The sequence below is a fragment of the Limisphaerales bacterium genome (genome assembly GCA_014382585.1).
In the GTDB taxonomy this organism is placed as follows: Bacteria; Verrucomicrobiota; Verrucomicrobiia; order Limisphaerales; family UBA1100; genus JACNJL01.
Map to the genome: position 1 here is coordinate 115344 of JACNJL010000041.1, position 42183 is coordinate 157526.

The window sequence follows — 42183 nt, forward strand, 5'->3', positions numbered from 1 at the left end:
TTCGCACGCTACATCATCCACGGCGTGCTGCACCTCCAAGGTTTCGACGACCAAACACCCTCCGTCCGGCGTAAAATGAAGGGCGAAGAAAACCGCCTTCTTCAAAAACTTGCGCGACGTTTTCCGATCGATTCCCTTGCCCATGGATGAAAACGGGCACGGCATTATCCTGCGCGTCCGGCCCCTGACCGAGACAAGCCTCATTGTCCATTGGCTCACCCCCGAGCACGGTCGCCTTGGCACTGTAGCCAAGGGGGCGCGTCGCGCTAAAAGCACTTTCCGCGGAAAACTGGATTTACTATTTGAAGGCGGATTTGCATTTCGTCGGAGCCGAAAATCCGACCTCCACATTTTACGAGAAGTAAACATTCAAACCACCCATGCCGACCTGCGCAATGACATTCCGCGGCTTCAACTCCTTGCCTACGCCACTCGGTTCGTTGAAAGTGCCACCGAACCGGAAAACTCTTTGCCCGGAATCCACGCTATTTTCTCCACACTACTCAACCACCTTGACACCCATCCCACACGCCCCGCTCTCGTCTACGCATTGGAAATTAAACTGCTCAACGAACTGGGCCTTGCCCCTTCTCTTGATGAAGCCCGCCTTAATGACGGTACGCGCGACCTTCTTAACCACCTTGCAATTCTGAATTGGAAAGCCATCACCCAGTTGAAACCCACCCGACCGCAAGCCGAAGCCGCTCGCCAGTTTCTCGGCAACTTCATCCAACACAACCTCGGGAAAACACCAAAAGGCCGCGACACCGCCTTGGGAATTTAAGAAACTCAGCAGAACAGATTTAAATAGTCCGCGCTATACGATCGCTGCATCCACCCATTTATCGTGTTCACGAATAAGCTCCACTAAACTTTCCACGGCCTCGGCTTCGGGAATGTTGAAACGCACCGGATCGCGACCAACATATAAATTAATCTTCCCCGGCGCGCCGCCCACATAGCCAAAATCCGCATCCGCCATTTCGCCGGGGCCATTCACGATGCAACCCATGATTGCAATCTTTACCCCTTTGAGGTGCTCCGTTCGCGCTTTGATGCGCGCAGTCACTTCCTGTAAATCAAACAACGTCCGACCGCAACTCGGACACGCCACATAATCCGTCTTAAACGATCGGCAACCCGCCGCCTGTAAAATATTAAACGCCAATTGAAGCGCCCGCCCCGCACCACGTTCACCACGCACCAAGATTGCATCCCCAATGCCATCACACAATAACGACCCAATCACCACCGAAGCACGCAGCATCGCGATGTTTGATTCCAGCACAGTTTCTCCACAACCCAAGCAGTCCTTCAACAAAATTGGATTACGAATCCCCTTCAATTTCAACTGTCCCGCCAACAAACGAAACGCGGTGATGACCGGCAACCGAACACCATCAGCCACGGTGATCAACTGTGTATCGCAATTCACTGTGAATTCCCCACGCGGGTCCACTTCCATCACATTCAATTCTTCATAAACTGCCTCCGGCCGCACATCCGCGCCAGGCTTAATGCGCGGGGCAAGCTTCTCCCACGCGACTTCGGGAAGAACCACACGAACAGTTTGCCCGCCACCACATTTCACGCCCTCAGCCAATTCAATTTCCGGCGTTTCGCGCCGTTGATAATTAAACGGGTCAAAGGCCAATGGCACCTTGGGCACCTCCGTATCGACAGAACTCAGTTCAGGGATTTGTTCAATGAGATCCTTGCAGACTGCAATTTCATTCGGGGAATCTTCAGTCAGCGACACCCGAATCGTATCGCCCAATCCATCGCACAGCAGCGACCCAATTCCAATCGCGCTCTTGATCCGGCCATCTTCCCCCTCACCCGCTTCGGTGACGCCAAGGTGCAGCGGATAATTCCAATCAGGCCCTAATTCCGCCAAGCGTGCGGCCAGCAATCGATAACATTCGACCATCACCTTTGGGTTGCTTGATTTCATCGAGAATTTAAAATTATGAAAATCCCGCGAGCGGGCAATCCGGGCAAACTCCAGCGCGCTCTCCACCATCCCCAACGGCGTATCGCCGAACCGATTCATAATACGATCACTCAGCGAGCCGTGGTTCGTGCCAATCCTCAGGGCTCGTCCGCGAGTTTTGCATTCCTCCACAAGCGGTGCAAACTGCTCTTCAATGCGCGCCAATTCGGCAGCGTATTGTTCATCCGTGTATTCGCGAGCGGCAAATTTTTTGGAGTCCGCGTAATTTCCGGGATTCACCCGCACCATCTCACACCACTTCACCGCTTCCATTGCGGCGTCCGGTTTGAAATGGATATCGGCCACCACCGGCACATTTGATCCGCGCGCGCGAATGCCGGCGACGATGGGTTCCAAATTGGCCGCATACTTTTTGGTTTGCGCGGTGATGCGAACAATCTGGCAGCCCACTTTAACCAATGCCATCGACTGTTCCACGCACGCATCGGTGTCGAGCGTGCTGCAAGTGATCATCGATTGTTGAACGATGGGTTCATCGCCGCCCACCACAACCTCACCAATGTTCACTGGCCGCGTTTCCCGGCGCGCATGGCGGTAGGGTGAAGCGCAGTAGTCCATTTATTTACCGGGCGCGGTCTGCTTGATTTGTGTGTCGCGATTAAAAATGTCATGCAGCAAAGGCACCCGTTTTACATCGGCGAAAGTAACAAACAGAAAAAAGCCAAGCAACAAAACCGCAAACACCGTGGTGAAATATTCTTGCACCCGCACGCTCACTGGTTTTTTGCGCACCCATTCCACAAGTGACAATAGGATATGTCCGCCATCAAGCACCGGCACAGGCAGCAAATTCAAAATCGCAAGGTTGATATTCAGCAACACCAGAAAACTCAATGCAAGGCGAAGATCGGTGTTCACTTGAATGGATAGCATCCCAAAAATGCCAATCGGCCCGCTCAAGTCCTTGGCGCCCACGCCGGATTCTTGCCCGCGCCCGAGCGCCTTAAACGTGATCGCCACCTTGTTAAGCACATCAGAAATTTGAGCCATCGGTGTTGGGCCTGGGCGTTGTTCCACATATCGAATTGGTTCCGGTTTGAACACCAAACCAATGGGCTGAGCTAAACCGATGCCCAATCTGCCATCCCGTGGTGTGATTTTTACTGTCTGTTTTTCGTTGGCTGCAGAATCAGCAAACACATGCACCTCAGTGCCCGCAGTGGTGAACGTCACGGGATTGTTTCCCTCGTTGGCGTCGCTGGAAGTTTTGTGGAATTGAATTTCATCGCCATCAACACGCGCGAAATAGTCAACCCCAATCGCCAATCCTTCGGGAGCTTTGGTGGCGGTAATTCGCACTATTTCGCCGGTGATCAACCCGTGCTCTTCACCCAGCTCCACATAATTTCCCGAGGGCTCGACCCGCTTCAATACTTTTTGTGTGCGTTCGGTTTCGAGCGTGATTTCGTTGTCATCACTAGCGCGAATGATTCCGATAAACTGACTCACACTGCTCACCGACTCCCCATTGGCTCTGTGAATGATATCGCCCGGCCACATATCTGCATCCATTGCCGGCGTTGATTGCAGTGGCTCAAGATCCCAGCCGATTTTGCTCAACAACAAATCCCATGTGCCGTGTTCCAGCTCTGGGATCGCACCCACGGAAACGCGCGGGTGTTGCGGCGTTGCAAATGGCACGACCACTTCTTTTTTGTCACGCTCAACGGTGATGGTTTTTGGGCTGCCCGGATTCACCAATGCAAGATCGAGAAAATGATACTGACTATAAACCGGCTGATCGTCCACTTTGAGAATGCGGTCATCCGATTTGAGTCCGCTCCCGATAAAAAGACCGCCCTGATTGGCTTCGCCCAATTTGCCGACAACCATTTCGTCGTGATTATCTAACCGCAGCCGCCGGATGCCACCATCCCAAGTGCCGGCGGGCGCATCGAACGTGTGCGTTTTATCTCCCCGTACGATTTTTAATTTTACTGTGGAACCCTCGCTGTCGAGCACAGTGTAAACCACATCCTGCCACGCTTCGACCGGCTTGTCATTAATGGCAACAATTCGATCCCCCGGGCGCACGCCAATTTTATATTCCTCGGAATGCGAAGCGACATAGCCAATCACCGGCTCACTCACTTGTCGGGGCAACCCAATTTGCCAAAGCAACACCGCAATGACGATAGCGAACACCACATTCATCAATGGCCCGGCGAATGCCACAAGAATTTTTGATAATGGTGAAACCGGCGGCAACTCCTCCGGCGACCCTTCTTGATTCCTCTCTCCTTCGCCCTCCCCCCTGCCTTTTCCTTCATCTGAATCTGCCGTGCCCTCGATGGCTTCGCTTGTGAGCATTTGCGGCAACTTCACAAACCCGCCCGCGGGAATGGCACGAATGGAGTAAAGAATTCCTTCGTGTTCTTTGCTCCAAATGATGGGGCCAAAACCGATGGCGAATTCTTCCACCACCAAGCCGCGCTTGAGGGCGACCCAGAAATGGCCAAATTCGTGCACAAAAATTGCCGCTCCAAAGAGCAGGAAAACCACGCCAATGACGTACAGGATGTTTAAAATTTCAGCCATAGTTTGAGTTCAAAGTGAAATCAAGGGGCGGGAAGTTAGCAGCTTTACGGAGTTTACGCAATCCGCAATCACGCCGGTGCGAGGGCGGCCTCGCGGGCCCATTGGTCGGCGGCAAGAATTTCATTCAGCGTGGGTTTAGCCACCCAATCGTGTGCATCCATCGTGCGGGTAACGGTGCTGGTGATTTCGGGGAATGAAATTTCTCCGGCACAAAAAGCGTCCACGGCGATCTCGTTGGCGGCATTGAGTACGGCAGGCAAGGTGCCTCCCACTTCGCCGGCACGCCGAGCGAGGTTGAGGGATGGGAAACGGTCGGTGTCCGGCTCCTCAAAATCCAAACGGCCAATTTCTGCAAGACTCGTTTGCACACGATCACTGGCGGCGCGGGCCGGATGAGTGAGCGCATACTGAATGGGCAAACACATATCCGGCGTGGAAAGCTGCGCAAGCATTGAGCCATCGACAAATTCGACCATTGAATGAATCACGCTCTGCGGATGCACCACCACACGCACACGCGGCATTTCGATATCGAAGAGCCACCGCGCCTCAATCATTTCCAAACCTTTATTAAAAAGCGTGGCAGAATCGATGGTGATCTTGCGGCCCATTTCCCACGAGGGATGTTTGAGCGCTTGCTCCACGGTGATGCCGGCAAACTCGTCCGCGGGCTTTTCGCGAAATGGCCCCCCCGAAGCGGTAAGCCAAATTTGCCGCACACTTTCCGACGGCTTGCCTTCGAGGCATTGGAAAATTGCTGAGTGCTCGCTGTCCACCGCCAGCACGTTCACGCCGTGCTTGCGGGCTTCGGCCATTACGATTTCGCCGGCCATCACGAGAATTTCCTTGGACGCCACTGCGATGTCTTTCCCTGCACGAATGGCCGCCAACGCCGGTTGCAAACCCGCCGTGCCGACGATTGCGATGAGCACGATGTCCGCTTCCGGCAATGTCGCCAGTTTCAGTAAACCCTCGTCACCAAAATGCACTTCCGGTTTGCCGTTATATTCATTGGCCAATTCCTTGGCGGCGTCCGGACAATTGATGGAAATTGCGGCGGGTGAAAATTGTTTCGTCTGTTCGCGCAGCAACTTCGAATTGCGCCCGGCCGCAAGACCCACTAGGCGAATGTCATCCGGCAAATCCTCGGCCACTTTGCAGGTACTTGTACCAATGGAGCCGGTGCTGCCTAATAGAACGACGTTTTTCATTGGGCCAATCCGTACTTAAGAAACAAATACATCAAGGGGGCATTGAACAGCAGGCTATCGAGCAAGTCGAGCACTCCGCCCACACCTGGGAAAAACCCACCGGAATCCTTGAGGCCCGCTTCGCGTTTCATCAGCGATTCTACGAGATCGCCCGCCACCGATCCCACGCCAAGCAACGCCCCCAACGTCAGCGCTTGCGCCAGCGTGAAGTCACCAAAATGCCCGCCCGCGAAATGCAAAAACGCCCAGCTCGATGCGACTGAAAAAATAATTCCGCCCACAAAGCCCTCCCAAGTTTTGCCCGGACTTACGCGCGGAATCATTTTGTGTTTACCAATTAGCGACCCCGTGCAGTACGCGCCCGTGTCGCTCATTTTGCTGACGACGATGAAGTACAGCAACCACCACGCACCATCGAGGTCTGGAAAATAGCGAATTTTTTGCAACACATTCAGCAGGATGGCCACATAAAAAATACCGAAGAGCGTGGAAGCCACCGCCGCCATCCCGCGTTCATTCTCCGAAGCGCAAAGTTGGCAAATCCCCAACGCGGGAATCAAACAAATCAAAAACGCCAATTCCATTTCCCCCGCCAGCGCTGCATCCCCGCGAATCGCCAGCGCCCAAAACACCAATCCAATCAACCCCACTCCCGCTGCCGTGCCCAGTGTGACAAAGGGTGCCAATTCCCGCTTGCGGGCCATTTGGAAATACTCCAACAACGCAACCGCCCCGAGCAACGCCATGATTCCACCGAAGGCCGCCAACTTCACTTTTTCATTCAGCGCAAACAATCCTGCCATCAGTACGCCATAAAGAACCAAACTGCTGCACAAGCGGCGCACAAATGTTTGACCCTTTGAAAGTTTTACCTCCGCGTCATCAGCCATTTGCAGGAACGGTAGGGATTGAAGCTAAGTGATGTCGAGCGCGTTATTGCGACTACAGTTTTCCAAAACGCCGGTGGCGCTTGGCGTATTCTTCAAGAGCGGCGTGGAATTGGGGCTTTCGGAAATCAGGCCAGAGAGTGGGAGTGACAACCATCTCGGCGTAGGAAACCTGCCATAAAAGAAAATTGCTCAAACGCATTTCGCCACTGGTGCGAATGAGCAAATCGGGGTCGGGAATGTGATGGGTGTAGAGGTGTTTGGAAACAAGTTGTTCATCAATTTCCGCAGGATCTAATTTACCGGAAAGAGCTTTTCCTGCGATGGCGCGGGTGGCGTCGACGATTTCCGCGCGCGAGCCGTAACTGAGCGCCAACACCAACGTGAGGCCGGAATTTTTGGCAAGCGCCGCACGGGTTTTTTTTAACTGCAGCTGCACAGCCTCGGGCAGGCGATGAATTTGGCCGATGACCTCAAGCTGCACGTTGTTGCGATTTAACTCGCCCACTTCCTTTTTTAAATAATGCGCTAGGTAACGCATAATTGCATCGACCTCGGTCTTCGGACGATTCCAATTCTCCATCGAGAAAGTGTAGAGCGTGAGATAGCGCACGCCCGCTTCGGCGGCAGCTTTGATGATCGCCCGGGCAGATTCCGCGCCACGGCGATGGCCTTCCACGCGCGGCATCCCATGCTCGCGGGCCCAACGCCCGTTGCCGTCCATGATGACCGCCACGTGCAGGGGCAAAAGCTCCTGCGCCTCGGCGCTCAACTTGGACGTACGCGCGCTCACAAAAACATCGTTTGGCTCCGAGCCGGCCCCACGGACGCGATAATAATTTTTGCTCCGATGAGTTTTGAAAGCGCCTGCAAATATCGGCGTGCTTTTGGCGGCAGCCTTTTCCAGTCGGTCACCGCTGAGGTATCGCAGCACCAACCAGGGAATGTTTTATAAATGGGTTTCACGCGCTCGATGTCCTCAGCATCTGTTGGGACGTAGTCGAGCCTTTTGCTGTCAAGCCGGTAGCCGGTGCAGATTTTAATTTCCGCCAACTTATCGAGGCCGTCAATATTAGTCACTGCCAATTGATCAATGCCATTCACTTGCACCGCCTGTCGCGTGGCCACCGCATCAAACCATCCGCAACGGCGCGGACGACCGGTGGTCGCACCGAATTCGCGCCCCATGTTGTGCAGCATATCGCCAATGGAATCGTCCTCCGTCGGGAATGGCCCGCCGCCGACGCGCGTGGTGTACGCCTTGAGCACGCCGAGCACGTGATCGACGCGATTGGGCGGCATTCCGGAGCCCGTACAGGAACCACCGGACGTGGTGTTAGACGAAGTCACAAAAGGATACGTGCCCTGATCGATATCGAGGTAGGTGCCTTGTGCGCCTTCAAAGAGGATTTCCTGTTTGGCATCCAACGCATCGTGAACCATCCGCGTGGTATTCGCCACGAAGGGCGCCAGACGCCGCGCGGCTTTCCGGTAATCTTCGTGGATTTTTTTGAAGGACAACCCCTTACCACCCAGCGCACGGATGATGCGATTGGCATCGCGCAAGCGACTGCGCAGACGTGATTCAAACTTTTTGGCGTCCACCAAGTCCGCCAATCGAAGGCCGGTGCGGGCAATCTTGTCGCCATACGCCGGGCCGATGCCGCGCAGCGTGGTGCCGATTCTATTTTTGCCCTTGAGGTTTTCCGTGCACGCCTCGATGGCGCGGTGGTATGGCATCACGATGTGCGCTTTGTCGCTGATAAACAGGCGGTTCTTCACGTTCACCTTGTGCCGCTTCAACCCGTCCAACTCGCGCACGAGCGACACGGGATCAATCACCACGCCGTTACCGATGATACAGCGCTTGCGCGCACGCAGGATTCCCGAAGGGATCAAGTGCAGCACATATTGCTTTTTGCCCACGCGAACTGTGTGGCCGGCGTTCGCGCCGCCTTGGCTGCGCACCACCAAATCCGCGCGCTCGGTGAGCACGTCGATGATTTTGCCTTTGCCTTCATCGCCCCATTGGGCGCCGATCAGAATTGTGTTTGCCATAAGCCAAAAAACAAAAAGCCCCGTCGAGCGGGGCAAATACGATTGCTATTTGCCGGAGGAGAATGGTGGTCGTTTTGGGCGCTGTCAATCAAATCCCTTCCCTCACGAGCAAGGCACCGCTATCTTCCGCGCATGTCGTTGCCGGCTGATTATCATATGCACACACCCTTGTGCCGCCACGCGAAGGGGGAACCCATCGAGTACGCGGCGCGCGCGCTGGAATTGGGATTGCCGGAGATTGGCTTTAGCGATCACTCGCCAGTGGAGCACGATGATCAGGATAACTGGCGGATGCTCGCCGGTGAACTGGATGAATACGTCGCCAAAGTGGAACTCGCCCGCGAGACCTACCCTGCTCTGCCCATTCGGCTGGGGTTGGAAGTCGATTTCATCCCGGGCCACGAGGCGTGGATTGAGGAAATGGCGGGCCGCTACAATTGGGATTATTTTATTGGCTCCGTCCATTACGTCTCCGGCAAATGGGATTTTGATAATCCGAAGTACATCGCCGAGTGGGACAACCGCGGCGTCGACGATGTGTGGGCGGAATACTTCGAGCGCCTCACGGCGGCGGCTGCATCGGGGTTGTTCCAAATCATTGGCCATCCTGATTTGCCCAAAAAATTCGGCCACCGCCCCACACACGATTGCACGGATTTATTTCAGGAATTTCTCGACGCCTGCAAAAGCACCGACACGTGCATTGAGCTAAACACCGCCGGCCTTCGCAAAGATTGCGCTGAGATTTATCCGAGCTTGGATTTTCTGAAACTCGCGCGCGCGGCTGACATTCAAATCACCTTCGGCGCGGACGCCCACGCGCCGCACGAAGTGGGGATGAATTTGGAGGATGCGATGGAGTTGGCGAGGACGGCGGGGTTTGATGAATGTTGCCGTTTTGTCGGGCGTGAAAAAAGTGTGGTGGAGATTTGAATTGCCAAGCAGTTTAATAATTATCGGGCGATGCCGCGTTGGCTGGATTGGAGGAAGTTTAGTAGGTGCTCAACTTCGCGTGAGGTTTCAACTTCTTGAATGGCTTTGTCGATTGAGTTGGCGAGGGTGAGGTCGCCTCGGAAGATAATTCGGTGCGCTTGTTTCAGGGCGGCTTGGGATTCAGCGCTGACTTCGTTGCGCTTGAGGCCTTCTTTGTTTAGGGCGCGGGTGGTGGCGGGGTTGCCGTCGGCCATCATATATGGGGGGATGTCTTGGACGACTTTGCTGCAACCGCCGATGATGGACATGGTGCCGATGCGGCAGAATTGATGCACGGCGGCGAGGCCACCGATGATGGCGCGGTCTTCGACGGTGACGTGGCCAGCGAGGGTGGCGACGTTGGACATCACGATGTGATCGCCAAGCTGGCAATCGTGCGCGACGTGGGTGTAGGCGAGAAGATTGTTATGAGAACCGATGATGGTGGCGTCGCCATCGTCGGTGGCGCTGTGGATGGTGACGTATTCGCGGAGGGTGTTGTGCGAACCGATGCGGGTGTGGGTCGTGCCGCCGGAATGTTTGAGGTCCTGCGATTGGAGGCCGATGCTGGCGAAGGGGTAAAGGGTGTTGGTTTCGCCGAGCTCGGTGTGGCCATCGATAACGATGTGGGAATGGAGGATGCAGCCTTGGCCGAGCGTGACGTTCGCGCCGATGACGCAATAGGGGCCGATGTGGCAGCCTTCGGCAATGTGTGCGCCAGGCTCGATGACGGCGGTGGAGTGGATTTGGTTCATTGTGCTCAGGACTCGTCGTTGTCGATGAGCATAAAGGTGATGAGCGCGCCGCTGACTTGTTCGCCGTTGACGAGGCATTTGCCTTGGGCTTTGCCGATCTTGCCGCGGGATTTGGTGAGCTCGACGTCGATGGTGAGGGTGTCGCCGGGGAGAACGGGTTTGCGCCACTTGACATTTTCGGCGGCCATAAAGTAGGCGAGCTTGCCGAAGTTTTCGGCTTTCTTGAGCATCAGGATTCCCGCAACTTGCGCGATGGCTTCGAGCTGGAGCACGCCGGGCATGATGGGGTGGTTTGGGAAATGGCCCTGAAAATACGGCTCGTTGATGCTGACATTTTTCTGCGCGACGATGTGGTTGCCATTGATGCTGGTGACGCGGTCGACCATCAGGAACGGATACCGATGCGGCAGCACTTTCATGATTTGGTTTACGTCAAGCTGCGCGCCGTCTTGCACGATGGTTTCGGTAGCCTTTTCTTCCACGGCGACTTTTTGGGGGGGGGCGTTGGTGGCGGGGGGAGCAAAGGTTTGGGCGGCTTGGGTAGGCTTGCGAATTTGAGCGACGATGCGGCGGGCCATCTCGCAGTTGGCGGCGTGGCTGGGCAACACGGCAACGATGTGCGCCCCGATGGGGCGACCGATCAGTGAGAGGTCACCGATGATGTCGAGAATCTTGTGCCGCACAAATTCATCGGGATAGCGAAGTGGTTCGTTGGTGAGCACGGCGTCGTCGCGGATGACGACTGCGTTTTCTAAACTGCCGCCTTTGATCAAGCCATTATTGTATAAGTGCTCGATTTCTTCGTAATAGCAAAAGGTGCGGGCGCGGGATATTTCTGCGCGCCAACTGTCGGGATTGATTTCGATGCTGAAAAGCTGCGTGAACCGACCGTTATCGCCAGCACTGGTGCAGGTGATTTTTAAACGGTCGTGCGGGAAGGCGGTCATTTGCGAGCCGCCGCTTTGCAAATTGATGGGGGCTTCGAGGGAGTAACTTTCGCGCGGCGCATCCTGTGCGGCGATGCCGGTAGCCTCAATCATCTTACAGTACTCGAGCGAACTGCCGTCGGCGATGGGAGGTTCGTTGGCGTCAAGCTCAACGATGGCGTTGTCGATACCGGCACCGGCAAAGGCGGCAAGCACGTGCTCGACGGTGTGGAGTTTGACGTTGCCTTTGGAGAGTGTGGTGGAGCGGTTGGTGTCGGCGACATTCTCCACCACGGCTTCGATTTCCGGCTGACCGTCGAGATCGACGCGCCGGAATCGAATGCCGTGATTGGGCGGAGCAGGCAAAAAGGTCATATTGACCTTGTTGCCGCTGTGCAAACCAATGCCGCTGTAAACGGCTTGGCTTGCCAGTGTTTGTTGGTTGAGCACGCGGGGTTTTAACCCGAATGCCTACCATTTTTCAAGACTATTGCCGGAACTACGCTTCGACGGGATCGCCGGTCTCTTCGGCTTCGCGGTCAGCAATGGCCGCTTTGCGGGAGAGGCGCACCTTGCCGCGCTCATCCACGCCGAGACATTTCACCCAAATTTGGTCGCCCATTTGGACGATGTCTTCGACGTTTTTGACGCGGGACTGAGCGAGCTCGCTGACGTGCACGAGGCCGTCGCGTCCGGGCAGGAACTCCACGAAACAGCCGAAGTCTTTAATCGTGACCACGGTGCCCTGATAGAGCTTGCCTTCCTCGGGCTCTTCATCGCTGACCTCACGCTTCTCGCGTGCAGGACCGGATGATTCGCCGCCGGTCTCGTCGACTTCGCCATTCATTTCGGCCATCGCCGCTTTGCGAGAGAGCTTCACCTTGCCGCGCTCGTCTACGCCGAGGCATTTCACGTGAATCTTGTCGCCTTCTTTGACGACATCCTCGGTGCGATTGACGCGCTGGTTGGCCAGCTCACTAATGTGGCAGAGTCCGTCTTTGCCCGGCATGAATTCCACGAAGCAGCCGAAATCTTTGATCGTGACAACGGTGCCGTGATAGATTTTGCCAATCTCGGCTTCGGCAGTCATTCCTTCGATTTCCTCGATGGCAACTTTCATGCCTTCGGGATTGAGCGAGTAAACATTAACCGTACCGTCGTCCTCGATGTTGATTTCGCAACCGGACTCCTCGACGATGCGTTTGATATTCTTTCCGCCCGGGCCGATGATCATTCCAATCTTGTCGGGGTCCACCTTCAGCTGCGTGATGCGTGGAGCATAAGGGCTCATCTCGCCCGGCTCGCTGATGGTTTCGTTCATCGTGTCGATGATCGCATGACGCGCCACGCGCGCGGCCTCGATGGCCTCTTCCATGATATTCATCGGCAAGCCCTTGAGCTTGAGATCCAGCTGGAAGCCGGTGATGCCTTCCTTGGAGCCGGCGATTTTGCAATCCATATCGCAGAATGCATCTTCCCAACCCATGATGTCGGTAAGGATGCGGTACTCTTCGATCTTCTCGTTTTCGTCGAGCTTGGTGCAAATGCCAATGCTAATACCGGCGCACGCGCCCTTGAGTTCAACGCCCGCGTTCATCAACGCCAAGCTGCCGCCACAAACACTGGCCATTGAGCTGGAGCCGTTGGATTCGAGAATCTCAGCGATCAATCGCACGGCGTACGGATAGTTGTCATCCATCGGAAGCATCGGGAGCAGTGAACGCTCGGCGAGCGCGCCGTGGCCCACCTCGCGTCGGCCGGGGCCCATGATGCGGCCGGTTTCGCCAACTGAATAGTTGGGGAAGTTATAATGCAGAAGGAACTGCTTGCGATCCGGGCCGCCGGTGTAGCTGTCGAAACGCTGGGCGTCGTCAGTAGTGCCGAGGGTGGTGGTCACGAGTGCTTGTGTTTCGCCGCGTGTAAAGAGCGCCGAACCGTGAGTGCGGGGCAGCACGCCCACTTCGCACTGAACGTCGCGCAACGTGTCGAGCGAACGACCGTCGAGACGCTTGCCCTTCTCCAAAATCAGGCCGCGCAGTGCGGTCTTTTGGATGTGGTAAAACGCTTGTTCCACCACGGGGCCGGTGACTTCGTCTTCACCGAATTCCTCGCGGAGTTTGGCGGCCACTTCGTCTTTGATGGCGCTGACTTTGCGTTCGCGCTCGAGCTTGGCCACGGTGAGCAACGCTTCCACGATGCGATCGCCGCCGCCGAGTTCCTCGGCTTTTTCAAAGATAGCGGGCGGCACCACGAACAGTTGATCGCTGATGTCGCGCTTTTCTTTGCCACATTTTTTGACAAGCTCTTTCTGAGCTTCGATCTGCGGGATACAACATTCCTGGCCAAACTTAAGGGCCTTAATGAAGTCCGCTTCGGTGATTTGATCCGCCGAGCCTTCGTACATCACCACGTCGGTTTCATTACCCACGTAAAGCAAGTCGAGATCGCTCTCGGCCATTTCGTCGTTAGTCGGGTTAGCGACAAACTTGCCGTCAATACGCGCCACACGCACCGCGCCCAACGGGCCGGCCCACGGGATGTCGCTCACCATCAACGCGGCGGACGCGCCGAGGATGCTCATCACATCCGGCTCATTCTCGCCATCGGCGCTGAGCAACAAGCCGTACACTTGGCACTCGTTGAACCAACCCTTGCTGAAGAGCGGGCGGATGGGGCGATCGGTGAGGCGGCAAGTGAGAATCTCTTTATCACTTGGGCGACCTTCGCGGCGGAAATAGTTGCCGGGAATGACACCACACGCCGAGGCGCGTTCGCGGTAATCCACTTGTAGTGGGAACCAGTCCTGGCCGTCACGGCCTTTGGTGGCGGCGACGACAGCCGTCATGACAATCGTCTCGCCCATTTGCACGGTCACAGTGCCATCAGCCTGTTTGGTGATGTGGCCACTGCCGATCGTGATTTCTTTATCGCCAAATTTGGCGGTTACTTGATGTTCAGTCATTTTCTTTCTTTGCGTTTATGTTTGGCCGTTGGCCAAGAGAAACTTCAGTCAAAATCCCCGCGAGGACGCTGAATGAAATCACTCCGCCAATGGCACGTGTTTTTTGATGGATTTGAACTGGCGCGGCGGATGAATTCCCGCCGGCAAGAGAAGCCAACGAACTAACGAATGCTCAGCCGCTTTTTCAAGTCGACCACATGATTCGTGTCGTGTCTGTTTCCAAGATACCGCAACAACCGTTTGCGTCGGCTCACCATATTGAGCAGCCCGCGGCGGGAGTGGTGGTCTTTCTTGTTCTGGACGAGGTGTCGCTCCAGATGTTTGATGCGGCGACTAAGCACCGCCACTTGAACGTCCGCCGAGCCGGTGTCCGACTCGTTAATGCGAAATTCCTGAATTGCCTCTTGTTTGACTTTCGGGTCCATCTATTTAATATGCGGCGGGGAAAGTAGGTTGCCCGCCTGTACTTGTAAAGAGAGAAAGTGACATTTTTTTAGCCGAGTAACAAGGGGTTTCTAGTAGATTTACCTGTGAGATTGACAAAACTTCCACAAAATGTGCAGTCTCCGCCCGTCGGCAGAGTAGCTCAGTTGGTTAGAGCGGCGGTTTTCTATTCAGCCCAAGCACTTGTCCTTCAGGGAACCGTGCAACGGCGGTTGCGAAGTCAAGTTCTTGCTACTGCGATTTTCCGGAAGGGTTTGCCCCTTCTGATCCCTCGCCAAGTTGTCCGGATTGTTTGCCGTTGCTCAGCTTCCGGTTGATTCCAGCTGCCGTAACTCGGATGCTGTCCTGTATATCGACGGGTGCTCCACCATCAGCGGATTGCCCATTCGGTGCGACTGGGCCAGTTGCTCCGCCAGCTCCGGGCTGATCGGCTGGCAGTCCGGTTCCGGCTCCAGCTTCAGCCAGTATTCCGGATTGGTTAAGTCCTCTTTCATCAGTCGGTTCCCCGCGCCACAACGCATCGTAATGCGCCTTGCGTTTCTCAAAGAACTCCATTTGCCCCAGTTTGTCAAGCAGCTCTCCCTGGCTTTCAATCGGCCCGGCTTGTATCCGCTTGTCCATCTCCGCCTGCGCCTCCATACGCCGTCGCAGCGCCGCATCCTCACGCTGGGTTTGCTCCGCGTGGAACCCCATAAACTCCTGACCCAATTCCTTCTCCAACGCAACCCGCTCCGCTTCCTCCACCTGCGTCAACCGCCCCTCCGCAGCCTTCGCTTGCAAAGTCTTTACTCGCCGGACAGCTTCGGATTTAGAGCCATATTCAGGGCCATCTTCACGCAACGTTTCGCCTTGACGATCCACGCTTTCCTTGGTAGGCAAGCTAGCAGACTCCAGTTGGCTTCCAAACCGGGGGGCACGAGATCTCTCGGACGTTTTGAGCCAGCTGCGAGTCTTCTCTTTATTCCAATACCGAGTCTTCCCCTCATCGATCCAACGCAACAAATGATCCAAGTCCCGCCCGCGCACCGAGTCAAATACCATAACCGGATCACTCAAAAGACCCGGCAATTCTCCTAACATCTCTCGGGACAGTTGATGCTTTTCAACTTTATCATCCAGCACTGAACCATACTTAGCCGCCGGTTCGCGTAACGTTTCCTTGGGTGAAAAGAAATATTCTCCGTTCTCCCGCTTGACACCCCGAAGCAGGTCGATTACCTTGATCTTGCTCGGTTCGCTGGGCGCGCCCGTTAGAGGGGTGTTTTTCGGAATTCCGCGAGCACTAATTATACCAACGGGCGCTTCAATTACTTTAATCGCATCGTTACTTTCTGAGGAGGGTTCATCCGTCCTCGGACGAGCATTGGGAGTGCTGGCAGTTTCCGCTGGTGCCCCCAAATGCACTTCCCGCATCCCCCTCAATATTCCGAGGCAAAGTCCGCTGCTCAATATTCAGTAACACCTCACCCGCCGACCCATCCCCTTCAGAACCTTCGTTCTTGGGGTTGACATTTTTGGAATCAGAATCATTCTCTCCCTGAGCTTTCTGGGTGGGTAACGGACCCGGCTGATCCCAGTGAGCGAGCTTCCAGTTCCAGGAAAACTGGAGCTGCACCACTCTTATTTTGGATTAAATACATCCCCTTCCACTTGTTACTGGGGTTGACATTTTGAGAATCGGCGGTAGGTTTAGCAGTGCCATCTGGAGTATAAACCGGCGGTGGACTGGACTTGACGCCAGTCTTGGCAACAACCCAGGCTGATCTAGTTGTCAGTCTGGGTTCGTTTCTTTTAAAAGATTTCTCAATCACCCTCAGAATCTTCGTTCTTGGGGTTGACATCTTGGGAATCTGGAGTGCTTTGATTCGTCGCGGTGCGAGTTACAGGCTCGGATGATTCTCCACTACGGGTACCCAGTGCCGAGTACACTGGGGGCATGCCACTTTCCCCTCATAAATTATCCTTCAGGTTGACATCCTTAAAATCTTGAGTATCTTGTCTGTGGAGAGCGTCAGCATCAGGCCCGGACGGGCTGGCGGGCTCTGCCGCCAGTTCCGGGAACACTGGGGGTGCACTTTCTCGGAAGCTCCCGGGCTTTGAGAGATACCAGAACCAGAATCTGTGTAGGTGGTTGTGGGATTAACCCCTGCGCCACCATCTTCCACTTCCGGCTCCCTCGGTGCGCCGTAGAGTGATCAATCGCAACTGTACACTATGCCAAAAATAAAATTTACCGAAGTGATTGGATTTATGCTGATTAGCTTGCCCTTCATTTTAATTGGAGTATATGCCCTGATGCCACACCGCGTGTTGCTACAGTTTTTTCATGAGGACGTTCAAGCCGCACAGCAGGTTGTTGATCGTCAGCAAATCCTCAGCCAAATCGAATACGGATGGCCCCGGATTTTTCTCGATTACGCAGCATCTGCCTTCACAATCGTCGTTGGATTTTCTACAATTGCAATCGGATACATGTTTGCTAAATGGAAAATAATTGACGATCACACGAAAGAACTCAGAAAGGCAAAAAAAGCTCAAGAAGCCCTAAAAACAGAAACCCACTAAATTCATCCTAACCCCAATCCAGCAAGCCATTTCGAGATGATACACAGAAAGACGCACCTGTGAAACACGCCTCAAAGCCTAAACCATCCAAGATTGACAAAACTTCCACAAAATGTGCAGTCTCCGCCCGTCGGCAGAGTAGCTCAGTTGGTTAGAGCGGCGGAATCATAATCCGCATGTCGGGGGTTCGAGTCCCTCCTCTGCTACCATTTTCCCCGTTTTTTGGGTAAAACTTCAATAACCCGCTCTTGACCGCTTGCCGATCGCATCTCTATCGTCCCCCAACTGCAAGACGCACACTATGTTTGACGGTATCAAAAGCTTGTTTTCCAATGACATTGGCATCGATCTCGGAACCGCCAACTCTTTGGTTTTCTTGAAAGATAAAGGCATTGTGCTGCGCGAACCCTCCGTGGTGGCCATCCAAGCCGGTACCAAAAACGTGCTCGCCGTGGGCAACGAAGCCAAGGCAATGCTCGGGCGCACCCCTGGCAACATCGTTGCCATCCGCCCAATGAAAGACGGCGTGATCGCGGATTTCGATGTGACCGAAGCAATGCTGCGCGCTTTCATTTCCAAAGTCCACCATCGCAAGCTCGTCGAGCCGCGCGTCGTCGTAGCCGTGCCCTCGGGCATCACCGAAGTGGAACGCCGCGCGGTGGAAGACTCCGTGACGCGCGCCGGGGCCCGTGAATTTTATCCCATCAAGCAACCGCTCGCCGCCGCCATCGGCGCGGGGTTACCCGTGGCCGAGCCCGCCGGGAACATGGTGGTGGACATCGGCGGCGGCACGGCGGAGATTGCGGTAATCTCACTCGCCAACATCGTACAAGCCACCAGCCTGCGCGTGGGCGGCGATCAATTTGACAATGCAATTATCGGGCACCTGAAAAATGCCCACAACCTGAAAATCGGCGAACGCACTGCCGAGGAAATCAAACTAAAAATCGGGTCCGCCTTCCCCTTGGAAGAGGAAATGACGATGGAGGTCAAAGGCCTCGCCATCAGCTCCGGGTTACCCCGCACGGTAACCATCCGTTCAGAGGAAATCCGTGATGCTCTCAAGGATCCGCTCTCGAGCATCTTGGAATCCATCCGCCAAATCCTTGAGCAATGCCCGCCCGAACTGGCAGGCGACCTCGTGGATCGCGGCATTGTGGTGGCCGGCGGCGGTGCGCTCCTGCGCGGCATCGACCGGCTCATTGCCAAGGAAACCCAACTGCCCGTCTCCATTGCAGACGAGCCGCTCATTTCCGTGGCCAATGGCACCGGAATGGTTCTGAGAAATATCGATTTTTGGAGGCGCGCCGCCGCCTGATTCCCCGTTGCGTTCGCCCGGGCAACATGCCCCCGGGCAAATGAATTTAAGGCCATACGTTTATGCCACTGGCTTTGTGCTGGGGCTCGCGGCAGTGCTCTTCGCACTGTCACCGCAAGCGGCAAGGCAGGTGAAACTTGCCTCCGGCAGCTTTTTCGTCCCTCTGTTTTCTGCAGAAACCGGCCTCCAACGCGCCCGCAATTTCGCCGCCAACAAAACCGCCACGCGCGAGGATTTGCTCGACCAAAATCGGCGGCTCGCCCTCACCAACGAAGTCCTTCGCATTCAAATCCAACAACTCCGCGCCACCGCCGAAGAAAACAAAGCCCTGCGCGTTCAAGTTGCCTTTGCCGCCACCAACCAATGGAAGCTCCGCCTTGCCCAAGTCATCGGGCGCGACCCCGCCAATTGGTGGCGCACGTTGCAAATCAACATTGGTTCCCGCCACGGTGTGCGCGAAGGCTTGCCCATCCTCACGCCTGAAGGCCTCGTGGGGCGCGTCCACGAAGTACATCCCAACCGCTCGCGCGTCGCACTCATTGGCGACCCTGCCTGTCGACTGTCCATCAACGTCCAACCCTCGCGCGAGAACGGCATCCTCACCGCCGACGGCGCCACGGTCTTTGATCACACCATCGTAAACCTCCAATTCCTGCCCGCCCACACCGCCGCGCGTGCGGGCGACCCGGTGGTCACCAGTGGCCTCGGCCGGCTTTTCCCGCGCGGTATTCCGGTCGGCAAACTCCTTAGCGTCGCGCCTGCTCCCGGCGCGCTCAACTCCAACGCGCGCGTAAAACTTGCCGTGGACTCCTCACGCCTCAACGAAGTCTGGGTCATCCTGCCATGAAAACGTTTTACGCACTCGGCCTGTTGGTGATCGCGCTCCTTGCGCTTTATCTCGCAAACACCCTCGAATGGCCTCAACGCATCACCGGAACCCGCATCGATCCCTTGCCCGCGTTGATGGTCTGCGCCGCCCTTCGCGCTCCCGTGCTGGCTATCACTCTGCTGGCGGCCCTCGGTTCACTTTGGCAAACTTCACTGTCCGCCGATCCCCCCGGTATCAGCATGATTCCGCTCTTCGCCGTAGGAGTCGCCGTATCGCTCAACCGCCGGGCCATCCACACCCGCCTTTGGGGCGCGCGCTTCGCCGTCGCCGCCGCGGCCGGTGCGCTTGTGCCGCTTGTGAGCGTGGGATTTCTAATGATACTTGGGCGCGACCCCTTGCTCGGCTGGTTTTCGCTTTGGCAATTAGCCGTGATGAGTCTCGCCAGTGGACTGCTCGCCCTGATCTTTTTTCCGCTACTCCAATGGCTCGATAAAACGGTCGAAGATCAACCCCTCGCCGCGCCTTACGACACCACCACCCAAATCAACCGCAGCCCACACTAATGCCCCGCCCTGCCACGGTAAATGACGACCATCGCCTGCACCTCGCCGGTGCGGCTTTGTTATTAGGGTTGGCCGTGCTGCTCGGCGGCCTCGCTTACGTGCAGGTAATCACCGCGTTGGAGCACGAAGCAGAACAGAAAAATCAATCCCGCCGCACCGTACGACTACCCGCCGTACGCGGCTCCATCCTCGATGCGCAGGGCCGCCCGCTGGCGCATGACCGGCCTTCCTATGTCATCCACGCCTACTTGGATGAACTTCGCCAACACTTTCGTAAAGCCTGGCGCGAAGCCCCGCACGATACCCGCACCGAGGCCGGCGTACGCCATCAAGTGGTGGGCGATTTCATTGCCGCACTCCAGCTCGACCAGCCGTTCACACTCACAAAGGCACAATTACAAAAGCACTTTATCGAGCAACTCGCCCTACCCATTCCCGTGATGCGTGATTTATCGCAAACCAACGTGGCGTGGTTTATGGAAAACGCATGGCGCGTTCCCGGCATGGATGTGGAGGCGCAACCGCACCGGCATTACCCTTCCCAATCCGTGGCGCATCTCGTGGGCCGATTGCGACGCCCACAATCCATTCCCGATGAAGATCACCCCTACAACTATCGGCTGCCCGATTTCACCGGCGCGATGGGATTAGAACAAACCTTTAACAACACGCTGCGCGGCAGCGCGGGCACCAAAAGTTTACTTGTCAACAATCTCGGCTACCGCCAGCGCGAAGAAATCGTAGTCGCCCCGGAGCCCGGCAACAATGTGGTGCTCACCTTGGATCTCGCAATTCAGGATGCCGCTTACCAAGCTCTCACGGAAACCGGCCGCAAAGGCGCGGCGGCCGTGGTGATGAACGTGCAAACTGGCGACCTCATCGCACTGGTGTCGCTGCCGGTGTTTGATCCCAACGCATTTATCCCCGGCATACGCAGTGAACTTTGGAGCGAATACCGCGAGGCACGCCCAAGCCCGTTGCTCTTTCGCGCCACCCAGGAGCGCTATCCGCCGGGATCTATTTTCAAAATTGTTTCCGGCCTCGCCGCGTTAGAAGCCGGCGCCAATCCCACCAACTTTGTTTACAACCCCGGTTACGCAAAAGTGGGACGACGGCGGATTGACGACACCGCTCCGCCGGGGCATTACGATTTTCGCGAAGGCTTCAAGCACTCAAGCAATACTTACTTTATCACTCGCGCCATCGAAACCGGCGCGGACAAAATTATCTCGATGGGCGAGCAATTTTTCCTGCGCGAAAAAACCGACCTCCTCACGCGGCAGGAAGCCAATCCGCAATTCCCAACTTTGGCCGATGTCCAAAACCGCAGTCATTGGCAGGATGGCGACACCGCAAACCTGTCGATTGGCCAGGGCCCCGTGGCGGTGACGCCGCTACAAATGACGGTGATGACCGCTGCGGTAGCAAATGGCGGTAAAGTTTTTTCACCGCGCGTGGTCGACCGCATCACATCGGTGGATCCCACCCGCGCCAATGAAGCCAAACAATTTCCACCTGCCAAAGTACGCGGTACTTTAAACGTAAAACAAGAAAGCCTTGCGCACGTGCAACGCGCGATGCTTGCTGATGTCGCGGATGATGACGGCACCGGCAAACGCGCCCGCATCGAAGGCTTTGCCGTGTGCGGCAAAACCGGCACGGCCGAAGTCCGCAACCGCGAAGGCCGCCACAAGATCACATGGTTCGCTTCGTACGGCCCTTTTGAAAAACCAAAGTACGCGGTGGTGGTGATGGTTGAGCGCGGTGCGTCCGGCGGCCTTACCTGCGCGCCGGCAGCCAAGAAAATTTATGAAGCGCTCATCGCGCGCGACAACCCCAACCACATCGCCGGCAACTGATGAAGTTTATCGAACAACTCATCCCATGGCATCGGCTCGACCGATTGTTGCTACTGTGCCTTGCGGGTTTGATGGCGTTCGGGGTGCTCTTCGTTTACAGTGCCACGTACAACAACGACACATACACCGGCGCGCATTGGCTCCGAATGCCACATTATAAACAAATCATTTTTTACGGCATCGGCATCGGCGCGGCCTTCGTGTTGTGCCTGCGCGACTATCAACAAACGGCGCGTTGGGCCAATGTGTTTTACTGGCTCAGTCTCATTATGCTCGTCGCGGTGCTGATCCCCGGCATCGGCTCGGTGCGGTTTGGCGCGCGGCGGTGGTTTGATTTGGGGGTCACTCAATTTCAGCCATCGGAGCTGGCGAAGGTGGCTGTGGTGCTGGCGTTGGCGCAATTCCTCAGTCGCCCCCCCAAGGAATTAAAGGAGCCCAAAGTGCTTCTCAAAGCCCTCGCACTGGCGGGCGTGCCCTTCGCGCTAATCTTTTTGGAGCCGGATTTGGGCTCGGCACTGACGCTGTTGCCACCGGCTTTGGTGATGCTTTACGTGGCGGGTGTGCCGGGCGGTTTCCTGCGAAAATTAGTGGGCGGAGTCGTGATTTTCGTGTCATTGGTGCTGGCCTACGTATTTTTTATGCCAAAAGACTGGAAACCGATACAGTTTCCGGACTATCAAAAGCGACGGCTGATGGTGTACTTCAATGTGGACTACGCCAGCCAGTACGCCGGAGCAGGTGCTTCGCAAGCGGAAATCCGCCAGGCGCGTGCGCTGCAACGGCAGGATTCGTACAACGTCGTACAGGCGATGATCTCGGTGGGTTCAGGTGGGCTCACGGGCAAAGGCTGGAAACAGGGCATCCAAAATGCCCACGGCTACCTGCCACGGGGCGTGGCGCACAACGACTTTATTTTTTCGGTGATCGCCGAGGAGAGCGGGTTTGCGGGCAGCACGTTGGTGATTCTGCTGTACGGCGGCATCATCGTGGCGGGCATCCGCACGGCCAGCCAGTGCCGCGACCGGCTCGGAAGACTCATCGCCATCGGAGTGGTCACGCTGTTGTTCAGCCACGTGTTTGTAAACATCGGGATGAACATCCGGATGGTGCCGGTGACGGGGCTGCCATTACCGCTGCTCAGTTCGGGCGGCTCATCGGTGGTGTGTTCGTTACTGGCACTTGGGCTATTGCAAAATGTGCGGCTCTATCAACGAACAATTTAATTAACAGTTTAAACAGAAAGAAACTTTACAAATGAGTAACAAACAATTTAGTCGCCGAAAAAAAAATCAACGATTCCGTCCCAGTGGCGGAATGAAAAATAAACCCCCGCGGGAAGAACCCGTTGAAAAAGGCCGGGCCAATATCGAGGACGGCCGCGTGCTCGATGAACCGGTTTATGAAAAACACCACGAACCGGAAATTCTTGCCGCTGAAAATGAAGCCGCCGGCATCAAGCCTGAGCCGGAAGAAGTGGCGGAACAAACCACTGAGCCTAACCCCAAGGAGCCCGCCGAAGAAAAAGGCGTGGTGGCCTCCGTGAAACGTGCCGCCCGTAAAATCATCCGTAAACTTCTGCCCAAACAGGAATCCGATAAGGAAATCATCATCAGCGCTGAATCACTCGAAACCCGCGTGGCGCTGATGGAAAAAGGTGTGTTGGAAGATTTCACCATCGAACGTAACAACGACGAACGCATTGTTGCCAGCATTTATAAAGGCAAAGTACGTAACCTCGAGGACCGTCTTGAAGCCGCCTTTGTAGACATTGGCATCGAAAAAAATGCCTTTCTGCACTATTGGGACATCACCCCCACCAACCTCGACAACCGATACGAAATGGTGGAACGCAAAAACAAACCGCGCAACACCCCCCGCCTCACGCGCAAGGATATCCCCAAAAAATACCCGGTTGGAAGCGACATCGTCATCCAGGTCACCAAAGGCCCCATCGGCACCAAAGGCCCGCGCGTCACCACGCACCTCGCCATCCCCGGCCGATTCATTGTGCTGCTGCCTGCGTCCGATCAACTCGGCATTTCCAAAAAGGTGCAGGACCCGAAGGAGCGCAAACGCCTCAAGGAAATCTTACGCACCCTCGACATCCCCGATAACATGGGCGCCATCATTCGCACTGCAGGCGAAGGACAGAAAAAACGATATTTCATCCGCGATCTCGCCATGCTCAAAGAGATTTGGGAAACGGTTAAAGACCGCATCGACAATAAACCTACTCCCGTTTGCGCCTTCCGCGAACCGGACTTGATCGAACGCACCGTGCGCGATTTTCTCACCGAAGATGTGCACCGCATTTTGATCGACAACAAATCCGAATACGAGCGGATGCAAAAACTCATCGAACGCATTTCGCCGCGCTCCAAAAACAAACTGCAATTCTACGGCGAACCGCAACCCATTTTTGATAAGCTGAACATCTCCCGACAACTCGGCCAAGCCTTCTCCCGCAAAGTCACGCTCAAAGGCGGCGGCGCAATTGTGATTGATGAAACCGAAGCACTCGTCGCCATCGACGTCAACACCGGCAGTCACAAAGGCGGCAAAGACCAAAGCAGCACCATCCTTAAAGTTAACCTCGAATCCGCTGAGGAAATTTGCCGGCAGCTTCGCCTTCGAAACATGGGCGGCCTCATCGTCATCGATTTCATCGATATGAAGCAGCGCCGTGACCGTGATAAAGTCATGCAACGCATGAAAGAAGGCCTCCGCCGCGATAAAGCCAAAACCCACGTGCTCCCTATCTCCCAGCTCGGCCTGCTGGAAATGACGCGCCAACGCCATTCCGAGAGCGTCCTATCCACTTTTTACGACGAATGTGACTACTGCAAAGGCCGCGGCCACATCAAGACGCCGGTGACCATGAGCGTGGAAATTCAACGCAAGCTCGACGAGCTACTACGCAAACGCCAACCGGGCGATGACGATGATTACCAATTGCGAATCGTCGTCAACCCCAACGTACTCGACCGGCTCCGCCGCGAGGACGAGGATATCCTCATCAACCTCGAGAAGAAACACCTCGTGAAACTCGCCTTCCGTGGAGACACATCATTCCATGCCGAACAATTCAAAATCTTCGACGGCCTCAAAAACCAAGAGCTCGTGAGCGTGGGCGAAACCGTTTCCTAAGCGCATTATTCTTTTGACAGAGAAGATGCTTAGCGTTGCCATTTGGCATGCGCATTTACTCCATTCTATTCTTTAGCTTTTGGGTCGGCAAACTGCACGCCGCACAGCTCCCCAATACCCGACCGCTCACAATGGAAGGCGACCTCTCCGTGCAAATGGTTGCCGGCATTGATCGTTTTCTAATGCGCGAAACCGACGTCAGCGTTAAGCTTCGTGCAATTTTTTGGAAACACGATCGCCGCACTGCAAAAAGCTACACAACCTCCATCCAAAAAAACCGCGACCGATTCCGCACCATCATCGGCGCAGTGGATAAACGACTGCCCATCACCGCACTGGAATTGATGAGCACCACTACCACCTCATCATTACGCTATGAAGATAAAATAATGACGGTGCACGCTATTCGCTGGCCTGTGCTGCCGGGGATACACGGTGAAGGATTATTGATTCAACCCAAAGGAACCATACGCGCCCGAATCATCGCACTCCCCGATGCCGACCAATCTCCCGAGCAACTCGCCGGCATCACGCCGGGCATCCCCGATCAAGCCCAATTTGCCCGCCGATTGGCAGCTGCCGGTTGCCAAGTAGTCGTGCCCGCGCTGATCAGCCGGAGCGATGAATTTTCTGGCGATGCCCGCGTTCGATTCACCAACCAAACTCATCGCGAATGGATTTACCGGCAAGCGTTCCAAATGGGCCGCCACATCATTGGCTTCGAAGTACAAAAAGTGTTGGCCGTCGTCGACTGGTTTGCCGCCGAAAATGCCAAGCAACCCATCGCGGTCCCCATCGGAGTTGCGGGGTATCACGAAGGTGGATTAATCGCTTTTTATTCTGCTGCTCTAGATTCACGCATTCAAACCACGCTGGTGAGCGGCTATTTTTCAGAACGAAACCGCGTTTGGGAGGAGCCCATTTATCGCAACGTCTTTGGGTTGCTCGAACAATTTGGCGATGCCGAAATCGCGAGCCTCATTTCACCGCGCGGTCTTGTTATCGAACACAGCACAATCCCAACCCTCAACGGTCCACCCACCCCGCGCCCGGGCCGCAGCGGTGGCGCAGCACCCGGAATCATTGCCACGCCACCCACCCCCAAGATACTTGCCGAATATAAACGGGCGACCAACCTGATGTTTAAAGAATCACACATCAAGCTCGTCGCCGGAGCCAACTCGAGTGCGCTTCACACATTCGGCAGCGACCCAGCGCTGGAGGCGCTGCTTCGGTTTGTGAGTGTCACCCCCAATCCCAACTGGAAAATAGCCAGGCCCCCCGCAAGCGCGTTGCAGTCGAAACCTTCACTGCACCGCCAATCAAGACAAGTTTCCGAGTTGGTGGAATACAATCAACAACTGCTGCGCTTTTCCGAGTACAAACGGTCAGATTCATTTTGGAAAAAACTGCCGCCTACCAAAGCCTCCCAATGGCACGCCCAATGCGAACCCCACCGGAAACAATTGTGGACAGAAGTCATCGGGCAATTCCCGATTGCCGATCTCCCCATCAACCCGCGCAGCCGAAAAATTTTGGAAACCGATAAATGGATTGGCTATGAAGTTGTGTTGGATGTATGGGACGATGTTTTTGCATGGGGTTATTTGCTTGTGCCCAAAGACATCAAAAAAGGCGAGCGACGTCCGGTCGTTGTTTGCCAACATGGCCTGGAAGGATTACCCATTGACGCCGTCACCCGCGACACCAACGAACGCGCCTTTCGTTACTATAAAGGCTTCGCCGCCGAGTTGGCCGACCGTGGTTTTGTCACCTTCGCCCCGCACAACCCCTATCGCGGGCAGGATGCCTTCCGCGTGTTGCAACGCAAAGCCAACCCACTGGGTCGATCGCTCTTCTCTGTGATTATCGCCCAACATAACCGCATCATCGACTGGCTCGAATCGCAACCATTTGTTGACAAAACGCGCATTGGATTTTACGGCCTTTCATACGGCGGTAAAACCGCGATGCGCGTACCGGCGCTGGTTCCGCGTTATTGCCTCTCAATCTGCTCGGCGGATTTTAATGAATGGATCAAAAAGAACGTCACCACCGATGCCCGCTTCAGTTATCTGTTCACCGGTGAATATGAAATGTTTGAATTCAATCTCGGCCATACCTTTAACTACGCCGAAATGGCCGCGCTGATTGCGCCGCGCCCGTTCATGGTCGAACGCGGTCACAAGGATGGAGTCGCTCCGGACGAATGGGTGGCGTATGAGTTCGCCAAGGTTCGCCGACTGTACGCCAACCTCGGCATCCCGGAGCGCACGGAAATTGAATATTTTAATGGCCCGCATTCCATTAACGGAAAAGCCACATACGATTTCTTACATCGCCACCTAAATTGGCCAAAACAATAAAACAATGACTCCCACTCTCATCACCCTTATCATTGGCGCAATCGGCCTTGCGGCTTGGGTGCTATTAGCCGACCCGCCGCCACGCCCATTGGATCTACCCGACGAACCTTTTCCCGATAATTGGCGTGACCTGCTAAAAGAACGCTGGCCGCTTTACAACACGTTGCCGGAAGTGCTGCAGCATCAAATTGAGCAGCTAACCATCGTATTTCTCGACCGGATTGAATTCCAAGGCGTTGATCTCAAAATCACGGATGAAATGCGCGTGCTCACTGCCGCGCAGGCGTGTTTATTGCTGCTGAATCAAGATACGTTTTATTCGCCCAACCTCCGGTCAGTTGTGATTCACCCAAGTGCTTACACCGCCACCAGCTATGACGAAGCGGGGGGGGAAACAATGGAAAAACAAATCGCCGTGCAAGGCCAATCGTGGGGCAGCGGCTCCGTGGTGCTCTCGTGGGACAACACCCGCACCGGAGCTGCCAACTCCAAGGATGGACGCAACCTCGTGCTGCACGAGTTCGCCCATCAACTCGACCAAGCCGACGGCCAAGCCGATGGCGCGCCCGCACTGGGTTCGCGTGAACAATATCAGCGCTGGCAAAAAGTGTGCTTGCGAGTGTTCACTGACTTGCGGGACAAAGTAGAGCACGGCAAGAAAACTGTGATTGATGATTACGGCGCCACCAATCCTGCTGAATTTTTTGCCGTAGCTACAGAAACGTTTTTCGAGAAACCTCACCAACTCAATAAACGACGCCCGGAATTATACGCGTTACTGAGCGAATACTATCGCGTCAACCCACTCTCGTGGCCTTAAAGTCCCTCCCTAAAAAACTTCACCCGCCAGCGGGGAGCCAGCGGGTGAAGATCCTTAGTAGCCTTTACTTGGTCTGCTTCTTACTGGGCAGCTCGTTCTGTGGGGAACATCCAAACTGCTTCGCAAAAAATTAGGGCAGCAGAATTTGCTGAACATAGATAAGTGATGAAGATCATCGGGAGTAGGTTTTGCGGAAATTAGTTTTGCTCCGGATCGTGCCGGCGCAAGCCCACATCGTGGGCGATGTCATCGAATTCCTCACGACTAACGTCATCCAGACGCTTGCCGCGATCAGCGAGTTTTTCGTTAATCTTCAAGGCTTTCTCTGTCATCTCTTCGTGAGTATCCTTCGTCCCACCCACCAGCGCAAAATTTTCACCCTGCGTAACTCGCTTATGCCCATCGGTGTCGAGCCCCACGCCTACCATCACGGCCTTTGATTTATGTTGGGGCAAACGTGCCATCTGTGAAAAAAGGTAACAAATTCACACCCTGTGAACAAGTCGAAACTAAGGCGCAGTCAGCGATTGCCCATTATGCTGCGGTCCCAAGCCCAAAAAAAACGCGATCGCCGTCTCCGCCCATTCCTTTGCCGAAGGGAAATCCGTCGCCGATGGCCCGAAACAACTGCGCAACATTTGCGTGTTGATGATGCCCGGATTAAACGGAATTGCCGCCATTCCTTCCGGCAATTCCTGGGCCAACGATTGTGTCAGCCCCTCGATCGCCCATTTGCTCGCGCAATAAGGCGCAACCTCCGGCGAAGCCGAACGTCCCCAGCCGGAACTGAAATTCACAATTACTCCACTATGCGTCCGCGCCATTGATGGCAAAAAATGACGGATCACATTTGTCACGCCTTTGATGTTTGTGTCGATGACATCATCAAATTCTTCAGCCGACACCTCCCACAAGAATTTATTTTTATTAATCACCGCTGCGTTATTGAGCAACAAATCCGGCGCACCATATTCCTGAATGGTTGCAGCAGCCCATTCGCGCACGGCATTGTCATCCCGAACATCTACCACCGAAAATGAATGCGATTGGCTCCATGCTTTTTCGAGTTCCGTGATTTTCCTTTCTGACCGACTGCATCCCACCACTCGGTGCCCCTCCGCCGCAAATCCCTCGACCAACGCCCGCCCCAACCCACGCGCTACGCCCGTGACCACCACCACTTTCCCTGCTGAATTCCCGCGCGCCATTATCACACGCGGATAATTAAGGCGTTTTCATTTAGCGTCCACTCTTTATATTCACACTGCGTGAACCGCTTTGAGAGCAAGTGCCACCAAGCCAAGCCGCTCTGCCGTCGGGAGATTGCTCCGAGCGACTTCCCCAAGTGGCTCTTCCGAACCGGCGACCACTGCCTCGCCTGCACTATCGCCAGCAGCTGCACGAGAGTTATTGTTTATTCAAGCCTTTGGGTAAACCTCGCCGCCCTGTTCGGCAAACTCTCTTGATTTCTCAGCCATTCCAGCCTCCAAGGCAGCCGCGTCGGTCAGATTATTCTCGGCGGCGTATTTCCGGATGTCGTCGGTGATACGCATGCTGCAGAAATTGGGCCCACACATGCTACAGAAGTGGGCGGACTTAGCACCATCGGCAGGAAGGGTTTCATCGTGAAACTCCAGCGCGCGAACGGGGTCGAGGCTAAGGTTAAACTGATCTTCCCAGCGAAATTCAAAACGTGCCTTGCTCACCGCATTGTCGCGATACTGCGCACCGGGATGGCCCTTGGCGAGATCCGCCGCGTGCGCGGCGATTTTGTAAGTGATGACACCTTCCTTTACGTCATCGCGATTGGGCAACCCGAGATGCTCTTTGGGCGTCACATAACAAAGCATCGCTGTTCCGTACCAACCAATCATCGCTGCACCAATGCCGCTAGTGATATGGTCATAACCGGGAGCAATGTCGGTGGTTAACGGGCCAAGCGTGTAGAACGGCGCGCCGTGGCACCACTCGATTTGCTTTTTCATATTCTCCTCAATCATATGCATCGGCACGTGGCCGGGGCCTTCGTTCATCACTTGAACGCCGTGCTCCCAAGCGCGAGTGGTAAGGTCGCCCTGCACTTTCAATTCACCAAACTGCGCCTCGTCATTGGCATCCGCAATGGAACCCGGGCGCAGCCCGTCACCGATGGAGAAGCTCACATCGTACGCCGCCATAATTTTGCAAATGTCATCCCAATGAGTATAGAGGAAATTTTCCTTGTGATGCGCCAGGCACCACTTAGCCATGATGCTGCCGCCGCGGCTCACAATGCCGGTGGCTCGTTGGGCGGTCATCGGAATAAACCGCAGCAAAACGCCGGCGTGAATGGTAAAATAATCCACTCCCTGTTCCGCTTGTTCAATAAGCGTGTCGCGGAAAATTTCCCACGAGAGATCTTCTGCGCGGCCATTAACTTTTTCCAACGCCTGATAGATCGGCACCGTGCCAATGGGCACGGGACTGTTGCGGATAATCCACTCACGGGTGGCGTGAATATTTTTGCCGGTGGAAAGATCCATCACGTTGTCCGCGCCCCAAAGTGTCGCCCAGCGCATTTTATCAACTTCCTCTTCGATGCTGGAAGTCACGGCGCTGTTACCAATGTTGGCGTTGATTTTCACCAGGAAATTGCGGCCAATAATCATCGGCTCACTTTCGGGGTGATTGATATTGGCAGGAATAATCGCGCGTCCTGCGGCCACTTCATCGCGCACAAACTCGGGCGTGATGTATTCTGGAATCTTCGCACCGAATGAATTCCCAGAATGCTGATGTCGCAACTCACTCGGCACTGCATCCTTCGATTCCAAGGCTTGCTCACGCCCGAGGTTTTCGCGAATGGCGATGTATTCCATCTCCGGCGTGACAATGCCCTGCCGCGCATACCACAGTTGCGTGACCGGATGATTTTTTGCCCGCAATGGCTTGCGGCGCAGACCGGGAAATTCCCGATGTTGATTGCGCCCCGTCCCGGGCGCTTGTTCCGCGTGGCGCTCGGACAAAAATCCATCATCCTCCGGGCGCGATGTGCGGCCATCAATTTCTTCCACATCGCCGCGCGCTATAATCCAATCGCGCCGCACGGCGGACAGCCCTTCCTCCACCGAACGCAAGTGAGCGGGATCTCCCCACGGACCGCTGGTATCGTACACGCGCACCGGTTCGTTCAATTCAGATTCACCAGAAACATTACGCGTCGGGCTTTGGTCGATTTCGCGCATCGACACACTCACGCGCCTGCCTTTCACATAAACGCGACGGGATTTGGGAAAGGGAATTTGGCTTGCGCCGGATTCGAGAGCAGATTTTGTGGTAACCATAATTCAGGTAGGGGAATGGAACGCGAATCCCTTGCCGGCATTACCCGGCAGGTTCATTGGGTCAACCGCACCATATTTGGCGTGGAACTCTCAGCCTTCCAGTTGGCTCCCCTGCCCGTTTCTAGCCGCGCACGCGTGAGGGGTCAAACCTCGAATGACTTGCCACAACCACAACTAATCTTGGCATTGGGATTGGTTATCTTGAAACCGCTATCATTTAGGTCATCCGAGAAATTAACAACCGAGCCGCGCAAGAAATCCGCACTGATCGAATCCACCACCACTGGCACGCCTGCGCAATCCATGACCCGATCGTTGTCGCGCTGCTCATCAAATACCAAGCCGTATTGCATCCCTGAGCAACCGCCCTGCTCCACGTACACGCGCAAGGCTTTGCCCTCCGGTTTCGCATCCGCGGCGATCATGCGTTGCACTTCCGAAACCGCCTCCTGCGTCAGCGTTACACAATCCTGTTCCTGTATTTGTGACTCCATTACGAAAAGTATAAACCGAATTTCCTGGAAACTCAACCACGCTTATTTTTGTCGGGCGCGTTGATCTAAAAATTGTTGTTTCCGAACCCCCAACCCTTTTTGCATCGAGGGATATTCTTTGATTAATAAATTGCAAATTTCCAACGCTCCCATTGGGTTCTCCAGCTGACTCAACAAATCCATCGCCATCAGGCCGCTTTGTGCGCGCCAATGGGCATCCGCCGTTTGGCCCGGTTGCAAATGCTTGCCATACACGACCGTCAACAAATGATTTACCGCTTCGTTCAATAATTTTTCACGATCCGCACTTCCCCGCGCTTGTTGTTCCAGTACTTTGGCCAACCCGACCCGGGCCTGAGTTCTCACCGCTGCCGGCACGGACCCGGTAACCGCGATCGCTTTCCCGTAGGCCATCAGAGCATCTGCCCGACGCCCTGGGAATTTTGAAGAAACCGAGAGGCAAGAATCACCGATTCGCCCCCACGCACGCGCTGCCACTGCATTGGTTGGGCCCGCCTGCACCACATTAAAAAACGAATTAGTTGCAGCATTAAGCCCCTCTTCGCCTAACTCGAGCATAGTGAGATCTCCCAATGCGAAGTGGGCATCAAGCTTCATCTGCGCCGGCGTGTCACCATCGTTAATCAACCGGGTAAACTCCTTACGCGCTTCGCCAAATCCTTGCCGTGCTACTGCCGCACGTCCGGCCATCAAAGTTGCGCGCCGCCGCAATGCCGCTGGCGCATCGGTTTGGCTGGAAATAGATTTGTAAATTTTCTCTGCGGCCAAATGGTTCGTGCCCGAATTAAATGCATCATCCGCCAGCCACATGTTTGCCAAATGCGCCTGTTTGGTTTTGGGATGAGATTGGATCACCGCCTCAAACGCCGCCACCACATTGGTCGATTGCCCACTCATGGACTGCGCCCAAGCGTGGTCAAACATGACCCGTGCGTGCAATGGGTGCGTTTTATGTTTCGCAAGCCATATTTGATAGGCTTTATCGGCAGCATCCCAATCCGCTTTGACGATGAGCCCTCGAATCGCTTCCAACTCCGCTTCAGGTTTTAATGATGAATCGGGGGATTCCTGTTGCAACCGCGCCAAAATCAACCGAGCTTCCGGTGCCTGTCCAGAATCCAGTTTTGCCTGAGCCAATGAAAGCAATCCCTGATCGGCTAATTCATTATTGCGTGGACGCAGTTGCGCGAGCAACGGATCAATGGCCGGAAAATCACCGAGAGCGAGGGCACTTTGCAACGCGATAAACTGCGCGATATCGCGAAGAGGCTCGGGTAGGGTTTCCGGTAAACCTTCACGCACCGCAGTATGCTGCCCCAACCGCGCCTGAGTTTGCGCTAGTTGTAATTTCGGCCAAGGCGCGATGGGCGAATTCCCAAGCAATTCAATGGAACGACTCCAGGCGTCTCGGGCTGATTCCTGTTTCCCTTCCGCCAAGAGGCACCACCCTTCTCCCCATTGGGCTCGACCCTGAATGAACACATCAGTCGATCGGGCCGCCCGGCTAAATCGAGCTCGCGCACGGGCCAAGTGAGCGCCACCGGCTTGTCGGTGTTGCAACAATTCTAATTCCCCCGCAAGGCAATCTAAAGTACCCACAAAATTTGTGGCGGAATTCAGTTTCCCCAACTCATCAAGCGCATTGATGGCCTCACCAAATCGATCCTGCCGAAGATGAAAACGTGCTGCACGCAAAAAGCCTTCATGCCGATGCACGGCGGGCATGCTGGATGATTGCAATCGCGAGTATTCGCGCAACGCGGCAGGAACATCATTCGCTGCCTCGTGAATCCCGGCACGAAAACGGTACACCTGTGCCAGTTGATTGGTCTGCCCCATTTTGCGGGCCAATGATTCAATATCTAAGGTGGTGGCCAGTGCTGTTTTGAAATTGCCCGCCTGGTTTTCAAGTTTAGCCGACAGAAAAAGCCGGCGCCACTCGCGATGCAAATTTGAGGTGGGCGGCAATCGCCTCAATTCTTCCGCCGCTGTTTTCCAATCCTGTTGCTCGTACAGCGCCTGGGCCAACAATAACTGACCCTCCTGCGCCCAATTTGAATGCGGACGCGTCTTGGCCAATAATTGGAACTTCCCCTCAGTGGGGCGTAACAATTGCACTACATTTGCCCAGTCGTTTTTCCGGGCCGACACTGTGGCCATTGCCACGCTTGCGGCGAGTGAATAATTGGATTCAGGGTGTTGTTGTAAAAATTCCCGCAAGTGTGCAGCCGCAGCATCAAACTGGTTTAATTGCAAACGGCATTCTGCTTTCCAATATAAATATCCATCTGCCAAATCACCGGCAGCATCTTCGCCTTTGGATAGTTCTGCCGCGGCTTTGGTGAACTCACCCATTTGATAAAACGCCTGGGCCCGCAGCAGCACTGCGGTTGCGCGTTGGGGCGACTCTGGATACTGCGCAACAAACTCATCCAACCACCTCGCTGCCGTCGCCCAATGTCCCGCCTGAAATCCCCGTACTGCAGCGGCATATGCACGGCCCGATGGCGTTTCGGGTGGGCTCGTGCGTAACCGAACATCGCCCGTCACCCCGGCGGCTGCGGTTTGCACTAAAAATAAAATGAGCATTAGCTCCCTCATCCAGCAGAAATCTTTCGCCGCACCTTAACCGTGGGCGCGGGTAATACGCGACTTAAAAAATGCCCCGTGTGGCTTTCGGCACAACTCGCCACATGTTCGGGCGGACCTTCGCCGATGAGCCTGCCGCCTCCGTCGCCCCCCTCAGGGCCGAGATCCACCAGCCAATCGGCGCACTTGATAACATCCAAATTATGCTCAATCACCAACAGCGTATTCCCTGAATCACGCAGCTTGGCAAATACATCGAGCAACCTCGCCACATCATGAAAGTGCAACCCCGTTGTCGGCTCGTCCAACAAATACAACGTGCGCCCAGTTGCTCGCTTGCATAATTCACTTGAAAGTTTCATGCGCTGGGCCTCCCCACCGCTGAGGGTAGTGGCACTTTGGCCGAGCTGCAAATAACCCAAGCCCACCTCAGCCAGTGTAATACAAATGGTGTAAACTTGCGGCACGGACCGGAAAAATACACACGCTTCATCCACCGTGAGCGCCAATACATCCGCGATATTCAACCCCTTATAATGCATCTCGAGCGTTTCACGATTATATCGGCGCCCCTGACAATCTTCACAGGGAACATAAACCGACGGCAGAAAATGCATTTCAATTTTCAGCATGCCATCCCCTTGGCAGCGTTCACAGCGACCGCCCTTCACATTGAAACTAAACCGCCCGGGCCCATAGCCGCGCACTTTAGCAGATGGCAAGCGCGCAAATAAATCTCGGATGTGCGTGAACATGCCAGTGTAAGTTGCCGGGTTGCTCCGCGGCGTACGGCCAATCGGTGATTGATCAATCACAATCGCCTTGTCGAGGTGCTCCATTCCTTCGATGGATTCGTGCGCGCCGGGGCGATCTTTGGAGCCATGCCATTTGCGGAAAAGCGTACGACGGAGCACATCATCCACCAACGTACTCTTGCCGGAACCGCTAACTCCGGTCACACACGTGAATGTCCCCAGCGGGATGCGGACATCAATATTCTTCAAATTATTTTCCGATGCCCCACGGATCTCCAACCAACCTCGCTCAGGTGTCGCGGTGGTCCGTTCTTCCGGTGGCGATATGGTGAATTCACCGGATAGATATTTGCCAGTGATCGAGCGTTTCACTTTGCAGATTTGCTTCACCGTGCCGGCCGCGACCAATTCGCCGCCGTGCACGCCCGCGCCCGGACCGATGTCGATCACGTAATCTGCAGCGCGAATCGTGTCCTCATCGTGCTCCACCACGAGCACGGTATTTCCTAAATCACGCAGACCTTTCAGCGTAGCCAGCAGCCGATCGTTATCCCGTTGGTGAAGGCCAATGCTGGGTTCATCAAGAATATAAATCACCCCAACAAGACCCGCTCCAATTTGCGTGGCCAACCGAATTCGTTGAGCTTCACCGCCACTGAGCGTGCCGCTTTCGCGATTCAGCGACAAATAACCAAGCCCCACGTTTCCAAGAAATCCTAGGCGGGCTTTAATTTCTTTCAGCACCTCGCCGCCAATTTTTTCCTGCAATTCAGTTAATTCAAGTGAGTCTAAAAACTTAAATGCATTAGCCACGGACAACCGGCACAATTCCATCACTGAAAGCCCCGGGATAGCCACTTTGCGGCGTCGACCTTTGGGCCGAAAACGATTGGCTTTTGCGCCACCCAACGTGCAGGAGAGGATTTCCGGTTTAAGGCGTTGACCATGGCAAATATCGCAAGGCTGGCTACTCATGCAACTTTTCACGCGTTTTTTTGTAAACTCGCTGTCGGTTTCCTGAAGCAAACGCTCAAGATTCGGGATGACGCCTTCAAATGGTTTGGGTGCGGGATTTTTTTTGGTGGCGCCCCAAAAAGCAAATTTGATTTCCTCTTCCCCGGAACCGTGCAGCAAGATTTCACGAAATTGTTCCGGCAATTTTTCCCACGGCACATCCATCGGCTGATCGTAATGCGCGGCAACAGCTTTGATAACGTGATTATAATAAATGATCATTCGCCGGCCACCACGTTTCCACGGGGCGATCGCACCTTCGCCAAGTGTTTTTTCTGGATTAGGCACTACCAAATCTGCATCGAACACCAACTTCTGCCCCAAGCCATGACACACCGGACACGCGCCGAAGGGCGAGTTGAATGAAAAATGTTTTGGGGTCAACGTGTCGTAACTTTTTCCGGTGGCACTGGAAACCATTTGGGTGGAGTGCAGTGTCTCCGCCCATTGATCAGATTTCTTTTTGCCGGACTGATGCAGTGCCAGCACTCTGCCCTGACCCCATTTGAGAGCGGTTTCCACAGAATCACCAAGTCGCTGCCGGATGCCATCGCCGATCACAAGCCGATCCACCACAGCCTCAATGTGGTGTTTCTTTTTGGGATCGATCATGATGCGCGTGTTGACTTCCAGTTCCACCAATTCGCCATCCACCCGCGCTCGCACAAATCCTTCGCGCGCAAGTTTTTCAATCACGTCACGGAACTCGCCCTTTTGATGCGTGATCACTGGCGCGAGCAGCATCACCCGGGTTCCTGTTTTCATTCCCATCACCCGATCAATAATCTCCGTGGGCGTTTGCTGGCTCATCGACTCCCCACTCTCGGGGCAATGCGGCGTGCCGATGTGCGCGTACAATAGCCGTAGATAATCAAAAATTTCCGTAGTGGTGGCGATAATCGAGCGCATGCTGCCGCCGGCACTGCGTTGCTCGATCGCGATGGTGGGCGAAAGGCCTTCGATGAAATCCAGCTCCGGCTTTTGCATTTGATCCAGAAATTGCCGTGCATAAGCCGAAAGCGATTCGACATATTTGCGCTGTCCCTCGGCGTAAATGGTGTCGAACGCCAGTGATGATTTACCCGAGCCGCTGAGGCCGGTCACCACCACCAACTTGTCGCGCGGAATAGTGAGCGAGAGATTTTTGAGATTATGCTCCCGCGCGCCGCCGATCCGGATAAGATTCGCTCCCATAAAAGAAGCGAACCCTACGCCTGCTCCAATGAAAAACCAAGCCTGCGCTACCGCAGAATGACCGGTGCGGTGCTTTCCACCACCATCCGGGGCAAAGGCGGAGGTGTGGCAGTGGCTACACCACGGATTTTATTGAAATGAAATTCTCGCCATTTCCCAACCCCCTCCAACCGGAATATCGTGCGCTGAGCCGCCTCACTGCTGATGCTGTAGTTTGTGCAAAGTCCACCCTCCTTCACCGCGTTCTGCGCGGGCTTCAGCGTTTGGCTAAACGTATACGCAACAAAGCGTGGCGTGCCATCGGTTCGTAACAGGGACAGGATCTGCTGCGGGATGCGTTCGTAATCGGATTCATTGGGAAAGAATCGCTGTGCATATAGTTGGATCATATTCCCGGTATTTTGTTGCGCGTCATTAATCATCCTCAGGAAATCCGGATTGCCATCGGTTAATTCGCTCACTGCAAGCAAATCACTTACTCGTTCAAACGGCACATCACCGCGTTGCCGATTAATGGATTCAATGATGCCTTGCATAAATGCACCGGGGGCCAGACGGAAATCAAAGCCCATGCACGTTGGATCCATGCAATTCCCCAAATGCCGCACACTGTGAAAATTCCAAGTGCCATCATTATTTTTGAGCACCTTGCGCGGAACCGCCACACCGGATAACACCGCACCCCATGCCGCCGGACTTTTGGCGTTGACCGATAACAATCCTGTGGAGGCCACGGGCGTTTTGCTTGTCGAAAATAAATCCACCAGTCGATGATCATTCGTCGGCAGCGTATCCAACGTGCCGGTTTGCCGTTTCCACGCGTCCGTGCTGACAAGGTACATCCAATTCGAAGGATCCGCAGGATTAAGCGTGTAGCCAACGGTGGTGGCCAGTTTGTTGATTGTGAAGGTGGAATCCCACAGCGTTAGCGCTTTGGGCGCTAATTGCGGATTCGAATAATCGTAACGAATGTTTCCATCATAACCCTGATATTCCGGGGGGCCTCCTTGTAACTGAACTCGGTCTCCCTGCCAAAAGAAAGGCACATTCCCCGCTTCGATGACACCGGAGACGGCATCAATCGAGCGAATCAATAAACGATTTGCCGGTTTAGATTTGAGGTAAACTGTCTGCCACGGCGTCCCGCGATGCACCATCCCCAACCAACCCAGCGTCTCCATGCCGCCGGTGTTTTTGTGTGGAAACTGCCACCAATCCGGCCCCAGCACACCTGGATCTTTCAGCGAAATATGATCATACGAATCAGCCCAAGGCCGCGACATATTTTTCCCCATGTTATAACGCGTGTCCGCCACACTCCAAGGTCGGTACACATAATTTTCATACCCCAAATTATTCGAAGTCCAGTTGCCATTATTTCCACTAAGATATTTGATGAATGGAGGTTGCTGGGGATGGGGATTATTCGGCTTCATCGGGTGCACCAACGTGTAGTCCCGCCCTGTGCCATTCACCAGCGGATCATTCACCTGCCAACTCATTTCGTACACTTCACCTTGATAAAATTCCCACAATTTTTCGCCCTGCGCATTTTGCAGTGTCGGCAAAAACACCCCTCCGTTTGCGGTAGTGTGCGATCGCAGGCAACGGAATAAATTGGTCTGACCGTTGCTGATACATTGAATCACTTCATTGGGCTCAAACCGCTCACCCGGTTTCCAGGCCGCCTGTTTCCACCGGGGGAAATCTGCGCCAAAATCGAACGATGTATGGGCTGTACGGGCATAAAAACGAACCCCACTCGCATCCTCCACCTGATCGCCCTGTTTATAAACACGATCGGATTCCCAGCGTTCCCATTGCGCCGGCAAATCGGCAGCTAAATGTAATCGCACATAATCAATCACGCGATCCTGCGGCGCGCTTGGATCTTTGCAGGTAATTTTGACCGCAACATTTACCTGAAAATCATCCACCCGCCACCGTGTTCGCTTTGCTGCATCCATGCTCATCACCGGCAAGGCAAACCTAAACGGCATAAAGGGTAACGCCGATTTCCCAATTTGCACCGACATTGGGGCAGTATCGCTCAGCGTCGCGTTGATTTGCTGCGAGGGTCCCGCCCCATTCAATTGGCCGGTGACCGAACCGGCAACTGTCGTTTTGAGTGCCAGTGCATGGCTATATAAATTGTCTCTCAATTCCACGCCCACATGCAGGACCGGCTGCACTAACACTCTTCCCGGATCACTGCCCGGTGCCACATGCCATTTGATCGCCGCCGACACTTCATTCACGCTCGGCCAAATGCTGGCGTGCGTTGGTGTTTGGGTGCGATTATTAACGCCTATCAACAACGGAAACCCCGTCGCCCCGATGCCGGAAACTTGCGGCACGCCCGGCCGATCCGGCAAATTATGAACCGGAAATTGTTCCAATTGATTATCATTCATCACCCGCATCCAGCCCGCTATATAAATATTATCACCAGCTTCCCGCAACAACACCGGCCGAAAAACATGGGGCCAGGCCAACCGCATTGTCCCGCCATTATCAGGCAGTGAATACCACGCATCCGGTGCGTACACTTCTGTAAGATTCAATGCCACCTGCAGCAGGCGCTGTACTTCAGGGGTGAACGTATTGCTGGCCGGCGGGTATACTTGAATATTATCCGCTCCGAAAGCGCTCGCGTCCGTCTCGTTATTGAACAATGTGAGCGCAGAATCGGAACCAATATGGAATGCATCACCACGCCGTTTCATTGCATTATCTAATAACAACGAAGCTAGGCGGGTGAATTTTTTTGCCAATGGATCAAATCGAAGTTGAAAGTTTAGCGGCGCCGGTAAATTAGAAAAATCGCTGGCAACCGCCACCCCCTGTTTGTTTTGGCCGACAATCATAAAGCGCACTTTGTGGTCATCGGTGGGCTCAGCCGCACCACGCCGCAGCGGGATATCCCACAAACGAACCCGGCGCGAATCCAAGGCTTGGGCAAAGAACCACTGATTCACAATGGGCACCCGGTTCGTGGGGCTCAAATAGCGGTACACCGTTTGGTTCATCACATTGGTGGTGCTTTGAGCTGTGGCACTGAGGAGCACCCGCTGGCCCGTAGTTAGCCCGTGCCCATTATTGAATTCCAGAACTTCTGCGATCGCTTTGCCCGGCACATTATTGGTGCCCACCTGATTCGCATTCAGAGGCGTCCAAGAGGCAATATCCTCACTGAAATCTTTATCGGTAAAATATTCGTTTAACAGTAGCTTCACCTTAGGAGGTTTCCCGATCCGAACTCCCATCGCATCAATGGATTTTGAAGTGGCTGGCACCTCGGAGGTGAGTGTCGTGAATGTACCTGCTAAATTATAAAAGGCCCGCCCGGTTTGATCCGCTTGAAGCCATTGGGTAACGCCCTCGTGCGTGATCGGCTGCATGCCATTCACAGCGGGACGAATTGGCGGCCGCAGAAAATTCATAATGTCCACATGCTCACGCTGATTAGGCATGCCCGGCTGCACGGTATCCATATTGCCCCACGGATAACGATAGTTCCACAGGCCCACGAATCGCGGTTGGTCAATATGCCGGCCACCGGCATGCCGAAAAGCTTCGCCCAATGAGGATTGGTCCACCTGTTGGCGATAGCCATTGTACGAAAAAGCCGCCGAATCCAAGGCCGCCAGTGACCCTGCGAGATTCAATTCCCAAGCCGCGTTTCCATGGCCCCGCAAATAGCCTTCCTCATTGCCTAGTGTTTTTGAATTGTTGTGCGCATGATTGATGTCGAGCAGTTTATCCGCTGGAGCCACCAAATACGCATACCGTGCGACGAACCGGTTGTTTTTTCCGTGCGGCTGACTGGGATCTTCCAAAACGCCAATCCAATGTGGATCCCCCACTTGATTGGTGGTGGTCGGCTGAAACGCAGCCCGTTTGCGGGGCCCCAGATCGTGATTCAAATTCAGAAAATAACGAAACTCATCCGGAGTGCGATCGCCATCCAGATCATAATATACCGGCGCGCGCGGATCCGTCTGCAACTGGGTGAGTTCCGCATTCGGGATCGGCGCGGTGAATGTGACTCCGTCAATATTGGTGGACACTAAAACCTGATAATTCCGATTGCTCACGATTTCGTTAATCACTGCCGATTGTGCGCGGGCAAGCCCTGCGTCAATTGCCAAATGCGTTTCAGTTTGCCGCACACTCATCGTCACCGCGCTTCGGTCCAGCCGCGTGAACGACAAAAATGCCACGACCATAAACGTGATTAACGACAACATAATCAGCGCCACGATCAGCACTACCCCACGATGATTATTGGATTTGTTCTCCATCAATCTTCCTCCTCTGGATCAGTGGAAACGAATGTATAAACACCCTCATTATCCACCGCGATTTGTAACAAGTATTGTTCAGAAATATCCTTCGAACGCCCAAGGCCGATTGTATTGATCCGCACTGGCACTGCGCGCGCTGCATTGAGATTCGCAATTCCCGGCACGATAAAATCAGGAATCTGCCCATCCGTTAGCAACCAGATGGTGTCCGGGTTCATGGCAAACGCTGCCTCCAATGCACGCGTGGGATTA

General features: G+C 54.7%; 31 protein-coding genes, 1 tRNA gene, 1 pseudogene and 1 riboswitch (1 of these 34 cut by a window edge). Of the genes and pseudogenes, 13 read left to right on the forward strand and 20 right to left on the reverse strand.

The genetic code is table 11. The features are described from left to right. Both ybeY and recO read left to right on the forward strand, forming a co-directional pair. Positions 1 to 150: the 3' portion of an rRNA maturation RNase YbeY gene (ybeY, locus tag H8E27_09090; protein ID MBC8325765.1), read on the forward strand. The gene continues 303 nt to the left of window position 1, outside the view; the window shows 150 of its 453 coding nt (coding positions 304-453); its start codon lies off the left edge, out of view; its stop codon occupies positions 148 to 150. Then, complete coding sequence (gene recO, locus H8E27_09095; GenBank protein ID MBC8325766.1) at positions 143 to 784, forward strand: DNA repair protein RecO; 642 nt, start codon at positions 143 to 145, stop codon at positions 782 to 784. The genes ybeY and recO overlap by 8 nt, the downstream gene beginning before the upstream one ends. Before the next feature lie 33 nt (positions 785 to 817). Here the strand turns inward: recO and ispG are convergent, their stop codons facing one another. From ispG to H8E27_09125, 6 genes are all read right to left on the reverse strand, one after another. After that, positions 818 to 2572 carry a (E)-4-hydroxy-3-methylbut-2-enyl-diphosphate synthase gene (gene ispG / locus H8E27_09100; GenBank protein ID MBC8325767.1) on the reverse strand — a complete coding sequence of 585 codons (1755 nt, stop codon included), beginning with the start codon at positions 2570 to 2572 and terminating at the stop codon, positions 818 to 820. Continuing rightward, a complete protein-coding gene (locus H8E27_09105) occupies positions 2573 to 4552 on the reverse strand; it encodes a site-2 protease family protein (GenBank protein ID MBC8325768.1) in 1980 nt (659 codons plus the stop codon). Positions 4553 to 4620: 68 nt separating this feature from the next. Continuing rightward, positions 4621 to 5763: a 1-deoxy-D-xylulose-5-phosphate reductoisomerase gene (locus H8E27_09110; protein ID MBC8325769.1), complete on the reverse strand. Its 1143-nt coding sequence runs from the start codon at positions 5761 to 5763 to the stop codon at positions 4621 to 4623. Then, positions 5760 to 6653, reverse strand: a complete 894-nt coding sequence (locus tag H8E27_09115) for a CDP-archaeol synthase (GenBank protein ID MBC8325770.1) — start codon at positions 6651 to 6653, stop codon at positions 5760 to 5762. Before H8E27_09115 ends, H8E27_09110 begins: the two co-directional genes overlap by 4 nt. 52 nt (positions 6654 to 6705) lie before the next feature. Further along, positions 6706 to 7422: an isoprenyl transferase gene (locus H8E27_09120; protein ID MBC8325771.1), complete on the reverse strand. Its 717-nt coding sequence runs from the start codon at positions 7420 to 7422 to the stop codon at positions 6706 to 6708. A gap of 17 nt (positions 7423 to 7439) precedes the next feature. Continuing rightward, a complete protein-coding gene (locus H8E27_09125; protein MBC8325772.1) occupies positions 7440 to 8708 on the reverse strand; it encodes an adenylosuccinate synthase in 1269 nt (422 codons plus the stop codon). 132 nt (positions 8709 to 8840) lie between these two features. On the opposite strand from H8E27_09125, the gene H8E27_09130 reads away from it, so the two are divergent. Then, positions 8841 to 9641 carry a histidinol-phosphatase HisJ family protein gene (locus H8E27_09130; protein MBC8325773.1) on the forward strand — a complete coding sequence of 267 codons (801 nt, stop codon included), beginning with the start codon at positions 8841 to 8843 and terminating at the stop codon, positions 9639 to 9641. A gap of 20 nt (positions 9642 to 9661) precedes the next feature. Here the strand turns inward: H8E27_09130 and lpxA are convergent, their stop codons facing one another. The 6 genes and pseudogenes from lpxA to H8E27_09160 form a co-directional block, all read right to left on the reverse strand. Then, on the reverse strand, positions 9662 to 10435 hold the full coding sequence (lpxA, locus tag H8E27_09135; protein MBC8325774.1) for an acyl-ACP--UDP-N-acetylglucosamine O-acyltransferase: 774 nt from the start codon (positions 10433 to 10435) through the stop codon (positions 9662 to 9664). A gap of 5 nt (positions 10436 to 10440) precedes the next feature. Further along, positions 10441 to 11811 carry a bifunctional UDP-3-O-[3-hydroxymyristoyl] N-acetylglucosamine deacetylase/3-hydroxyacyl-ACP dehydratase gene (locus tag H8E27_09140; protein ID MBC8325775.1) on the reverse strand — a complete coding sequence of 457 codons (1371 nt, stop codon included), beginning with the start codon at positions 11809 to 11811 and terminating at the stop codon, positions 10441 to 10443. Positions 11812 to 11860: 49 nt separating this feature from the next. Then, entirely contained in the window at positions 11861 to 12217 is a 357-nt protein-coding gene (locus tag H8E27_09145) for a S1 RNA-binding domain-containing protein (GenBank protein MBC8325776.1), read from the reverse strand. After that, a pseudogene (gene pnp, locus H8E27_09150) lies at positions 12209 to 14323 on the reverse strand (polyribonucleotide nucleotidyltransferase). Before pnp ends, H8E27_09145 begins: the two are co-directional and overlap by 9 nt. A gap of 161 nt (positions 14324 to 14484) precedes the next feature. Beyond that, positions 14485 to 14748 carry a 30S ribosomal protein S15 gene (rpsO, locus tag H8E27_09155; GenBank protein ID MBC8325777.1) on the reverse strand — a complete coding sequence of 88 codons (264 nt, stop codon included), beginning with the start codon at positions 14746 to 14748 and terminating at the stop codon, positions 14485 to 14487. 250 nt (positions 14749 to 14998) lie between these two features. Further along, the gene (locus tag H8E27_09160; GenBank protein ID MBC8325778.1) at positions 14999 to 16180 is read right to left on the reverse strand and encodes a hypothetical protein; all 1182 of its coding nucleotides are present in this window, start codon (positions 16178 to 16180) and stop codon (positions 14999 to 15001) included. A gap of 801 nt (positions 16181 to 16981) precedes the next feature. On the opposite strand from H8E27_09160, the gene H8E27_09165 reads away from it, so the two are divergent. From H8E27_09165 to H8E27_09210, 10 genes are all read left to right on the forward strand, one after another. After that, on the forward strand, positions 16982 to 17332 hold the full coding sequence (locus tag H8E27_09165; protein ID MBC8325779.1) for a hypothetical protein: 351 nt from the start codon (positions 16982 to 16984) through the stop codon (positions 17330 to 17332). A gap of 132 nt (positions 17333 to 17464) precedes the next feature. Next, positions 17465 to 17541: transfer RNA gene (locus tag H8E27_09170), tRNA-Met, on the forward strand. A gap of 92 nt (positions 17542 to 17633) precedes the next feature. After that, complete coding sequence (locus H8E27_09175) at positions 17634 to 18650, forward strand: rod shape-determining protein (protein ID MBC8325780.1); 1017 nt, start codon at positions 17634 to 17636, stop codon at positions 18648 to 18650. Positions 18651 to 18690: 40 nt separating this feature from the next. Continuing rightward, positions 18691 to 19497, forward strand: a complete 807-nt coding sequence (gene mreC / locus H8E27_09180) for a rod shape-determining protein MreC (GenBank protein MBC8325781.1) — start codon at positions 18691 to 18693, stop codon at positions 19495 to 19497. Further along, positions 19494 to 20042: a hypothetical protein gene (locus H8E27_09185; GenBank protein MBC8325782.1), complete on the forward strand. Its 549-nt coding sequence runs from the start codon at positions 19494 to 19496 to the stop codon at positions 20040 to 20042. The genes mreC and H8E27_09185 overlap by 4 nt, the downstream gene beginning before the upstream one ends. Continuing rightward, on the forward strand, positions 20042 to 21901 hold the full coding sequence (locus H8E27_09190) for a hypothetical protein (GenBank protein MBC8325783.1): 1860 nt from the start codon (positions 20042 to 20044) through the stop codon (positions 21899 to 21901). The genes H8E27_09185 and H8E27_09190 overlap by 1 nt, the downstream gene beginning before the upstream one ends. Further along, positions 21901 to 23124: a rod shape-determining protein RodA gene (locus H8E27_09195; GenBank protein MBC8325784.1), complete on the forward strand. Its 1224-nt coding sequence runs from the start codon at positions 21901 to 21903 to the stop codon at positions 23122 to 23124. Before H8E27_09190 ends, H8E27_09195 begins: the two co-directional genes overlap by 1 nt. Before the next feature lie 91 nt (positions 23125 to 23215). Beyond that, positions 23216 to 25048, forward strand: coding sequence for an Rne/Rng family ribonuclease (locus H8E27_09200; GenBank protein MBC8325785.1), 1833 nt, complete (start codon positions 23216 to 23218; stop codon positions 25046 to 25048). A 47-nt stretch (positions 25049 to 25095) separates the two neighbouring features. Continuing rightward, entirely contained in the window at positions 25096 to 27414 is a 2319-nt protein-coding gene (locus H8E27_09205) for a hypothetical protein (protein ID MBC8325786.1), read from the forward strand. A 4-nt stretch (positions 27415 to 27418) separates the two neighbouring features. Next, positions 27419 to 28234 carry a zinc-dependent peptidase gene (locus H8E27_09210; protein MBC8325787.1) on the forward strand — a complete coding sequence of 272 codons (816 nt, stop codon included), beginning with the start codon at positions 27419 to 27421 and terminating at the stop codon, positions 28232 to 28234. A 197-nt stretch (positions 28235 to 28431) separates the two neighbouring features. Here H8E27_09210 and H8E27_09215 read toward each other — a convergent pair whose 3' ends face one another. The 8 genes from H8E27_09215 to H8E27_09250 all read right to left on the reverse strand — a co-directional run bounded on the left by H8E27_09215 (position 28432) and on the right by H8E27_09250 (position 42149). Further along, complete coding sequence (locus H8E27_09215) at positions 28432 to 28698, reverse strand: hypothetical protein (GenBank protein ID MBC8325788.1); 267 nt, start codon at positions 28696 to 28698, stop codon at positions 28432 to 28434. Between the two features lie 45 nt (positions 28699 to 28743). Further along, complete coding sequence (locus H8E27_09220) at positions 28744 to 29442, reverse strand: SDR family oxidoreductase (GenBank protein MBC8325789.1); 699 nt, start codon at positions 29440 to 29442, stop codon at positions 28744 to 28746. Positions 29443 to 29652: 210 nt separating this feature from the next. Further along, on the reverse strand, positions 29653 to 31557 hold the full coding sequence (thiC, locus tag H8E27_09225; GenBank protein ID MBC8325790.1) for a phosphomethylpyrimidine synthase ThiC: 1905 nt from the start codon (positions 31555 to 31557) through the stop codon (positions 29653 to 29655). A 9-nt stretch (positions 31558 to 31566) separates the two neighbouring features. Then, positions 31567 to 31680: riboswitch (TPP riboswitch) on the reverse strand. Positions 31681 to 31700: 20 nt separating this feature from the next. Beyond that, a complete protein-coding gene (locus H8E27_09230) occupies positions 31701 to 32051 on the reverse strand; it encodes an iron-sulfur cluster assembly accessory protein (protein MBC8325791.1) in 351 nt (116 codons plus the stop codon). Between the two features lie 42 nt (positions 32052 to 32093). After that, positions 32094 to 34673, reverse strand: a complete 2580-nt coding sequence (locus H8E27_09235; GenBank protein ID MBC8325792.1) for a tetratricopeptide repeat protein — start codon at positions 34671 to 34673, stop codon at positions 32094 to 32096. Continuing rightward, positions 34670 to 37624 carry an excinuclease ABC subunit UvrA gene (uvrA, locus tag H8E27_09240; GenBank protein ID MBC8325793.1) on the reverse strand — a complete coding sequence of 985 codons (2955 nt, stop codon included), beginning with the start codon at positions 37622 to 37624 and terminating at the stop codon, positions 34670 to 34672. The genes H8E27_09235 and uvrA overlap by 4 nt, the downstream gene beginning before the upstream one ends. A 47-nt stretch (positions 37625 to 37671) precedes the next feature. Then, positions 37672 to 41928, reverse strand: coding sequence for a hypothetical protein (locus H8E27_09245; GenBank protein ID MBC8325794.1), 4257 nt, complete (start codon positions 41926 to 41928; stop codon positions 37672 to 37674). Then, positions 41928 to 42149 carry a VWA domain-containing protein gene (locus tag H8E27_09250; protein ID MBC8325795.1) on the reverse strand — a complete coding sequence of 74 codons (222 nt, stop codon included), beginning with the start codon at positions 42147 to 42149 and terminating at the stop codon, positions 41928 to 41930. The genes H8E27_09245 and H8E27_09250 overlap by 1 nt, the downstream gene beginning before the upstream one ends. Positions 42150 to 42183 lie beyond the last annotated feature (34 nt).

What these genes read in the sequence shown, in the direction of transcription:
- recO (MBC8325766.1), top strand. Translation starts at nt 143, where the DNA reads ATGGATGAAAACGGGCACGGCATTATCCTGCGCGTCCGGCCCCTGACC.
- ispG (MBC8325767.1), bottom strand. Translation starts at nt 2,572, where the DNA reads ATGGACTACTGCGCTTCACCCTACCGCCATGCGCGCCGGGAAACGCGG.
- H8E27_09105 (MBC8325768.1), bottom strand. Translation starts at nt 4,552, where the DNA reads ATGGCTGAAATTTTAAACATCCTGTACGTCATTGGCGTGGTTTTCCTG.
- H8E27_09110 (MBC8325769.1), bottom strand. Translation starts at nt 5,763, where the DNA reads ATGAAAAACGTCGTTCTATTAGGCAGCACCGGCTCCATTGGTACAAGT.
- H8E27_09115 (MBC8325770.1), bottom strand. Translation starts at nt 6,653, where the DNA reads ATGGCTGATGACGCGGAGGTAAAACTTTCAAAGGGTCAAACATTTGTG.
- H8E27_09125 (MBC8325772.1), bottom strand. Translation starts at nt 8,708, where the DNA reads ATGGCAAACACAATTCTGATCGGCGCCCAATGGGGCGATGAAGGCAAA.
- H8E27_09130 (MBC8325773.1), top strand. Translation starts at nt 8,841, where the DNA reads ATGTCGTTGCCGGCTGATTATCATATGCACACACCCTTGTGCCGCCAC.
- lpxA (MBC8325774.1), bottom strand. Translation starts at nt 10,435, where the DNA reads ATGAACCAAATCCACTCCACCGCCGTCATCGAGCCTGGCGCACACATT.
- H8E27_09145 (MBC8325776.1), bottom strand. Translation starts at nt 12,217, where the DNA reads ATGGCCGAAATGAATGGCGAAGTCGACGAGACCGGCGGCGAATCATCC.
- rpsO (MBC8325777.1), bottom strand. Translation starts at nt 14,748, where the DNA reads ATGGACCCGAAAGTCAAACAAGAGGCAATTCAGGAATTTCGCATTAAC.
- H8E27_09160 (MBC8325778.1), bottom strand. Translation starts at nt 16,180, where the DNA reads ATGCGGGAAGTGCATTTGGGGGCACCAGCGGAAACTGCCAGCACTCCC.
- H8E27_09165 (MBC8325779.1), top strand. Translation starts at nt 16,982, where the DNA reads ATGCCAAAAATAAAATTTACCGAAGTGATTGGATTTATGCTGATTAGC.
- H8E27_09175 (MBC8325780.1), top strand. Translation starts at nt 17,634, where the DNA reads ATGTTTGACGGTATCAAAAGCTTGTTTTCCAATGACATTGGCATCGAT.
- mreC (MBC8325781.1), top strand. Translation starts at nt 18,691, where the DNA reads ATGAATTTAAGGCCATACGTTTATGCCACTGGCTTTGTGCTGGGGCTC.
- H8E27_09185 (MBC8325782.1), top strand. Translation starts at nt 19,494, where the DNA reads ATGAAAACGTTTTACGCACTCGGCCTGTTGGTGATCGCGCTCCTTGCG.
- H8E27_09190 (MBC8325783.1), top strand. Translation starts at nt 20,042, where the DNA reads ATGCCCCGCCCTGCCACGGTAAATGACGACCATCGCCTGCACCTCGCC.
- H8E27_09195 (MBC8325784.1), top strand. Translation starts at nt 21,901, where the DNA reads ATGAAGTTTATCGAACAACTCATCCCATGGCATCGGCTCGACCGATTG.
- H8E27_09200 (MBC8325785.1), top strand. Translation starts at nt 23,216, where the DNA reads ATGAAAAATAAACCCCCGCGGGAAGAACCCGTTGAAAAAGGCCGGGCC.
- H8E27_09205 (MBC8325786.1), top strand. Translation starts at nt 25,096, where the DNA reads ATGCGCATTTACTCCATTCTATTCTTTAGCTTTTGGGTCGGCAAACTG.
- H8E27_09210 (MBC8325787.1), top strand. Translation starts at nt 27,419, where the DNA reads ATGACTCCCACTCTCATCACCCTTATCATTGGCGCAATCGGCCTTGCG.
- H8E27_09215 (MBC8325788.1), bottom strand. Translation starts at nt 28,698, where the DNA reads ATGGCACGTTTGCCCCAACATAAATCAAAGGCCGTGATGGTAGGCGTG.
- H8E27_09220 (MBC8325789.1), bottom strand. Translation starts at nt 29,442, where the DNA reads ATGGCGCGCGGGAATTCAGCAGGGAAAGTGGTGGTGGTCACGGGCGTA.
- thiC (MBC8325790.1), bottom strand. Translation starts at nt 31,557, where the DNA reads ATGGTTACCACAAAATCTGCTCTCGAATCCGGCGCAAGCCAAATTCCC.
- H8E27_09230 (MBC8325791.1), bottom strand. Translation starts at nt 32,051, where the DNA reads ATGGAGTCACAAATACAGGAACAGGATTGTGTAACGCTGACGCAGGAG.
- H8E27_09235 (MBC8325792.1), bottom strand. Translation starts at nt 34,673, where the DNA reads ATGAGGGAGCTAATGCTCATTTTATTTTTAGTGCAAACCGCAGCCGCC.
- uvrA (MBC8325793.1), bottom strand. Translation starts at nt 37,624, where the DNA reads ATGGGAGCGAATCTTATCCGGATCGGCGGCGCGCGGGAGCATAATCTC.
- H8E27_09245 (MBC8325794.1), bottom strand. Translation starts at nt 41,928, where the DNA reads ATGGAGAACAAATCCAATAATCATCGTGGGGTAGTGCTGATCGTGGCG.
- H8E27_09250 (MBC8325795.1), bottom strand. Translation starts at nt 42,149, where the DNA reads ATGAACCCGGACACCATCTGGTTGCTAACGGATGGGCAGATTCCTGAT.